This is a genomic window from Caenimonas terrae, from assembly GCF_042655405.1.
Taxonomy (GTDB): domain Bacteria; phylum Pseudomonadota; class Gammaproteobacteria; order Burkholderiales; family Burkholderiaceae_C; genus Ramlibacter; species Ramlibacter terrae_A.
Genome location: NZ_JBHSMF010000009.1, coordinates 869,263 through 924,964 on the forward strand (window position 1 = coordinate 869,263; position 55,702 = coordinate 924,964).

Annotated in this window: 50 protein-coding genes and 1 pseudogene (2 of these 51 running past the window's edge); 16 read left to right on the forward strand and 35 right to left on the reverse strand. The window is 69.2% G+C overall.

Features of this window, described 5'->3' with window-relative positions:
* The 12 genes from frdD to ACFPOE_RS18070 form a co-directional block, all read right to left on the reverse strand.
* On the reverse strand, positions 1-67 hold the beginning of the coding sequence (gene frdD / locus ACFPOE_RS18015) for a fumarate reductase subunit FrdD (protein WP_376851670.1). It extends 290 nt beyond the left edge of the window; 67 of the gene's 357 nt are visible here — the first part of the coding sequence; its start codon is at positions 65-67; its stop codon lies off the left edge, out of view.
* Positions 64-474, reverse strand: a complete 411-nt coding sequence (locus ACFPOE_RS18020; protein WP_376851671.1) for a fumarate reductase subunit C — start codon at positions 472-474, stop codon at positions 64-66. The genes frdD and ACFPOE_RS18020 overlap by 4 nt, the downstream gene beginning before the upstream one ends.
* Positions 474-1,223 carry a succinate dehydrogenase/fumarate reductase iron-sulfur subunit gene (locus tag ACFPOE_RS18025; protein ID WP_376851672.1) on the reverse strand — a complete coding sequence of 250 codons (750 nt, stop codon included), beginning with the start codon at positions 1,221-1,223 and terminating at the stop codon, positions 474-476. Before ACFPOE_RS18025 ends, ACFPOE_RS18020 begins: the two co-directional genes overlap by 1 nt.
* A complete protein-coding gene (gene frdA / locus ACFPOE_RS18030) occupies positions 1,216-3,006 on the reverse strand; it encodes a fumarate reductase (quinol) flavoprotein subunit (RefSeq protein ID WP_376851673.1) in 1,791 nt (596 codons plus the stop codon). The genes ACFPOE_RS18025 and frdA overlap by 8 nt, the downstream gene beginning before the upstream one ends.
* A gap of 12 nt (positions 3,007-3,018) precedes the next feature.
* Positions 3,019-3,753: a rhodoquinone biosynthesis methyltransferase RquA gene (gene rquA / locus ACFPOE_RS18035; RefSeq protein ID WP_376851674.1), complete on the reverse strand. Its 735-nt coding sequence runs from the start codon at positions 3,751-3,753 to the stop codon at positions 3,019-3,021.
* Positions 3,750-4,331, reverse strand: a complete 582-nt coding sequence (locus ACFPOE_RS18040) for a NapC/NirT family cytochrome c (protein ID WP_376851675.1) — start codon at positions 4,329-4,331, stop codon at positions 3,750-3,752. Before ACFPOE_RS18040 ends, rquA begins: the two co-directional genes overlap by 4 nt.
* The gene (locus ACFPOE_RS18045; protein ID WP_376851676.1) at positions 4,328-4,678 is read right to left on the reverse strand and encodes a c-type cytochrome; all 351 of its coding nucleotides are present in this window, start codon (positions 4,676-4,678) and stop codon (positions 4,328-4,330) included. Before ACFPOE_RS18045 ends, ACFPOE_RS18040 begins: the two co-directional genes overlap by 4 nt.
* A 103-nt stretch (positions 4,679-4,781) precedes the next feature.
* Complete coding sequence (locus tag ACFPOE_RS18050; protein WP_376851677.1) at positions 4,782-6,980, reverse strand: MtrB/PioB family decaheme-associated outer membrane protein; 2,199 nt, start codon at positions 6,978-6,980, stop codon at positions 4,782-4,784.
* 7 nt (positions 6,981-6,987) lie between these two features.
* The gene (locus ACFPOE_RS18055) at positions 6,988-7,959 is read right to left on the reverse strand and encodes a DmsE family decaheme c-type cytochrome (RefSeq protein ID WP_376851678.1); all 972 of its coding nucleotides are present in this window, start codon (positions 7,957-7,959) and stop codon (positions 6,988-6,990) included.
* 2 nt (positions 7,960-7,961) lie between these two features.
* Entirely contained in the window at positions 7,962-10,421 is a 2,460-nt protein-coding gene (locus tag ACFPOE_RS18060) for an OmcA/MtrC family decaheme c-type cytochrome (protein WP_376851679.1), read from the reverse strand.
* 105 nt (positions 10,422-10,526) lie between these two features.
* The gene (locus tag ACFPOE_RS18065; RefSeq protein ID WP_376851680.1) at positions 10,527-11,174 is read right to left on the reverse strand and encodes a response regulator; all 648 of its coding nucleotides are present in this window, start codon (positions 11,172-11,174) and stop codon (positions 10,527-10,529) included.
* Positions 11,175-11,354: 180 nt separating this feature from the next.
* On the reverse strand, positions 11,355-11,906 hold the full coding sequence (locus ACFPOE_RS18070) for a MarR family winged helix-turn-helix transcriptional regulator (RefSeq protein ID WP_376851681.1): 552 nt from the start codon (positions 11,904-11,906) through the stop codon (positions 11,355-11,357).
* Between the two features lie 100 nt (positions 11,907-12,006).
* Between ACFPOE_RS18070 and ACFPOE_RS18075 the strand changes: the two genes are divergently transcribed.
* The 4 genes from ACFPOE_RS18075 to ACFPOE_RS18090 are packed head-to-tail and all read left to right on the forward strand — an operon-like array spanning position 12,007 to position 15,404.
* On the forward strand, positions 12,007-12,369 hold the full coding sequence (locus ACFPOE_RS18075; RefSeq protein ID WP_376851682.1) for a protocatechuate 3,4-dioxygenase: 363 nt from the start codon (positions 12,007-12,009) through the stop codon (positions 12,367-12,369).
* A gap of 1 nt (position 12,370) precedes the next feature.
* Positions 12,371-13,210, forward strand: coding sequence for a class III extradiol dioxygenase family protein (locus tag ACFPOE_RS18080; protein ID WP_376851683.1), 840 nt, complete (start codon positions 12,371-12,373; stop codon positions 13,208-13,210).
* Entirely contained in the window at positions 13,210-14,388 is a 1,179-nt protein-coding gene (locus tag ACFPOE_RS18085; protein ID WP_376851684.1) for a 4-hydroxybenzoate 3-monooxygenase, read from the forward strand. The genes ACFPOE_RS18080 and ACFPOE_RS18085 overlap by 1 nt, the downstream gene beginning before the upstream one ends.
* Positions 14,389-14,405: 17 nt before the next feature.
* Positions 14,406-15,404, forward strand: a complete 999-nt coding sequence (locus ACFPOE_RS18090) for a Bug family tripartite tricarboxylate transporter substrate binding protein (RefSeq protein ID WP_376851685.1) — start codon at positions 14,406-14,408, stop codon at positions 15,402-15,404.
* Here the strand turns inward: ACFPOE_RS18090 and ACFPOE_RS18095 are convergent.
* The 8 genes and pseudogenes from ACFPOE_RS18095 to ACFPOE_RS18130 all read right to left on the reverse strand — a co-directional run bounded on the left by ACFPOE_RS18095 (position 15,391) and on the right by ACFPOE_RS18130 (position 24,857).
* Positions 15,391-15,900 carry a DUF2127 domain-containing protein gene (locus tag ACFPOE_RS18095; protein ID WP_376851686.1) on the reverse strand — a complete coding sequence of 170 codons (510 nt, stop codon included), beginning with the start codon at positions 15,898-15,900 and terminating at the stop codon, positions 15,391-15,393. The genes ACFPOE_RS18090 and ACFPOE_RS18095 overlap by 14 nt on opposite strands.
* Positions 15,900-17,075, reverse strand: coding sequence for an NAD(P)/FAD-dependent oxidoreductase (locus ACFPOE_RS18100; protein WP_376851687.1), 1,176 nt, complete (start codon positions 17,073-17,075; stop codon positions 15,900-15,902). The genes ACFPOE_RS18095 and ACFPOE_RS18100 overlap by 1 nt, the downstream gene beginning before the upstream one ends.
* A 163-nt stretch (positions 17,076-17,238) precedes the next feature.
* The gene (locus ACFPOE_RS18105) at positions 17,239-17,733 is read right to left on the reverse strand and encodes a DUF2059 domain-containing protein (RefSeq protein ID WP_376851688.1); all 495 of its coding nucleotides are present in this window, start codon (positions 17,731-17,733) and stop codon (positions 17,239-17,241) included.
* A 95-nt stretch (positions 17,734-17,828) separates the two neighbouring features.
* Positions 17,829-18,356 (reverse strand): annotated as a pseudogene (locus ACFPOE_RS18110) (GNAT family N-acetyltransferase); the annotation flags it as partial.
* A 579-nt stretch (positions 18,357-18,935) separates the two neighbouring features.
* On the reverse strand, positions 18,936-20,045 hold the full coding sequence (locus ACFPOE_RS18115) for an enolase C-terminal domain-like protein (protein ID WP_376851689.1): 1,110 nt from the start codon (positions 20,043-20,045) through the stop codon (positions 18,936-18,938).
* Positions 20,042-20,962: a ketopantoate reductase family protein gene (locus tag ACFPOE_RS18120; protein ID WP_376851690.1), complete on the reverse strand. Its 921-nt coding sequence runs from the start codon at positions 20,960-20,962 to the stop codon at positions 20,042-20,044. Before ACFPOE_RS18120 ends, ACFPOE_RS18115 begins: the two co-directional genes overlap by 4 nt.
* On the reverse strand, positions 20,959-21,348 hold the full coding sequence (locus ACFPOE_RS18125; protein WP_376851691.1) for a BrnA antitoxin family protein: 390 nt from the start codon (positions 21,346-21,348) through the stop codon (positions 20,959-20,961). The genes ACFPOE_RS18120 and ACFPOE_RS18125 overlap by 4 nt, the downstream gene beginning before the upstream one ends.
* A gap of 5 nt (positions 21,349-21,353) precedes the next feature.
* The gene (locus tag ACFPOE_RS18130) at positions 21,354-24,857 is read right to left on the reverse strand and encodes a transglutaminase family protein (protein ID WP_376851692.1); all 3,504 of its coding nucleotides are present in this window, start codon (positions 24,855-24,857) and stop codon (positions 21,354-21,356) included.
* 137 nt (positions 24,858-24,994) lie between these two features.
* On the opposite strand from ACFPOE_RS18130, the gene ACFPOE_RS18135 reads away from it, so the two are divergent.
* The 4 genes from ACFPOE_RS18135 to ACFPOE_RS18150 all read left to right on the forward strand — a co-directional run bounded on the left by ACFPOE_RS18135 (position 24,995) and on the right by ACFPOE_RS18150 (position 30,398).
* On the forward strand, positions 24,995-27,478 hold the full coding sequence (locus ACFPOE_RS18135) for a DNA internalization-related competence protein ComEC/Rec2 (RefSeq protein ID WP_376851693.1): 2,484 nt from the start codon (positions 24,995-24,997) through the stop codon (positions 27,476-27,478).
* A gap of 52 nt (positions 27,479-27,530) precedes the next feature.
* Positions 27,531-29,027, forward strand: a complete 1,497-nt coding sequence (locus tag ACFPOE_RS18140) for a circularly permuted type 2 ATP-grasp protein (protein ID WP_376851694.1) — start codon at positions 27,531-27,533, stop codon at positions 29,025-29,027.
* 55 nt (positions 29,028-29,082) lie between these two features.
* The gene (locus ACFPOE_RS18145) at positions 29,083-30,045 is read left to right on the forward strand and encodes an alpha-E domain-containing protein (protein WP_376851695.1); all 963 of its coding nucleotides are present in this window, start codon (positions 29,083-29,085) and stop codon (positions 30,043-30,045) included.
* 71 nt (positions 30,046-30,116) lie between these two features.
* Positions 30,117-30,398, forward strand: a complete 282-nt coding sequence (locus ACFPOE_RS18150; RefSeq protein WP_376851696.1) for a hypothetical protein — start codon at positions 30,117-30,119, stop codon at positions 30,396-30,398.
* Position 30,399: 1 nt separating this feature from the next.
* Here the strand turns inward: ACFPOE_RS18150 and ACFPOE_RS18155 are convergent, their stop codons facing one another.
* The 5 genes from ACFPOE_RS18155 to ACFPOE_RS18175 are packed head-to-tail and all read right to left on the reverse strand — an operon-like array spanning position 30,400 to position 36,032.
* Positions 30,400-31,017 carry an HD domain-containing protein gene (locus ACFPOE_RS18155; RefSeq protein WP_376851697.1) on the reverse strand — a complete coding sequence of 206 codons (618 nt, stop codon included), beginning with the start codon at positions 31,015-31,017 and terminating at the stop codon, positions 30,400-30,402.
* On the reverse strand, positions 31,014-32,108 hold the full coding sequence (gene mltB / locus ACFPOE_RS18160) for a lytic murein transglycosylase B (protein WP_376851698.1): 1,095 nt from the start codon (positions 32,106-32,108) through the stop codon (positions 31,014-31,016). Before mltB ends, ACFPOE_RS18155 begins: the two co-directional genes overlap by 4 nt.
* 5 nt (positions 32,109-32,113) lie before the next feature.
* The gene (locus tag ACFPOE_RS18165; protein WP_376851699.1) at positions 32,114-34,120 is read right to left on the reverse strand and encodes a transglutaminase TgpA family protein; all 2,007 of its coding nucleotides are present in this window, start codon (positions 34,118-34,120) and stop codon (positions 32,114-32,116) included.
* Entirely contained in the window at positions 34,114-35,115 is a 1,002-nt protein-coding gene (locus ACFPOE_RS18170; RefSeq protein ID WP_376851700.1) for a DUF58 domain-containing protein, read from the reverse strand. The genes ACFPOE_RS18165 and ACFPOE_RS18170 overlap by 7 nt, the downstream gene beginning before the upstream one ends.
* The gene (locus ACFPOE_RS18175; RefSeq protein WP_376851701.1) at positions 35,112-36,032 is read right to left on the reverse strand and encodes an AAA family ATPase; all 921 of its coding nucleotides are present in this window, start codon (positions 36,030-36,032) and stop codon (positions 35,112-35,114) included. Before ACFPOE_RS18175 ends, ACFPOE_RS18170 begins: the two co-directional genes overlap by 4 nt.
* A gap of 41 nt (positions 36,033-36,073) precedes the next feature.
* On the opposite strand from ACFPOE_RS18175, the gene ACFPOE_RS18180 reads away from it, so the two are divergent.
* From ACFPOE_RS18180 to ACFPOE_RS18190, 3 genes are read left to right on the forward strand one after another with little or no spacing between them, the layout of a single operon-like run.
* Positions 36,074-37,027 carry a histone deacetylase family protein gene (locus ACFPOE_RS18180; protein WP_376851702.1) on the forward strand — a complete coding sequence of 318 codons (954 nt, stop codon included), beginning with the start codon at positions 36,074-36,076 and terminating at the stop codon, positions 37,025-37,027.
* A gap of 29 nt (positions 37,028-37,056) precedes the next feature.
* Positions 37,057-37,833, forward strand: a complete 777-nt coding sequence (locus ACFPOE_RS18185; RefSeq protein ID WP_376851703.1) for an enoyl-CoA hydratase — start codon at positions 37,057-37,059, stop codon at positions 37,831-37,833.
* A 23-nt stretch (positions 37,834-37,856) separates the two neighbouring features.
* Entirely contained in the window at positions 37,857-39,113 is a 1,257-nt protein-coding gene (locus tag ACFPOE_RS18190) for a mechanosensitive ion channel family protein (protein WP_376851925.1), read from the forward strand.
* A 181-nt stretch (positions 39,114-39,294) separates the two neighbouring features.
* On the opposite strand, the gene ACFPOE_RS18195 is transcribed toward ACFPOE_RS18190, so the two are convergent.
* The 3 genes from ACFPOE_RS18195 to ACFPOE_RS18205 all read right to left on the reverse strand — a co-directional run bounded on the left by ACFPOE_RS18195 (position 39,295) and on the right by ACFPOE_RS18205 (position 42,164).
* The gene (locus ACFPOE_RS18195; RefSeq protein WP_376851704.1) at positions 39,295-40,587 is read right to left on the reverse strand and encodes a TRAP transporter large permease; all 1,293 of its coding nucleotides are present in this window, start codon (positions 40,585-40,587) and stop codon (positions 39,295-39,297) included.
* A complete protein-coding gene (locus ACFPOE_RS18200) occupies positions 40,584-41,069 on the reverse strand; it encodes a TRAP transporter small permease (RefSeq protein WP_376851705.1) in 486 nt (161 codons plus the stop codon). The genes ACFPOE_RS18195 and ACFPOE_RS18200 overlap by 4 nt, the downstream gene beginning before the upstream one ends.
* A 78-nt stretch (positions 41,070-41,147) precedes the next feature.
* Complete coding sequence (locus ACFPOE_RS18205) at positions 41,148-42,164, reverse strand: TRAP transporter substrate-binding protein (protein WP_376851706.1); 1,017 nt, start codon at positions 42,162-42,164, stop codon at positions 41,148-41,150.
* A 322-nt stretch (positions 42,165-42,486) separates the two neighbouring features.
* Between ACFPOE_RS18205 and ACFPOE_RS18210 the strand changes: the two genes are divergently transcribed.
* The 4 genes from ACFPOE_RS18210 (at position 42,487) to ACFPOE_RS18225 (ending at position 47,045) form a co-directional block, all read left to right on the forward strand.
* The gene (locus tag ACFPOE_RS18210; protein WP_376851707.1) at positions 42,487-43,236 is read left to right on the forward strand and encodes an electron transfer flavoprotein subunit beta/FixA family protein; all 750 of its coding nucleotides are present in this window, start codon (positions 42,487-42,489) and stop codon (positions 43,234-43,236) included.
* Between the two features lie 33 nt (positions 43,237-43,269).
* Positions 43,270-44,202: an electron transfer flavoprotein subunit alpha/FixB family protein gene (locus ACFPOE_RS18215; protein WP_376851708.1), complete on the forward strand. Its 933-nt coding sequence runs from the start codon at positions 43,270-43,272 to the stop codon at positions 44,200-44,202.
* A 69-nt stretch (positions 44,203-44,271) separates the two neighbouring features.
* On the forward strand, positions 44,272-46,062 hold the full coding sequence (locus ACFPOE_RS18220; protein ID WP_376851709.1) for an acyl-CoA dehydrogenase: 1,791 nt from the start codon (positions 44,272-44,274) through the stop codon (positions 46,060-46,062).
* Positions 46,063-46,079: 17 nt separating this feature from the next.
* A complete protein-coding gene (locus ACFPOE_RS18225; RefSeq protein WP_376851710.1) occupies positions 46,080-47,045 on the forward strand; it encodes an NAD(P)H-dependent flavin oxidoreductase in 966 nt (321 codons plus the stop codon).
* 87 nt (positions 47,046-47,132) lie between these two features.
* On the opposite strand, the gene ACFPOE_RS18230 is transcribed toward ACFPOE_RS18225, so the two are convergent.
* Genes ACFPOE_RS18230 through ACFPOE_RS18240 form a run of 3 tightly spaced genes read right to left on the reverse strand, consistent with a single transcriptional unit; the run spans position 47,133 to position 50,141 of the window.
* Complete coding sequence (locus ACFPOE_RS18230; protein ID WP_376851711.1) at positions 47,133-48,146, reverse strand: cytochrome d ubiquinol oxidase subunit II; 1,014 nt, start codon at positions 48,144-48,146, stop codon at positions 47,133-47,135.
* A 17-nt stretch (positions 48,147-48,163) separates the two neighbouring features.
* Positions 48,164-49,561 (reverse strand): cytochrome ubiquinol oxidase subunit I, encoded by a 1,398-nt coding sequence (locus tag ACFPOE_RS18235; protein WP_376851712.1) that lies wholly within the window; start codon positions 49,559-49,561, stop codon positions 48,164-48,166.
* 1 nt (position 49,562) lies between these two features.
* Positions 49,563-50,141 carry a GbsR/MarR family transcriptional regulator gene (locus ACFPOE_RS18240; RefSeq protein ID WP_376851713.1) on the reverse strand — a complete coding sequence of 193 codons (579 nt, stop codon included), beginning with the start codon at positions 50,139-50,141 and terminating at the stop codon, positions 49,563-49,565.
* An 87-nt stretch (positions 50,142-50,228) separates the two neighbouring features.
* On the opposite strand from ACFPOE_RS18240, the gene ACFPOE_RS18245 reads away from it, so the two are divergent.
* The gene (locus ACFPOE_RS18245) at positions 50,229-51,308 is read left to right on the forward strand and encodes a PA0069 family radical SAM protein (protein ID WP_376851714.1); all 1,080 of its coding nucleotides are present in this window, start codon (positions 50,229-50,231) and stop codon (positions 51,306-51,308) included.
* 7 nt (positions 51,309-51,315) lie between these two features.
* Here the strand turns inward: ACFPOE_RS18245 and ACFPOE_RS18250 are convergent, their stop codons facing one another.
* The 4 genes from ACFPOE_RS18250 to grpE all read right to left on the reverse strand — a co-directional run.
* Positions 51,316-51,885, reverse strand: coding sequence for a phosphoethanolamine transferase domain-containing protein (locus tag ACFPOE_RS18250; protein WP_376851715.1), 570 nt, complete (start codon positions 51,883-51,885; stop codon positions 51,316-51,318).
* Between the two features lie 72 nt (positions 51,886-51,957).
* The gene (gene dnaJ, locus ACFPOE_RS18255; protein WP_376851716.1) at positions 51,958-53,106 is read right to left on the reverse strand and encodes a molecular chaperone DnaJ; all 1,149 of its coding nucleotides are present in this window, start codon (positions 53,104-53,106) and stop codon (positions 51,958-51,960) included.
* 96 nt (positions 53,107-53,202) lie between these two features.
* Positions 53,203-55,146: a molecular chaperone DnaK gene (gene dnaK / locus ACFPOE_RS18260; protein ID WP_376851717.1), complete on the reverse strand. Its 1,944-nt coding sequence runs from the start codon at positions 55,144-55,146 to the stop codon at positions 53,203-53,205.
* A gap of 86 nt (positions 55,147-55,232) precedes the next feature.
* Positions 55,233-55,702, reverse strand: the 3' portion of a protein-coding gene (gene grpE, locus ACFPOE_RS18265) for a nucleotide exchange factor GrpE (RefSeq protein ID WP_376851718.1). The gene runs 82 nt beyond the window's last position; only the last 470 of its 552 coding nucleotides appear in the window; the start codon falls outside the window, past its right edge; its stop codon occupies positions 55,233-55,235.

Genomic DNA, 55,702 nt, shown 5'->3' on the forward strand with positions numbered 1-55,702 from the left:
GCGCCGACAGCATGCCGCCGGCGCCGAACAGCAGCCAGAACACCGGCGCGTTGGAGCGCTTCTTCATGGCCGCAGCCACCAGGCCAGCGCCAGCAAGGCCAGCGTTGCCAGCACCGCGGCGGCCCAGCCGACGCGCATGATGGCCCGCTCCTCCACCCGCCGGCCGCCGATGAACAGCATCGGCATGGTCTTGGGCATGACCTCGAACCAGCTGTGTGCATGCACCGCCATCGCCACGAGCAGCAGCACGTGCAGCGCGATCGACCACGGCGAGCGCAGCGCCGCCAGCCAGTCGTTCCACTCCGCCTCGCCCTGCGCCAGCCGTACCAGCCCCAGCATCAGGATCAGGGCGTAGGCCAGCACCGCCAGCGCCGTCGCCTCGCGTGCCATGTAGCGCATGAAGAACGGGTCGGTGGTCCACCAGCCCTTCATGCTGCGCACGTAGCCGTGGCGCGGGACCGCCTTGTCCTGCATCACGCCGGCCCCTTCGGCGAGAGGAAGCGCAGGAAATAGTCCCTGGCGCTGTTGACCTTGTTCTGGTTGATCGCGTTGGCCGGGTCCACCTTCTTGGGGCAGACCACCGAGCAGTAGCCCACCGCGGTGCAGGTCCAGACGCCTTCCTCGGTGTTGATGAACTCCATGCGCTGGGCCTTGCCGCCGTCGCGCGAATCGGCGTTGTAGCGGTGCAGCAGCGCCAGCACGCCGGGGCCGGTGAAGTCGGAGTCCAGGCCGAACTGCGGGCAGCCGGCATAGCACAGCATGCAGTTGATGCAGGAGCTGTACTGCTCGATCAGTTCCAGCTGGTGCGGCGTCTGCAGGTATTCGCCCTGCGCCAGCGTGCGCGGCTCCTTCGGGATCAGCCAGGGTTTGATGGCCTGCAGCTTCTCCATGAACGGCTCCACGTTCACCACCAGGTCGCGCTCGATCGGGAAATGCGCCAGCGCCTCCACCTTCACCGGGCCGGGCGCCAGCTCGCGCAGGAAGGTCTGGCAGGCCAGCCGCGGCCGGTCGTTGACCATCATCCCGCAGCTGCCGCAGATCGCCATCCGGCACGACCAGCGGAAGCTCAGGCTGCCGTCCAGTTCGTCCTTGATGTACTGCAGCCCCTGCAGCACGGACATGTCGTCGGTGTAAGGCACGTCGAAGCCTTGCCAGGCCGGCTTGTCTTCCTGCTCCGGGCGGTAGCGCAGCACCCGGATCTCGATGCGGCGGCCGTCATGCATGGGCCGTCTCCCTGGCCTTGCGGTCCGCCTCCTGGCCGGCGGCGCCGTAGGCGCGGGTGCCCGGCGGCGAGCTGGTGATCTTCACCGGGCCGTAGTCGATGCGGGGGGCGCCGGCGCCGTTGTAGTGCGCCAGCGAGTGCTTCAGGTAGTTCGCGTCGTCGCGCTCGGCGAAGCCGTCCAACCGCTGGTGCGAGCCGCGCGACTCGCGCCGCGCCAGCGCCGAGTGCGCCATCGCCTGCGCCACCTCCAGCTGGTAGCCCAGCTCGATCGCCAGCAGCCATTCGGTGTTCCAGCCGCGCGAGCGGTCGTCCAGCCGCACCCGCTGCAGGCGCTCGCGCAGTTGCGCCAGCGTGTCGCAGGTGGCCTGCATGGTGGCGGCCGTGCGGTAGATGCCGCAGCCGTCTTCCATGCTCTGCGCCATCTCGCGCCGCAGCGGGGCGATGCGCTCGCCGCCGCCGGTGCGCAGCGCGACCGCCTGCGCCTGTTCCGCGCAGGCGTTGGCCAGCTGGTTCAGGCGCTGCGCATTGCCGGGTGGCGTCGCCCGGGCGAAGGCGGCGGCCTGGATGCCGGCGACCTTGCCGAACACGATCAGCTCGGTCAGCGAGTTGGAGCCCAGCCGGTTGGCGCCGTGGATGCCGACGCTGGAGCATTCGCCGGCCGAATAGAGCCCGGGCAGCGGCGAGGCGGTGTTGCGTTCGGCGACGATGCCGCCCATCGTGTAGTGCACTGCCGGCAGCACCGGGATCGGCGCCAGCGCCGGGTCGACGCCGAGATACTCCACCGCCAGCTCGTAGATCTGCGGCAGCCGCTCGCGCAGCTTCTTCTCGCCCAGGTGCCGCAGGTCCAGGTGGACCACGTCTCCGTGCGGGCCCTTGATCGTGCGCCCCTTCTGCTTCTCGTGCCAGAACGCCTGGCTGAGGCGATCGCGCGGACCCAGCTCCATCGCCTTGTTGACCGGCGTCGGCGAGGCCGGCCCCAGGCCGTAGTCCTGCAGGTAGCGGTAGCCGTCCTTGTTGACCAGGAAGCCGCCCTCTCCCCGGCAGGCTTCGGTGAACAGCAGCCCGGTGCCGGGCATGCAGGTCGGGTGGTACTGCACGAACTCCATGTCGCGCAGCGGCACGCCCTGGCGGTAGGACAGGGCCATGCCGTCGCCGGTCACGATGCCGCCGTTGGTGTTCTCGCGGAACACCCGGCCGGCGCCGCCGGTGGCGACGATCACCGAGCGGGCCTGGACCAGCCGGAAGGCGCCGGTGGCGATCTCGATGGCGACCACGCCCTGCACGCGCCCCTCGTCCACCACCAGGTCGACGCAGAAGTGTTCGTCGAAGCGCCTGATGGAGGGGTACTTGATCGAGGTCTGGAACAGCGTGTGCAGCATGTGGAAGCCGGTCTTGTCGGCGGCGAACCAGGTGCGCTCGATCTGCATGCCGCCGAAGGCGCGCACGTTGGCGTGACCGTCCGGTGTCCGGCTCCAGGGGCAGCCCCAGTGCTCCATCTGCACCATCTCTTCATGGGCGTGGGCGACGAAGAACTCCACCACGTCCTGCTCGCACAGCCAGTCGCCGCCGGCCACCGTGTCGTGGAAATGCGCCTCCAGGCTGTCGTGGGCCTGCGTTACCGCGGCGGCGCCGCCTTCGGCCGCCACCGTGTGGCTGCGCATCGGATAGACCTTGGACAGCAGCGCGATCTTCAGCGTGGGATCGGCTTGCGCCACCGCGATGGCGGCCCGCAGCCCGGCGCCGCCGGCACCGACGATCGCCACATCCGCCTGGAAGGTCTCCATGCCGGTGCCTCGCTAGCGGGTGATCACCAGCTTCTGGTACAGCCCGCCGTAGTAGGTGCGCTGCTCGATCGCCGCCGGCCGGCAGTCGGCCGGCATGAACTCCTCGATCTGGTGCTCCCACAGGGCCATGGCGTACGGTTCCAGCCGGCGGAACACGCCGGTCATCAGCAGCCGCAGCGGATGCAGCGGCACCGGCCGGTGGTAGTCCACGATCACGATCCGGCCGCCGGGCCTGACCACCCGCATCGCCTCGGCCAGCGTGCCGCGGCGCACGTGGTCCGGCTGCTCGTGCAGCAGGAAGAACAGCAGCACCTGGTCGTAGCTGGCGTCGGGCGCGGCCAGCGCCGAGGAGTCGCCGTGCAGCAGTGCCACCCGCGGGTCGGCCGGCAGCTTGCCGGCCAGGTTCTGCAGCTGGATCGGCAGGATGTCGACCACGTCCAGGTTGGCGCCGGGCGCCAGCCGCTGCTGCAGGCGGGCCGTGAGGTTGCCGTAGACGCAGGCCACCTGCAGCGTGCGGCCGCCGACCTCGGCGCCGAGGTCGGCCAGCGCCGCGTCCCGCAACCGGCCGTAGTTGCCGAACAGGATCAGGTTGACCAGCCACTCGCGCTCGAAGACGTGGACGGCGTTGGGATGGACGTAGGCCCACCAGTACACCTGCTCGAGGTAACCGGGGATCGCCGGGACACGGGGCGCGGGCCGTGCGAGCGAGGGCAGGGCCGCCCCAGCGCCATAGACAGGAGGCGTCATTCGTCGGGATCCTTGTAGCCCTTGGGCAGCTGGTGGGCGATGCCCTTGTGGCAGTCGATGCAGGTCTTGCCTTGCGCCTTGGCCTTGATGTGGCGGTCGTAGTTGGACTTCTTCTGGCCGTCCGGGCTCATGGCCTCGAAGCTGTGGCAGTTGCGGCACTCGCGCGAGTCGCTGGCCTTCATCTGGTCCCACTGGTGCTGCGCCATCTGCATGCGCCGCGCCTCGAATTTTTCCGGCGTGCTGATGCTGCCCAGGATCTCGTGGTACACGTCCGAGGTGGCGCCGATCTTGGCCATCACCTTGTGCGCCCAGTCGCGCGGCACGTGGCAGTCCGAGCACACCGCGCGCACGCCGCTGCGGTTGGCGTAGTGCACCGTGGTCTTGTATTCCTTGAACGAGTTGTCGGCCATGGTGTGGCAGCCGGTGCAGAACTCCAGCGTGTTGGTCGATTCCATCGCCGTGTGGAAGCCGCCCCAGAACAGCACGCCGGCGACGAAGCCCACAGCCAGCAGCGCCAGCAGCGAGTATTTCGCGCTGGGCCGCGCCAGCACGTTCCAGAGCCGGCGCAACGCGTTCACAGGGACAGGATCCACTGGATCAGGTTCTTGGTGTCGCCGGCGCTGGCCTTGATGATCTTGTGCTCTTCCTCGTGGCCGTCGGGGAACTTGGCCTTTTCGCCGCTGGTGATGTGGGTGATCAGGCGCTGCTCGGCGTCGCTCTTGCCCTTGTACTTGGCCGCCACTTCCTTGAACGAGGGGCCGTCCTTCTTCTTGTCGATCGAGTGGCACTTCAGGCAGTTCTGCTGGCGCGCCAGCGCCTCGGCGGCGGCGGCGTCGGCGGCGTGCGAGAGTGCTGGCGCGCCGAGCGCCCCCAGCAGTGCGGCCGCGGCCAGGGCCTGCAGGAAGACGGGCTTGCTTTTGTTCATGGTCTTGTCCTTGTGGCGAGGTGGGTGTCCAGCGTGCCCGAGCCGGCGCAGGCTGTCGCTGGCCGGCACGCGCTTCCTTTGATCCATGTCAACCGCCGCGGCCTTAGGGCCAGCGGTGGGTATAGGTGACGCCGATGAAGCTCACGCTCTGCGATTGCCGCGCGTTGACGGTGGTGCCGTCCGAATAGGTGAACGGCACGCCGTTGTAGCCCCAGGACCAGTCGCTGGAGAACGAGCGCTGGTGCACCACGTCGATCCGCAGCGAGCGCTGCTTGTCCAGCGTGTACTTGCCGAACAGCCGCACGGCGGTCTGGCGGAAGGTGATGTCGGGCAGTCCGCCGGTGGCGGCCAGCAGGGCGGCGCTGCCGGCGTCCGCGGTCGCGTCCAGCGTCTGGTTGTAGGCGTTGCGGTCCTCGATGAAGGCGAGGCTGCCGCCCACTTCCCAGCGCGCGGCCGGCTTGCCGGTGAAGCCCAGCCCCAGCGTGGTGGTGCGGTTGTCGTAGGCCAGCAGGGCGGCGCCGGGCCGGGCCTGGTCCAGCTGCTGCCGTCCGCTGGAGAGATAGCCGTTGAAGCTCCACGCGGTGCTGACGACGTAGGTCCAGTCCACGCTCAGCTGGTTCATGCTGCTGCTGCGCAGCCCGTACGCGCTGGGCGTCTGGTAGCTGTCCCGGCCGCCTTCGGCCGCGAGCTGGAACGCCAGTTTTTCATTGGGCTGCCAGTCCGCGTGCAGGCGCACCTTGTCGCGCCGGCGGTCGGCCAGCGTCGGGCTGAAGATGCCGTTGGCCAGGCCGGCGCCGGGCGCGGACGGGTCCGGCACCTCGGTCAGGCCCAGGCCGCTGTTGTCGCGCAGCCAGTTCGATCCGTCGCGCCGGCGGCTCTCCACGCTGATCGCGCCGCTCAGGTCCTGCGACATCCGGCGCCGCAGCTCCGCCCGCACGCCGGTCTCGTCGGTCTTCTGGCGCAGCGCCGTGACGCCGGCGATCGCGCTGCTGGCGGTGAATTCGCCGCGGTCGATGCTCTCTGCGTCCACCGCCAGCGTGCCGCGCCAGTCGCCGCTGAACTGGTAGCTGCCCTGCAGCTTGCCGCTGAAACGGGTCAGCGGCAGCTGCCGGTTGGTGAAGAGCGACGTGCCCTCGATGTTGTAGAGGGCGATCGGCGTCGTGTCGCTGCGGTGCTCGTAGCGCACGTTGCCGGTCAGAGACAGCCTGGGCAGCGGCCGCGCCGTCAGGCCCGCCTGCGCCAGCGTGGTGGCCAGCTTGCCGCCCAGGTCGGAGCGGCCCGCCGGCGCACCGCCCAGTCCCATGGCGGCGAAGCTGGCGGTCTGGCTGGCCTGCGAATAGGCGAGCTTGAAATTGAGCAGTGTCGTGCGGGTGAAGCTGTAGCTGCCGGCCAGGTCCAGCTGGTGCGCCTGGTTGTCCGGCGGCAGCGCCACCGGCTGGCCCAGGATCGACTGCAGGCCGGGCGCCAGCGGGAACAGGCTGCCGACCGGATTGAACAGCGCGCCCGGTACCGCCGGCGTCAGGCTGCCGTTGGCGTTGCGATAGAACGAGCCGTAATAGCCGGCCGACAGCCGCAGCTGGCCGCTGGCGTAACTGAGCCGCCCTTCGACCTGGGTGTGGTTGGAGTCGATCGGCTCGGGCAGCAGCAGCACGCCGGAGCCGGCCTGCACGCCGGTGGTGACGCCGCAGCCCGGCGCGATCACCGAGGGGCAGGCCATGCCGACGCCGAACAGGCGCGAGCCTTCCTTGTCTTCCGACTTGACGCTGGCATCGAGCTGCCAGTCGCGCGACAGCACCTTGCTGTAGGCCACGCCGAGCGCGGTGCGGGTGGTCTTGAGGTCGAAGTCCGATCCGCTGCCCGGCCCCTGCGGCAGCGCAACGACACCCGGCGCGGTGGAGCCGGCGCCGGCCAGGCCGGAATTGACCGTGAACGGCGCGCGCCGGGTCAGCTCGCCGTAGTTGAGCGACAGCTTCCAGTCGCCCGGACGCTTCCAGCGCAACCCCAGCTCGCGGTTGCCGGTGAGCAGGTCGGCGGCCTCGAACTGCAGGCTGGTGCCGCGCTCGTCGTCGCGCCGGTAGTAGTCCGCGCCGGCCAGGCCGATCACGCCGGCGCCGGGCCGCAGGCCGCTGTACTGGTCGTACAGCAGGCGGTCCTGGCGGTCGCCGTCGATCACGCCGATGCCGATGCTGGCGGAAGCGTCCACCACCGGACCGTCCTCGGCCCGCGCCGAAGGGTAGGCCGCCAGCAAAGCGAGCGTCAGCAGCGGAAGGCGCGCGGCCGGGAAGGTGCAGGAGGCGGTCATGGCGTCGCTACCGCGTCAGGAAGCCCGGCGACGGATTGGCGGTCGACGGGTTGTTGCTGCCGTGCACCTGGGTGTGGCAGTTCAGGCAGCTGCGCCCCTGCCACAGGTTGACCACGTTCTTGCCGTTCGTGGTGGCCGTGACCGCGGGTGCGAGCTGGCCGGGCGCCAGCGTGAAGACGCCGCGCTGGCCGCCGACCGCGCCGACGCCGCCGGCGACGTGCGGCGTGTGGCATTCCTGGCACAGCATCGGCGGGCGCGACTTGAGCATCGCCGCCACGGTGCTGCCGTGCGGGTTGTGGCAGGTGGAGCAGTCCTCGCTCACCGGCTGGTGCGAATGCACGAAGGGCCCGCGCTTTTCCGCGTGGCAGGTGTAGCAGGTGTCGTTGATGCTGTCGCGCCGGGCCAGCTTGGGGCCGGCCGAGCCGTGCGGGTTGTGGCAGTCCGAACAGCCCATCTTGCCTTCGGGCAGCGGATGGTGCGAGGGCCGCGCCAGTTGCGTGCGCTGCTCCTTGTGGCAGCCCAGGCACACCTCCTGTTCGGTGACGCGCGCCAGCACCTTGTCCTGGTTGGCGTGCACCCTGTGGCAGGTGGAGCAGGCCAGGTCGGCCGACTCGTGCGGGCTGCCGCCCCACAGCATCCGCCTGGCGTCCTTCTGGTGGCAACCCAGGCAGGCGCCGTTGCGCTGGTCCGGCGGCGTGGCGGTGTTGCGGCCGAACACGATGTCGGGCTTGGGCTGTTCCTTGGCGCCCGGCGGCTTGGTGACGTGCGCCAGGCTGGGACCGTGGCAGGTGACGCAACCCGGCGTGCGCGGGTCGCCGACGGCGGCGTGCGCGCTGCGGCTCATGTCGGGCAGGTCTTCCGAGTCGTGGCACTTGACGCACACCTTCGATGCCTCGGCATCCTGCGCCGCCCAGGCGGCGCCGCCCCAGCCCGCCAGGGCCAGGAACAGCGCTGCCAGCAGCAGCAGGCGCGAACGCATGGCTACTTCTGTCCGTGGACGATGTCCACGCCCTTGAAGCCGCCGCTGGAGTGGCAGTCCGCGCAGATCTCCTGCGTCTGCAGCGACTGGGCCTGCGTCCGGTTGCCGAACGAGGCGTTGCCGAAGCTGGTGACGTGGGCCAGCGCCTTGGGCGAATCGTGGCAGGCGGTGCAGCTGGCCGCCTTGGGCGAGATCACCAGCCACTGCATCGGGTCGGTGACGCCGGCCGGCTTGGAGATCACCGCGCCCAGCGGGCCCTGGTCCACCTTGTACGAGTTGTTCACGTGGCAGACGTTGCAGTTGATGCCCACGCCCGGCCAGGAGACCTCGGCGGCGTAGTTCTCCACGTCGGGCGCCAGCGGCGGGCCGCCGGTCATCGAGGTGCCGTCCTTGTTGAAGGCACCGACCACCAGGTTGCCGTGGGTGAACGGGTAGGTGCGCTGCGAGTTGCCGTGGATGCCGTGGATCATCCGCTTGAACTGGTACGACTCGTTGAGCGCCAGGCCGTTGGTCATGATGCTGGTGGACATCCGGTTGGCGTCGTGGCAGGTGACGCAGGCCTCGACGATGTTGCGGGCGCCGCCGTGGAACGCCTCGGCCAGCGTGTTGGAGCCGGAGGTGGTGCCCAGCGCGCCGTGGCAGGCGTTGCACTTCTCGGTGGCGACGATGGTGCGGCGCGGCGTCAGCGGGCCGGACAGCGCCACTTCCTTGAAGGTGTGCTGCACCACGGTGTTCACCAGCGTCCTGGGGACCACCTCGGGCCGCGGGTCGGTCGCCCACTTCACCTGCAGCAGCGGCTCCTTGATCTGCCCGATGCTCACCACTCTCGCGGTGCCGGCGGCGACGCTGGTGGTGGTGTCTGGCGGAACCGTGATCGTGGCCGTGTAGTGGTTGCTGCCGTCGTTGCTGCCGGTGTAGGCGAACACGTTGGCGCCGCTGCCGCCGTTGTTGAAGCTGGTGAACTCCGTCACCGCCGTCGATTGCCCGGCCAGCGTCTGGTAGGCCAGGTAGAAGCGCAGGTTGCCGAACTTGGTCGTGTTGGAGCAGACCGGGCCGGCGGTGCACTCGGAGGTGACCAGGTTGTAGGCGGCGTTGTTGTTGGTCGGGTCCGACAGGAAGTACTTGACCGTCACCTTGCGCGTGGCCGGGTCGTAGGCGACGCTGTCGATGTTCATCTTGTACAGCGCGGCGTCTTCCTCGTTCTGGTTCCAGTGCACCCGTTCCGGCGAAATGTTGGAGCCGACCCGGTGGCAGTCCGCGCACTGCGCGTTGCTCAGGTCCTTGGCCGCCGCGCCGGCCTTGACCAGCGTGCCGGCGAACACCGAGTGGCTGGCATCCCAGTCGGAGCCGGGCAGGTTGGCGTGGCAGGTCAGGCAGGCTTCCTTGCTCGGTTTGGTCTTCCAGTTGTCGCCCTGCGGCGTGTTCGGGTTGGCGCCCGAATGGCACTTGGTGCAGTTGCGCAGGTCCTGCGGGAAGCCGACGTCGGCGAAGCCGACCTTGGTGTTCTGGTAGCCCCAGATCGTGTAGTCCTCGCCGCCCTTGCCGTTGTCCAGGTTGGCCTTGAGCAGCTTGCCGGCGTGGATCTTGTGCGCCATGGTGGCCAGGGTCAGCACGTTGCCGCTGTTGGCGTCGGTGGTGCCGGGGTTGTGGCACATCACGCAGAACTGCGTGTCCACCCGGCCGCCGCCGTGCAGCGCCAGCTTCTCGTGGCAGGAGTTGCAGGAGGTGACGTCGGTCATCTTGCGGGTCTTGGCCGGGTCGGTCACCGGCACCGACTTGCCGCTGGCGTCGAAGCTGAGGTCGAAATACGGATTGACCAGGATGGTGTCGCCGGCGCTGTTCTTGTAATTGAGCTGGATCGCGATGCGATGGGTGCGGTCCGGCTCGAACACCACGCCGTTGGTCTTGGTCGGGTCCTTGATGTCGGTCTTGAAGGTGTAGGTGTAGTAGCCGTCCGCGTTGTAGACCAGCTGGGCCGCGGCCAGCGCGGGGTCGGTCTGCTTGCCGTCGGTGGTGGCCTGCTGCGCGGTCGCCAGCACCGGCTTGCCGCCGGGGCCGACGCCCGCCGTCGCGGTCTCGGTGCGGTAGATGTAGTTGACCCACTGGTCCGGATTGCCGTTGCTGCCCGGAACCAGCTTGGCGATCGCGAAGCTCACGTTGGACAGCGTCAGGCCCTGCTTGACGGCGCCGTCGGAGAACACCGTGAAATTCACCTTCGGTGGGCTGGCGACGACCACCGCCGGCACGCCGGCCGACTGCAGCACGGCGAACGCCGAGGACGAGTTGGCTGCGGTGTCGTTGGTCGGCACGGCGGCGGCCTGGGCGAGCGTCTGCTGCAGCGTGGCGGCCGGCGTCGGCTCCGGCGGCGGGGCGGATCCGCCGCTGCCGCCGCCGCAACCGGCGAGGGCCAGGACAATGGCGCCGGCGCACGCCATGAAGAGCCGGTAGGACTTCTTGTTCATGTCTTCCTCCGTCACCAATCCCGGCGTAAAGCCGGTTTTTTCATTCTGAGGAGCGGGGCGTCCGGCCGGTATCGGAAGCCGACCAAAGTCGGGCTAGGAAAACTCCTAACCGGCGGCGTCGAGCAGCTTGTGCTCGATCGCGTAGCGCACCAGTTCCACCTGGCCGCCGAGCGTCATCTTCTCCAGGATGTTCGACTTGTGGGTGCTCACCGTCTTGACGCTGAGCGAGAGCTCGTCGGCGATGTCGGTGAGCCGGGCGCCGTTGACGATGCGGCTGAAGATGCCGTACTCGCGGTCGGTGAGCCGTGTGTGCGGCAGCTCCTGCGCGTCGCGGCCGGGGTGGGTTGCCAGCAGCTCGGTGACGCGCTCGCTGAAGAACACGCTGCCGGCCGCGATGCGGCGCATCGCCAGCAGCACGTCGTCGGCGCCGGCCTTCTTGGACAGGTAGCCGGAGGCGCCGGCGCGAATCGCGCGCACGGCGTACAGGTTCTCCAGGAACTCGCTGAACACCAGCACCGGCAGCCGCGGCTGCGCCGCCTTCACCAGCTTGATCAGCTCCAGCCCGTTGCGTCCCGGCATCGACAGGTCCATCACCAGCAGGTCCCACTGCTGCGGCCCGCGCACCATGCGCAGCGTTTCGTGGCCGTCGGACGCTTCGCCGCCGATGCCGATGTCATCGCAGTCGCGCAGCAGGCAGCGCAGCCCGTAGCGGATCAGGGGGTGGTCGTCGGCGATCAGTACCTGGCGTCTCAAGGGCTTCTCCGGTCGGTGGGCGGCGGGCCGCGGCTGTTTCCCGCGCCAGCCGCATGGTCTGCGCCCAAGTGTGGAAGTGTGGCGCAGCCGTGGCTTGATTTACATCAACGGCGCTCCCGAAATGCAATCGGCCCGCAGCACACCTGTGGGGACCTTGCAGCGCGCAGGAGCGCTCGACCATTAGCCGCAGCCCCAGCCGTCGGGCAGCGAGGTGGGGGCGCCGGCGCCGACGCGGCGGCTGCCGCCGTGCCGCCGGTCGGCCTTTTCCCCCGTGGCCTGCGATGCGCTGATGCGGTCCGCCGCCTGCGTGAGGCGCGACAACGCGAGGTCGAAGGCGGCCCGTTCGGCCGGCGCCAGCACCTCCAGCACCAGCTTGTGGAAGTGCACCGACTGCGGGAACAACTCGCCGTGCAGCTGGCGGCCGCGCGCGTTGAGCGCCACGCTGGCGCGGCGCTTGTCGCCCGCCAGTCCCACGCGGTCGACCAGTTTCTTGGCCACCAGGTCGCCCACGTGGCGCGAGATGCGGGCGCGCTCCAGGTGCGCGCGCTCGGCCAGCTGCGACGGCGACATCGGGCCCTGCGCGGCCAGGATGCAGATCAGCCGCCACTCGCGGCGGGTGATGCCGTAGCGGCCCTCGCACAGCCGCGTCACCATGCTGCCGCTGCTCTCCAGCAGGCGGCTCAGCCGGAAGTTCAGCAGGTCTTCGACGGTGGCGGGGCGGGCAAAGCTCATGGCGCGGCGCGAGGTGCAGGTCGATGTGCAGGTAGTTGTATAGAAGCATTACCGGTTGCGCCCATACACTGAATCGGAGCCAACAACCTTGATGCAAGTCATGACTACAACACAACTGGAGCCGGGCGCCAAGATCGGCGACGCCGAGGTCTTCGATCTCGCGCTGTCGTGGCGCGGCTACCGCATCAACAAGATGTGCAACGCGCTGTCGCAGCCGGCCGAGCGCAAGGCCTTCCAGGCCGACGAGGAGGCCTTCATGGCGCGCTTCGGGCTGAGCGATGACGAGAAGAAGCTGGTGCGGGCCCGCGACTTCGCCGGCCTGCTGCGCGCCGGCGGCAACATCTACTTCCTGCTCAAGCTGGGCGTGGTGACCGGCAACGGCCTGTACAAGATGGGCGCGGCGATGCGCGGCGAAAGCTACGAGCAGTTCCTGGCCACCCGCAACGACGCCGGAGCGACCTGACATGGGCCGCATCGTTGCCGGCATCGGCACTTCCCACGTTCCCTCCATCGGCGGCGCCTACGACCGCAAGAAGACCGAGACCCCGGCCTGGAAGCCGCTGTTCGACGCCTACGTGCCGGTGCGCGCCTGGCTGCAGGAGATCAAGCCGGACATCGCCATCATGGTCTACAACGACCACGGCGCCGACTTCTTCTTCGACAAGTACCCGACCTTCGCCATCGGCTGCGCCGACAGCTACGCCATCGCCGACGAGGGCTTCGGCACCCGGCCGCTGCCGGCCATTCCTGGCGACCTGGCGTTCTCGCAGCACCTGTGCCGCTCGCTGGTGTACGACGAATTCGACATCACGGTGTGCCAGGAGATGGCGGTGGAGCACGGCTTCCTGGTGCCGATGCACCTGTGCTTCGACCCGGCCGACAGCTGGCCGGTGGCCTCGGTGCCGATCGCGGTCAACGTGCTGCAGCACCCGCTGCCGACGGCGCGCCGCTGCTACAAGCTGGGCCAGGCGATCCGCCGCGCGGTGGACAGCTGCGAGCGCGACATCAAGGTGGCCATCATCGGCACCGGTGGCATGTCGCACCAGCTGACCGGCAGCAGCTTCGGCCAGATGCACCGCGACAACGACCTGGATTTCCTGGACAAGATCGTCAGCGACCCCGAGGCGCTGGCGGGCCTGAGCCACCAGGTGCTGATGGAGAAGTTCGGCGTCGAGGGCATCGAGCTGATCATGTGGCTGGTGATGCGCGGGGCGCTGTCGGCCGGCGCCAGGCAGGTGCACCGCAACTATTACGCGCCGATGACCACCGGCATGGGCCTGGTCACGCTGCAGGAGCAGGGCTGATGCGCACGCAGGTCGGGATCGTCGGCGCGGGGCCGGCGGGCCTGATGCTGGCGCACCTGCTGCAGCTGGAGGGCATCGAGTCGGTGATCCTGGAGCGCGCCGGCCAGGAGCACGTGCGCACCCGGCTGCGCGCCGGCGTGCTGGAGCAGGGCACGGTGGAGATGATGCGCGAGCTGGGGCTGGGCGCAGGCATCGCCGCCCGCGGCCTGGAGCAGCACGCCATCGACTTCCGCTTCGATGGCGCGTCGCACCGGCTGGACTTCCACGCCGCCAGCGGCGGGCGCAGCGCCTGGGTCTATCCGCAGCACGAGGTGGTGACGGACCTGATGGCGGCGCGCGCCGCGGCCGGCGGCCCGATGCTGTTCGATGCGCCGGTGACGCGCATCGAGGGGCTGGACGGCGCCCGCCCGGTGATCCACTTCGAGCAGGACGGCCGGGCGCAGCGGCTGGAATGCGATTTCGTGGCCGGCTGCGACGGCTTCCGCGGCGTCTGCCGCGATGCCATTCCGGCCGACGTGCTCAAGGTGTACGACCGCGTCTATCCCTTCGGCTGGCTCGGCATCCTGGCCGAGGCGCCGGCGCCGACCAGCGAAATCACCTGGGGCTGCCATGAAGAAGGCTTCGCGATGCTGAGCATCCGCTCGCCGAGCGTGACCCGTCTTTACCTGCAGTGCGAGCCCGACGAGGACCCGGACGGCTGGTCGGACGACCGCATCTGGAGCGCGCTGCACAGGCGGCTGGACGTGCCCGGCCTGCCGCCGGTCAACGAGGGAAAGATCACCCAGAAGGGCGTGACCGCGATGCGCAGCTTCCTGGCCGAGCCGATGCAATACGGCCGGCTGTTCCTGGCCGGCGACGCCGCCCACATCGTGCCGCCCACCGGTGCCAAGGGCCTCAATTCGGCGCTGGCGGACGTCAAGGTGCTGGGCCGCGGGCTGGTGGAGCACTACCGGCGCGGCAACGGGAGATGGCTGGAGCGCTATTCGCAGGCCTGCCTGGAGCGCATGTGGCTGGTGCAGCGCTTTTCGGCCGGGCTGTGCACGATGGTCCACCAGTTCCCGGCCGACAACGCCTTCGTGCGCCGGCTGCAGCGGGCCGATCTCGCCTACATGACGGGGACAGCGGCCGGCCGGCTGCAGTTCGCCGAGAACTTCACCGGATTGCCGATCGCGGCCTGACACCAAGGATGACCCCAATGCATGATTCCAGGACCCTTCGTTTTCGCCGCTGCCTGCTGGCCGCGCTGGCGGCCGTCTCGGCCGTCGCCATCGTGCCCGCGGCCCGGGCCCAGGGCGACGGCTGGCCGACCAAGTCGATCCGGCTGGTGGTGAACTTCCCGCCGGGCAGCTCGCCCGACGTGCTGGCACGCGCCGTGTCGGGGCCGCTGGCGCAGGCCCTGGGCCAGCCGGTGGTGGTGGACAACCGCTCCGGTGCCAGCGGCATGATCGGCGCCGAGCTGGTGGCCAAGTCGCCGCCGGACGGCTACACGGTGCTGATGACGGCGGGCAGCACGATCACCACCAATCCGTTCGTCTATCCCAAGATGGCCTACGACACCGAGAAGGACCTGGTGCCGGTGGCCGCGGCGGCACGGGTGGCGCTGTTCCTGGTGACCCGGCCCGACCTGCCGCCCAACAACCTGCGCGAGTTCATCGCCTACCTGAAGGCCCACCCGGGCAAGCTCAGTTACGGATCGGCCGGCAATGCCACCGGCCTGCACCTGGCCGGCGAGATGCTCAAGGGCCAGGCCGGCGTCGACGCGGTGCACGTCCCCTACAAGGGCGCGTCGCCTGCGCTGCAGGGCCTGCTGAGCAGCCAGATCGACTTCTACTTCGATCCGGGCATCGCCCTGCAGCAAGTGCGGGCCGGCCGGCTGAAGATGCTCGGGGTGGCGGTGGCGCACCGGTCGTCGGCCTTCCCCGACGTGCCGACGCTGGCCGAGGCGGGGCTCCAGGGCTTCGACGCCGGCACCACGCACGGCTTCTACGTGCCGGCCGGCACGCCGCCGGAGGTGGTCGCGCGGCTGAACCGCGAGATCAACCACGCCCTGGGCCTGCCGGCCGTGCGGGCGCAGATTGCCGCCATCGGCGCCGAGCCGACGCCGATGACGCCGGCGCAGTTCGCCGCCGTGATGGCCGACGACAGCCGCCGCTACGGTGCGGTGATCCGCGAGCGGGGCATCAAGGCGGACTGAGCACGCGCTCGCGCCGGCGCTTCAGCAGCGCCGCCACCATCAGGCCGACGATGCCCAGGTTGACCGCCAGCAGCAGCGCGCCGTGCCAGCCCGGATGCCGGATCAGGCCGGCGACCTCGAACGGCACGTAGACGGCGCCGCTGACGGCGGCCAGCACCTCGGCCCAGGCGCGTTCGCGGTAGAGGCCATAGGCCTCGACCAGGCGCAGCGTCGCGTAGCCGGCGGCGCCGGCGGCCAGCGCCATCAGCCGGCTGTCCTGGGTGTTGGCGGCGGCGTCCAGAAAGATGGTCGGATAGTGCGAGGCCGGGTTCAGGTGCAAGTGCTCCACCAGCGCCGCCGCCATGGCGTGCACGTCCCGGTGCACCAGCAGCAGCAGCCCGCTGCCGGCCGCCAGCACCAGCGCGCCCTTGAAGGCTTCGAAGAAGGCGACGGCCCGGATCGCCGCCGAGCGTTCCTGGGCATGGCGGATCCGCGAGGAGGGCGGGGTCGGCTGCATCAGGCGGCCGGCGCCTTGGCGCGCAGGCGCGTCGGCGAGAGCATGGCTGCGGTCAGGCCGAAGCCGGCGATCCGTTCGGGAATCGGCAGGCCGCGGGCCAGCGCGGCGCAGGCCTCGCCCATCGCAGCCGAGGTCTGGATGCCGTAGCCGCCCTGGGCCGCAACCCAGAAGAAGCCCGGCGCCGCGGGATCGAAGCCGCCGACCAGGTCGCCGTCGTCGACGAAGGAGCGCAGCCCGGCCCAGGTGCGGGTGGGGCGGCGGATCTGCAGCGTCGTCATCTCCTCGATGCGGTGGATGGCCAGCGCGATGTCCAGCTCCTCCGGCTGCACGTCCTGCGGGTCCACCGGATCGGCGTTGGCGGGCGAGCCCAGCAGCATGCCGGCATCGGGCTTGAAGTACCAGTCTTCGCCGACGCCGATCGCCATCGGCCAGGGCGCGGCATCGACGCCGGCCGGCGGCGCGAAGATGAAGGCCGAGCGCCGCCGCGGCTGCAGCCCCAGCGCCGGGATGCCGGCCAGCGCCGCCACCCGGTCGGCCCAGGCGCCGGCGGCGTTGAGCAGCACCGGCGCCTCGTATGTTTGTCCGCCGGCCTGCACCCGCCAGAGTCCGCCGTCCCGCCGCAGGCCGGTGACCTCGGCGTCGCAGACGACGCTGCCGCCGGCGCGCCGCAAGCCGCGCAGGTAGCCCTGGTGGATGGCGTGCACGTCCATGTCCGCGGCATCGGGCTCGAGCACCGCGCCGGCGACCTTGTCCGGGCGCAGCACCGGCACCAGCGCGCAGGCCTGGGCCGGCGTGAGCCGGCGGGCGCGCGGCGTGACGCTGCGCAACACGTCCCACCACTGCTGCAGCGCGTGCTCCTGGCCGGGCGTGGCCACCATCAGGGCGCCGCGCGGCGACAGCAGCGGGTGTTCGGCGAAGCCGGCGGGCGGATGGTCGAAGAAGGCGCGGCTGGCCATGGTGAGGGCGCGCACCTGCGGCGTGCCGTAGCTTTCCATGAACAGGGCGGCCGAGCGGCCGGTGGAGTGGTAGCCCGGCTGCGACTCGCGCTCCAGCAGGACGACGCTGCCGTGCGGCGCCAGCCAGTGGCCGACCGAGGCCGCGGCGATGCCGCCGCCGATGACCAGGAAGTCGGCGCGCCGCGCTGCCGCAAGGGTCGGTTGGCTCGAGCTGGTCATGGGCTGGCAGTGTATGTCGAACGATCGATATGCATTCGCCATCGGCAAGGCGGTGCGGCTGGTGCGCGGCGGCTCGCTCTCCTTCGACAGCCGCATCGGCCACGCCAGCGTGCCGACCAGCCGCCACCTGGCCAAGGCGGCCGGGGACGGCGCCGTGGCTGCCCTAGTTGGCCGCCTTGGCCTGCGCCAGCGCCTCTTTCATGGCCTGCTGCATCCGGGGCAGCACCGACTTCATCATCTGCTGTGACAGGGCCATCGATTTCTGCATCACGACCGGCATCTTGTTGACGAAGGCCTGGCCGGCCGGGCTGGCGTAGAAAGCCAGCATCCCGTCCACCTCCTGCTGCTCGAAGGTTTCCTGGTAGATCTGCACATAGAGCGGCTTCATCTTCTGCCAGCCCAGCTCCTGCCGGATGATGGCGGCGAACCGGGGCGGGACGGCATCGAGGACGCGCTGCTGCTGCGCGCTCAGCGGCTTGCCCTGGGTCGCCTGCTGCATGGACTGCCGCATCATCGGCTCCAGGCTGGAGAACATCGCATCGATGGTCGCCTCGGCCCTGGTGGCGGCCAGCAACTGCTCCACCGACTCCTGGCTGGGCGGCGCCGCGTAGGCGGCCGCGGCCGCGAAGAGGGTGACGATGGCGATGAGCCGTCTCATGAAGTTCCTCCTGGTCGGGCTGGGCCCGCGCTGCCAGTATCGCCCGACCGTCGTCCGGCGCAAAGCTGCCCGACGGTGCGTGCGGCCGGGCTGGGCGCCAGGTGCGAATACATGAAGAAATCGCCCGGCTGGCCGCGCACCAGACGGAAGCTGCGCAGCAGGCCCTCGCGCTGGTAGCCACAGCGCTCCAGCACCCGGGCCGAGCGCGCGTTGGACTCGAGCGTGGTGGCCTGCACCCGCACCACGCCGGCATCCGCGTGGGCCCAGGACGTGATGGCGGCGCAGACATGGCTGGCGATGCCGCGGCCCCACAGCGCCGGCGCGAGGTCGTAGGCGATCTCGGCGGACCGGTTCTCCGGCGAGACCGAGTGGAAGCCCGCGGTGCCGACCAGCTCGCCGCTCGACTTCAGTGCGATGGCCAGCCGCAGCCGCGAGGACGCCGTGGTCGGCTCGACCCCGGCGACATAGGAGGCCAGTTCCTGCACCGAACGCAGGTTCCAGCTGGTGTGCCGGTATACCTCGGGCAGCGAGAGATAGCCGTACCAGGCGGACAGGTCCGCGGCGCGGATCGGCCGCAGGACGACGAGCGGGTGGTCGCAGTGGGGAAGGGCGGTGAATTGCATTGGGCTCGGGGACGGGTTGCGCTTGTCTGTCCGGTGAATACTTGATTGGCAAAGCGGGATGCCTGGCCCGCAGATGCACATCGCTGTCGTGAGCGATGCGGATGTGAGATGTGAATAGTGGGGCTGCGGCGGGGAATGTGTTGGCGGTGGTGGGGGCTAATAGTCAGGCGATGGACGCGCGTGTGATAGAGCTTCAGTGCCACACCTGATTCGTCTTCCAAGACAGGCGACGCATAGTTGCCGGACGACAATGCTGTCCACGATATCGTCTGCTACTGAAAAACGCCAGCGATGGGTGGCACTCGCTCTTCTGATTGAAGACAGGTTTGCCTCGCTTCGTGACGCGCGATCCTGAAGCAAGGGCCACCTGGTGAAGGTCCTGCAGGGGAAGATGGGGAAGTAAGGCCCTGGCTCATGCCTCGGCGCGGGAGCGGGGGCGCTACCGTCGATCTCGCTGCGCAGCCGCGTGCCCTGGCAGTAGGCGGTGGCAACCGCATCCGCCGACGCGGCGCGGCTGCGTGCTGCCAAGGTGGTGAAGGCGGGCGGTGCGCGATAGCGCCGGAGTTCCGCAGGACGGCCTCATTCCATCCGGTAGCGGGCGACCTTCTCCGCATCCCACTCCAGCCCGATTCCCGGCCGCTCGCTCGCCGGCCAGCAGCCGTTCTCGATCCGCACCGGCTGCGCGGCGATCGCATCGGTCCAGTCCACGTATTCCAGCCAGTGGCAGGTCGGCGTCGCGGCAAGCAGATGGGCGCTCACCTCGGGCATCAGGTGCGAACTCATGGGAATGCCGTGCGCGTGCGCCACCCCGGCCGCCTGCATCCAGCCGCTGACGCCGCCGATGCGCGCGACATCGGGCATCACCAGGTCGCAGGCCCCGGCCTGCAGCGCCTGCAGCAGGTCCTTGGGGCCGTCGAAGTTTTCCCCCAGCTGAAGCGGCAGATCCAGCGCCCGCGCGATCTCGGCATTGCCGGCGAGATCGTCGTGGCGGATCGGCTCTTCGAGCCAGGCGACGCCTTCCGATTGCAGGGCGCGTCCGCGCTCCAGGGCATCGACGCGGCCCAGGGCCTGGTTGTAATCGACCAGCAACTGCACGGCATCCGGCAGGCGGCGGCGTACCGCGCGCGTCACCGCCAGGTCGTCCGCCAGCGTGGCGTAGCCCAGCCGCAGCTTCACCGCCTGCATCCCGCCCTCCAGCAGCACCTCGGCTTCATCGGCGGCGGCCTGCGGAGTCATCAGGCCCAGGCCGCAGGAGTTGTACGCGCGCAGCGGCCGCGGTATGCCACCGAGAAGCACTGCGAGCGGTACACCGGCTGCCACGGCCATTGCGTCCCACAACGCCATGTCCAGGGCGGAGAGGGCCATCCGCACCACGCCCGTGACGCCCAGCAGGGCAAAGCGGCGTTCGAGCAGGGCCGCGATGGCCAGCGGTGCGATGCCGTGGCCGCGCACCACCTCCGCGGCTTCCGCGAGCACGGTGGCGATCGACCGGGCGCCACTGCGCCGGTAGCAGAACACGTAGGACCGGCCGACGATGCCCTGCTCGGTCAGCACCTCCACCAGCAGCAAGGGGGCGGCGCGCACCGTGGCCGCGCTGGTGCCCAGCACGTAGCGCAGCGGCACTTCGACCGCGATGCAGCTGACGCTGCGCAGGCGCAACCCGGAGCAGGCGGTGGCCGCAGCTGTCATGGCTGGCCGCCTTCCGCGTGGAGCGCCAGGATGTCGGCGATGGCCCGGTTGAGGGGCGTGGGCACGCCCTTGGCCTTGCCCAGTTCGACCACGCCCCCGGCGAGCCAGCGCACTTCGAGCCGGTTGCCGCGCTGCAGGTCGTGGTGCATCGACGACGTCATGTCGGGCGACACGTCGTCGGCCAGCTGCAGCCGCACCTGCGCATAGTCCTCGGGCAGCGCCACGCCATGGGCGCGGCCGACGGCGACCACCTCGCTCATCACGTCGTGCAGGAAGGCGCGGGTCTGGGGATTCGAGCGGATCGGGCCAATGGGCTTGCGGATGGTGGTCGTGGTCCCCGACAGGCCGACCAGGAAGACGAACTTCTGCCAGATCTCGCGCCGGATGTCGGTCGACAGTTCGGCCTGGATCCCGCCGGCCAGGCACGCCGCCAGCAAGGCCTCCCCGCGCGGCGAGCGCGAGCCGTCGAACTCGCCGAACAGCAGCCGCTGCATCGGCCCGGTCTGGCGGATCACGCCGGGCGCCTCGATGGTGGTGGCGACATAGCCGACGCCGCCCATCAGCTGGCGCTCGTCGAACGCCGCGCGCAGGAACTGGTCCTTCAGCACGCCGTTCTGGAAGGAGATGACGGCCGTGTCCGGCCCGACCAGCGGCCGGATCTGCGCGATCGCCTGTTCGGTGTCCCACAGCTTCACGCACAGCATCACGACATCCGCTACGCCGATCTCCGCGGGCTGGTCGGTGGCATGCACCTTTGCCAGGTGGATCGGCTCCGGCCCTTCGATGCGCAAGCCGTTGCCGCGCATGGCTTGGAGGTGCTTGCCGCGGGCGATGAAGTGGACGTCCGCGCCGCCTTGCGCGAGCCTGGCGCCGAAGTAGCCGCCCAGGCCGCCGGAGCCCATGATTGCGATTTTCATTTCTGCCTGTCTCGTGCGTTGTTGTCCGTGGCGCAGGGTAGCACCGGATGTCCGGTGGCGCCCGCCGGGCGTCGGGGTAACGCTTGCCGGCGATGTGGGAAGGGCGGTAGACCTCGGCCACCGACGCGCTGCGCCATGCGGGTTTGCCATCCGGGTCCGCTTGCCTTCCAGCGCCCGATCACATCGGCAGGCAGACGAAACGACTGCAGCTTGCGCGGATGGGGCAAGACCGGCCGGCCGTCCTTGTTCACCGTGGCGCGCGCGAGCATGTCCTCGGTCAATTCGGGCAGTACTCGTCCTTCTTGACGACGTGCGCGTCGCCCGCGGCAAGCGTCCCACATCGCGAGGCAGACTGTTCCCGGGGGACTCCTAAGGGCGCCGGGCATGGCCCTCAACCCCGAGGAGGCTGCCTCAGATCCAGCGTGAACGGAAACTCCCTGCTCCCCGGCACGTTGACCGTCGCCGGCGGCACCTGCAGCCGGCCCGGCGAATGCCCCATGCGGAAGAAGCGCGCCATGCGCCGGCTCTCCGCTTCGTAGGCATTGACCGGGAAGGTGTCGTAGTTGCGGCCGCCCGGATGCGTCACGTGGTACTGGCAGCCGCCCAGCGAGCGGTTCATCCAGGTGTCCACGATGTCGAAGGTCAGCGGCGCATGCACGCCGATGGTCGGATGCAGCGCCGAAGGCGGGTTCCAGGCCTTGTAGCGCACGCCGGAGACGAACTCGCCGGTGACGCCGGTGGGCTGCATCGGCATCGCCTTGCCGTTGACCGTCACCACGTGGCGGCTGGGGTTCAGGCCGGTGATGCGCGCCTCGATCCGCTCCAGCGACGAATCGACATAGCGCACCGTGCCGCCGGTCGATCCTTCCTCGCCCATCACGTGCCAGGGCTCCAGCGCATTGCGCAGCGTCAGCTCCATGCCCATGGTCTGCACCGCGCCCACCAGCGGGAAGCGGAACTCGAAGTGCGGCGCGAACCACGCGTCGTCGAAGGCATAGCCGGTGCGCCGCATCTCCTCCAGCACGTCGTGGAAGTCCATCTGCACGAAGGTCGGCAGCAGGAAGCGGTCGTGCAGCTCGGTGCCCCAGCGGGTGGCGGGGGCGCGGTACGGCTCGCGCCAGAAGCGCGCCACCAGCGCCCGCAGCAGCAGCTGCTGCGCGATGCTCATGCGCGAGTGCGGCGGCATCTCGAAGGCGCGCAGCTCCAGCAGGCCCAGCCGGCCGGTGGCCGAATCGGGCGAGTACATCTTGTCGATGCAGAACTCGCTGCGGTGGGTGTTGCCCGTGACGTCGATCAGGATGTTGCGCAGCGTCCGGTCCACCAGCCAAGGCGGCATCGCCTGGCCATGGACGCGGCGGTTGTTCTCGATCTCCTTGATCGCGATCTCCAGCTCGTACAGCTGGTCGTTGCGCGCTTCGTCCACTCGCGGCGCCTGGCTGGTCGGGCCGATGAACATGCCGGAGAACAGGTAGGACAGCGAAGGATGGTTGTGCCAGTACAGCAGCAGGCTGGCCAGCACCTCGGGCTTGCGCAGGAAGGGCGAATCGTCCGGCGTCGCCCCGCCCAGCACGAAGTGGTTGCCGCCGCCGGTGCCGGTGTGGCGGCCGTCGGTCATGAACTTCTCGGCCGACAGCCGCGTCTCGAAGGCCGCGTTGTAGAGGAATTCCGTGTGCTCCACCAGCTCGCGCCAGTTGTGGGCCGGATGGATGTTTACCTCGATCACGCCCGGGTCGGGCGTCACCTGCAGCAGCTTCAGGCGCGGATCGCGCGGCGGCGGATAGCCTTCCAGGATGATCTGCACGCCCAGTTGCTGCGCGGTGGCCTCGATCGCGGCCAGCAGGTCCAGGTAGTCTTCCAGCTGCGCCAGCGGCGGCATGAAGACGTACAGCGCCGACGATTTCTTGCCCACGGCCTCGGCCTTGGGGCCGTTGGCGCGGCGCGGGTCGCGCGCTTCCACCACCAGCGCCGTGCGGCTGTGGCCGGCGGCCGACTTGCCGCGCGCCGGTGCCTGCACGAAGCCTTCCGGCTCGTGCTGGCCCGGCCCGAGCGTGCCGCCCTTGCCGCCGGGCAGCTCGCTGGAGCGCTGCTGCGCGCGCCGTGGCGCTTCGCCGGGCAGCGCGCTGCCGGCCACGCAGTTGACGCCGCGGCGCTCGCCGTCGCCTTCATAGCGGGCGCTGATGGCGCTGGCCGGTGCCAGCGGCCCGCGCGGCGCCGACGGGTCCTGCTCCACCAGGTAAGGAAAGTCTTCCTTGCTCACCCAGGGCAGCGAATCCAGCGGCAGCCGCAGGCCCATCGGCGAATCGCCGGGGATCAGGTACATGCGTTCGTCGCGCACGAACCAGGGGCCGGTGGACCAGACCGGGCCGGCCAGCCGCGCCGTGCCTTCTTCGCCCGCCGACAGCGGCAGCACGTAGCCCACCACCGATTCCAGCTTCTGCTCGAACACCCGGCGCAGCCGCACCCGCTCCATCTCGTCGTCCAGCTTCGAGTCGAACGGGTCCACGTTCACCGGCAGCCGGCGTTCCCGCCACAGGTAGTAGAAGACGTCCTCGTAGCCCGGCTTGATGAACCTGTCGGTCACGCCCAGGCGGTTGGCCAGCGTGGTGATGAAGCGCTGCGCGTCCTCGCCGGTGTATTGCGAGGGCTGCGCCTCGTTGGCGAACAGGGCCGGGTTCTTCCACGCCGGCTGGCCGTCGGCGCGCCAGTAGATCGACAGCGCCCAGCGCGGCAGCTGCTCGCCGGGATACCACTTGCCCTGGCCGAAATGCAGGAAGCCGCCCTGGCCGTATTCGTTGCGCAGCTTGTGGACCAGCTCGGTGGCGTAGCCGCGCTTGCTGGGGCCGAGTGCATCGGTGTTCCATTCGGCGGCGTCGCGGTCCGCGGTGGCCACATAGGTCGGTTCGCCGCCCATGGTCAGGCGCACGTCGCCGGCCACCAGTTGCGAATCCACCATGTCGCCCAGCGCCAGCACCTCGGACCACTGTTCCTCGGTGTAGGGCTTGGTCACGCGCGGCGATTCGTAGATGCGCGTCACCTGCATGTGGTGGCTGAACTCCACTTCGGCCTCGTCGATGAGGCCTTCCACCGGCGCCGCGCTGGAGGGCGAGGGCGTGCAGGCCAGCGGGATGTGGCCCTCGCCGGCCATCAGGCCGGAGGTCGGATCCAGCCCGATCCAGCCGGCGCCCGGCAGGAACACCTCGCACCAGGCGTGCAGGTCGGTGAAATCGACGGTGGTGCCGCTGGGGCCGTCCAGCGACTTCACGTCCGGCACCAGCTGGATCAGGTAGCCCGAGACGAAGCGCGCCGCCAGCCCGCAATGGCGCATCAGCTGCACCAGCAGCCAGCCCGAGTCGCGGCAGGAGCCACTGGCGTTGCGCAGCGTCTCTTCCGGCGTCTGCACGCCGGGCTCCATCCGGATCAGGTACTTCACGTCATGCTGCACCTCCTGGTTCAACCAGACCAGGAAGTCGATGGTGCGGCGCTCCTTGCGGTCGATCTTGGCCAGGTACTTTTGCAGCAGCGGCGTGGCCGGCTCGGTCACCAGGTAGGGCGCCAGCTCCTGCTTCTGCGATTCGCTGTACTGGAACGGGAAGTTCTCCGCCTGCGGCTCCAGGAAGAAGTCGAACGGGTTGTAGACCGCCATCTCCACCACCAGGTCCACCGTCACCTTGAATTCGGTGGTCTTCTCCGGAAACACGAGGCGCGCCAGGTAGTTGGCGAACGGGTCCTGCTGCCAGTTGATGAAGTGCTGCGCCGGCTCGACCTTCAGCGAGTACGAGACGATGTTGCTGCGGCAATGGGGCGCGGGCCGCAACCGCACCACCTGGGCGCCGATGTTGATCGGCCGGTCGTATTTGTAGTGGGTGACATGGTTCAGGGCGGCGTGGATCGACATGGGTCGATCCTAGCAAGTCCCGCGCCGCGCGGGGCGCCGCGCCAGCCGTTGGCGGCGCTGCGGCCAGCCTGGCCGACCCACTCCAGTTGGGGGATGCGTCAAGTCCTCGCGCCGCGGCCTGGCGCCGTTGAACGCGGGTGACCGACACCGTAGACGACACCGGCCAGCAGGCGCGGCCCTGGCTGGCCTGGGGCCTGCTGGGCCTGGTCGCGGGCTCGGCCTGCCAGCTGCAGCAGCAGCGGCTGTGGGGCGGCGCGGCGTATGCGGCGCTGGCCGCGATCGCGCTGGCTTGTTTGGTCGGCATCGGGTTGCGGCGCCGCCGCCGCTGGAACCGCTGGCTGGCGCTGCCGGCCGCGGCGCTCCTGGCTTTCGCGCTGGTCGGCCTGCGGGCGGTGCAGTTTGCCGGCGACGCACTGGCACCGGCGCTGGAGGGGCGCGACATCGCCCTCACCGGCGTGGTGGCGGCCATGCCGCAGCGCAACGACGGCGCGCTGCGTTTCCGCTTCGAACTGGAGTCGGCCTCGATGGCCGGCCGGCCGGTGCAGCTGCCGCCGCAGCTTTACCTGGGCTGGTACCCGGGCCTGGGCGGCGGGGAAGCGCAGCGCCAGCCGGCCGACCTGCGCGCCGGCGAGCGCTGGCTGCTGGCGGCGCGGCTGAAGGCGCCGCACGGCAACTTCAATCCGCACGGCTTCGACTACGAGCTGTGGCTGTGGGAGCAGGGCTTGCAGGCCACCGGCTATGTGCGCGCCGGGCCTAAGGACCCGCCGCCGCGGCGCATCGGCGTGACCTGGCGCCATCCGGTGGAAGCGGCGCGCCAGTCGGTGCGCGACAGGATCGACGCCCGCGTCGCGGACCCTTCGACAAGCTCAGGACAGGCCGGCAAGGCCGCCGGCCTGCTGGCGGCGCTGGTGGTGGGCGACCAGGCGGCGATCGACCGCGCCGACTGGGACGTGTTCCGCGCCACCGGCGTCGCCCATTTGATGTCGATCTCGGGACTGCACATCACGATGTTCGCCTGGGCGGCGGCCTGGGCGATCGGCTGGCTGTGGCGGCGCAGTGCCCGCCTGTGCCTGGCCTGGCCGGCGCAGCACGCGGCCCTCGTGGGCGGCATCGCGCTGGCCACCGGCTACGCGGTGTTCAGCGGCTGGGGCGTGCCGGCGCAGCGCACCGTCCTGATGCTTGCCACCGTCGCCGTGCTGCGGCTGTGGGGCCGGCGCTGGCCCTGGCCGCAGGTGTGGCTGCTGGCCTGCGCGGTGGTGGTGGCGGTCGATCCGTGGGCGCTGCTGCAGGCCGGCTTCTGGCTCAGCTTCGTCGCCGTCGGCGTGCTGTTCGCCAGCGATGCCGGCGCGCAGGCAGGCGGCCGGCTGGCGGCGTTCTTCCGCGAGCAGGCCGTCGTCACGCTGGCGCTGCTGCCGCTCACGGTGCTGCTGTTCGGGCAGGTCTCGGTGGTCAGCCTGCTGGCCAACGCGGTCGCCATTCCCTGGGTCACGCTGCTGGTGACGCCGCTGGCGCTGGCCGGCGTGCTGGCGCCGCCGCTGTGGGACCTGGCGGCGTGGGCGGTGCAGGTGCTGGGCCTGTGGCTGGGATGGCTGGCCGCCTGGCCGTGGGCCACGGTCGCCGCCGCCGCGCCGCCGCCCTGGGCCGCGGCGGCCGGATTGCTGGGCGGCATCCTGCTGGTGCTGCGCCTGCCCTGGCCGCTGCGGGCGCTGGGCCTGCCGCTGCTGCTGCCGGTGCTGCTCTGGCAGCCGGAGCGCCCGCTGGAAGGCGAGTTCGAATTGCTGGCCGCCGACATCGGCCAGGGCAACGCGGTGATCGTGCGCACCGCCGGCCACACGCTGGTCTACGACAGCGGCCCGCGCTACAGCCGCGAGAGCGACGCCGGCCACCGCGTGCTGGTGCCGCTGCTGCGGGCGCTGGGCGAGCGGGTGGACACGCTGGTGCTGAGCCACCGCGATGCCGACCACACCGGTGGCGCCGCGGCGGTGCTGGCGATGCAGCCGCAGGCCGCGCTGGTGAGCTCGATCGAGGACGACCACGAACTGCAGGCGCTGCGCAAGGCCGCCCGCTGCGTCGCCGGGCAGCGCTGGCACTGGGACGGCGTGGAGTTCGAGCTGCTGCACCCGCAGGCGGACGACTACCTGGCCCCGGCCAAATCCAATGCCATGAGCTGCGTGCTGCGGATCGCCAACGGGCGGCAGACGGCGCTGCTGGTGGGCGACATCGAGGCGGCGCAGGAGGCGCGGCTGGTGAGCTCCGTTCGGGCTAAGCCAGTCGGTCGACAAGCTCAGGACGATCGGAGTCCAGGCGTTTCGACAAGCTCAACGCGAACGGCATTGAGCGCCGACGTGCTGCTCGTTCCTCACCACGGCAGCAAGACCTCGTCGACCCCCGCCTTCCTGCAGGCGGTGCGGCCGCGGATCGCGATCGTGCAGGCCGGCTATCGCAACCGCTTCGGCCATCCGGCGCCGCCGGTGCTGGAGCGCTACCGGCTGCAGGGCGTGCGCGTGATCCAGTCGCCGCAATGCGGCGCGGCGTGGTGGCGGTCGGTGCAGCCGCAGGCGGTTCAATGCCAGCGCGCGACCGCGTTTCGTTACTGGAACCACCGCATCGCCTCGCCGTGAACGCCCTTTCAGAGGCCTGGAACTTGCTATCCTGTGGCAAGGAGAAAGCCGTATGCTGAAATTCGACGAGATGTGGAAGGAGTTGCCTGCGGCCGGCCAGGCCCAGTGGCAAAGCCAGTCGCAGGGCGGCCAGAGCCAGTTCCAGAGCCAGGGTGTGCGGGACCATTACCGGAGCTACGCGCAGTGGCTCGCGCGCCAGCCCGACGACACGATGCGCAAGCGGCGGGAAGAGGCGGAGATGATCTTCCGCCGGGTCGGCATCACCTTCGCCGTCTACGGCGCCAAGGACGAAGACGGCGCCGGCACCGAGCGGCTGATCCCGTTCGACCTGATCCCGCGCATCATCCCGGCCGCCGAATGGGCGATCCTGGAAAAGGGCCTGGTGCAGCGCGTCAACGTGCTGAACCGCTTCCTGCACGACGTCTACCACGACCAGGAGATCATCAAGGCCGGCATCATCCCGGCCGACCAGATCCTGGGCAACGCCCAGTTCCGCAAGGAGATGATGGGCGTGTACGTGCCGCACCGCGTCTATTCGCACATCGCCGGCGTCGACATCGTGCGGGCCGCCAACGCCAAGGGCGAGGGCGAGTACTACGTGCTGGAGGACAACCTACGGGTGCCCAGCGGCGTGTCGTACATGCTGGAAGACCGCAAGATGATGATGCGGCTGTTCCCGGACCTGTTCAGCTCGCACCGGGTGGCGCCGGTGGCCCATTACCCCGACCTGCTGCTGGAGACGCTGCGCGCCTCGGCCCAGCCCGGCGCCGCCGACCCCACGGTGGTGGTGCTCACGCCCGGCATGTACAACAGCGCCTACTTCGAGCACGCCTTCCTGGCGCAGCAGATGGGCATCGAGCTGGTCGAAGGGCAGGACCTGTTCGTCAAGGACCGCTTCGTCTACATGCGCACCACCCGCGGACCCAAGCGGGTGGACGTGATCTACCGGCGGGTCGACGACGACTTCCTGGATCCGTCGGTGTTCCGCAAGACCTCGACGCTGGGCTGCGCCGGCCTGGTGGACGCCTACAGCGCCGGCAACGTCAGCATCTGCAATGCGATCGGCACCGGCGTGGCCGACGACAAGTCGATCTATCCCTACGTGCCGCAGATGATCGAGTTCTACCTGGGCGAGAAGCCGATCCTGAAGAACGTGCCGACCTACATGTGCCGCAACCCGGACGACCTGAAGTACACGCTGGCCAACCTCAAGGAGCTGGTGGTCAAGGAGGTGCACGGCGCCGGCGGCTACGGCATGCTGGTGGGGCCTGCCGCGACCAAGCAGGAGATCGAGGACTTCCGCAAGGCGGTGCAGGCCAATCCCAACGGCTACATCGCCCAGCCGACGCTGTCGCTGTCAAGCTGCCCGACGTTTGTCGAGAGCGGCATCGCGCCGCGCCACATCGACCTGCGTCCCTTCGTGCTCTCGGGCAAGGACGTGCAGATGGTGCCGGGCGGGCTGACCCGGGTGGCGCTGAAGGACGGCTCGTTGGTGGTCAATTCGTCGCAGGGCGGCGGGACCAAGGACACCTGGATATTGGAAGTTTAAGAAACCGTTCGCGGGGCTTCGACAGGCCCAGGGCGAACGGGCACGGAGAACATTGATGCTTTCAAGAACCGCCGACCACCTGTTCTGGATGTCCCGCTACACCGAGCGCGCGGAGAACACCGCCCGCATGCTCGACGTCAACTACCAGACCTCGCTGCTGCCGCAATCGGCCGCGGTGGCGCAGGTCGGCTGGCAGGGGCTGCTGTCGATCAGCGAGCTGCTGCCGGCGTTCAACGCCAAGTACCGGGAAGTGACGCCGCACGACGTGCTGGAGTTCATGATCAACGACGAGGACAACCCGTCGTCGATCGTCTCCTGCCTGCGGGCCGCGCGCGAGAACGCGCGGGCCGTGCGCGGCACCCTCACCACCGAGGTCTGGGAGACGCAGAACCAGACCTGGCTGGAGGTCAACCGGATGCTCAAGAGCCGCGAGTACGAGCGCGACCCCGGCCAGTTCTTCGAGTGGGTCAAGTTCCGCTCGCACCTGTCGCGCGGCGTCACGGTGGGCACCATGCTGATGGACGAGGCGCTGCACTTCATGCGCCTGGGAACCTTCCTGGAGCGGGCCGACAACACCGCGCGGCTGGTGGACGTCAAGTTCCACGCCGTGCAGAGCGACTTCTTCGGCGCCGCCAGCGAGAAGGACCAGGAATACGACTTCTACCACTGGAGCGCGATCCTGCGCAGCGTCTCCGGCTTCGAGATCTACCGCAAGGTTTACCGCGACGTGATCAAGCCCGAGCGGGTGGCGGACCTGCTGATCCTGCGGGCCGACATGCCGCGCTCGCTGCACGCCAGCATGAACGAGGTGGTGGGCAACCTCGAGATGGTGGCCAACGACCAGTCGTCCGAGACCATGCGGCGTGCCGGCAAGCTGCGGGCCGACCTCAAGTGGGGCGCCATCGACGAGATCCTGTCGACCGGCCTGCACGCCTTCCTCACCCAGTTCCTGGACCGGGTGAACGAGCTGGGCATCCGCATCAGCCGCGACTTCCTGGTGCCGGCCGAAGCGGCCTGAGGGCTGCGTCCGATAGCGGGCGTGGATGCATTCCGACAGCCCGGCGGCGGCCGCACGCCTAAGCTGGTGCCATGCCCCACTCGACGCTTGCGCTGCTGACCTTGCTCTCCTTCGGATTCGCGTTCGGCCTGTTCGCCGGACCGATGGCGCTGCTGCGCATCGGCATCGCGCTGACGATGCTCAGTGGACTGGGCGTGCTGCTGGCCACCACCAGCGGCCATGACCGGCTGGCCTACTGGTTCAGCATCGGCGTCGGCGCGGTGCTGGTGGCTTTCTTCATCGCCCTGCTGGGCGCGCTGGCCGGCAGCGCGATCCGCCGGCTGCTGCGCCGCCGCCGGCCGCTGGCCGCCTGAGCTAGAGGCGGGCGATTTCGGCGGCGATGTTCTCGCGCGCCGGCTGTTCCAGCGCGGCGCGGAAATGCGCGCTGGCGAAAATCGCCGGCCGCTGCAGGAAGCCTTGCAGGATGCGCTTGCGGCGCTGGCGGAACTCGGCCTCGGGCACATGCTGGTATTCGCGCCGGATCTGCTGCGCGTATTCCTCGTAGCGCCGCGGCGGCGCCGCCAGCGTCGCCAGGTCGCTGTCCACCAGCAGCCGGGTGTCGGTGTCCGTGGCGATGCCGTCGTGGCGGGTCGCCATCACCATCGCATGCACGCGCTCGCCGATCCCGGTGGGCAAGCCTGCCGCGGCGACGGCGGTGCGGGCCCAGTCGGCGCTGCGTTCCTCGTTGTCGCTGCGGGTCGGGTCGTAGACCGCGTCGTGGAACCACAGCGCCAGCCGGGCCTGCGCCGGCCGCTGCAGCAGCGCCTGCGCCGACTCCAGCTGGGCCAGGCACTCGCGCAGGTGCATCAGCGTGTGGTAGTGGCGCTGCGGCTCGCTCCAGGCCGCGATCACCCGCGCGAACAGCGCGCTGTCTGCCTGCGCCGCGCCCAGCTCGCGCCACAGTGCCTGCCAGCCGTGCAGCGTCACGTTCACGAGCCGGCGCGCTCCAGCGCGGCCTTCACCTCGCGGCCCAGTTCGATCACGGCCATCGCGTAATAGCTGGACCAGTTGTAGCGGGTGATGACATAGAAGTTCTCGGTGCCGGCCACGTAGCTCGGCTCGTCGTCACCGTTCTGCAATTCCACCAGCGCCAGCGGGCCCTTGTGCTGCGTCGCCTCGGGCGGCAGCACCGCGCCCTTGGCGGTGAAGCTGGCGACGCTGAAGGTCGGCAGGATGTCGGGCGCCAGCAGAGCCTCCTTGTCCAGCCGCGCCGGGTCGAGGCTCACCGGATAGATCGCCGGCATGCCGGCCTGCCAGCCGTAGCCCTTGAAGTAATTGGCGACCGAGCCGATGGCGTCGGCGGCGCTGCCGGCCAGGTCCACCTTGCTGTCGCCGTCATAGTCCACCGCCCATTTCTCCCAGCTGCTGGGCATGAACTGCGGCATGCCCATGGCGCCGGCGAAGCTGCCCACCGGCTGCAGCGGATCCGCGCCCAGGCGCTTTTCGGTGCTCAGGAAATGCTCCAGCTCGCGCCGGAAGTACTGGCTGCGCTCCTCCGCGCGCGGATGGGCCTGCGGAAAATCGAAGGCCAGCGTCGCCAGCGCGTCGATCACCCGGAAGCTGCCCATCTGCTGGCCGTAGATCGTCTCCACGCCCAGGATGCCGACGATGATCTCGGCCGGTACGCCGTACTCCTTCTCGGCGCGGGCCAGCGTATCTGCGTTGGCCTGCCAGAACCTGACGCCGGCGGCGATGCGCACCGGGTCGATGAAGCGGCTGCGGTAGACGCGCCAGTTCTTGGGCGTGCCGGAGGGCGCCGGCTGCATCAGCCGGGCGACTGTCGGCAGGAACTTGGCGTCGCCCAGCGCGCGCCGCACCCATTCGGGGTCCAGGTCGCGGCGCTGGGCCAAGTCGTCGGCAAAGGCCATCGCGTCGGCGCGGGTGGAATAGGCCACCGCCGGCAGCTTCACGACCTTGCCGCCGCGCGGCGGCTTTTTCAGGGCGCCGGCCGGCTGGGCCGGGACCGCCTGGGCGGCGGCTGCGATCAGGGCGGTGAAGACGGCGGAACGGAGGCTTGTGGACATTGGTTCTATTCTGGCCAGGCCAGCTGGCGGTAGTCACGCTGCAGGGCAACGAGGCTGGAGTGCGGATTGCGCGAATAGCGCTGCGCCTCCAGTTGGAGCAGCCAGTCTGCCAATGGTTTCGCCTGCGTGCCGAAACGCGATGTGACAAGCGTGGCGATCTGGCGCGGCGCGCTGGCCGGCGGCAGTTCCACGCCGGCGGCGCGCAGGCGCTTGCGCACCCGCGCCAGCAGGCGCAGCCAGGGGTCGTGCTGGGTGCGCTCCCACAGCGTCCAGGCGGCGCCGATCGCCGCCACCAGCACGATCACCGCGATCAGCACGTAGCTGAGGTCTTCCCAGCTCGGGCTGTCGAAGCCCAGGTTCTTCAGCATGTCCAGCTGCTTGCTCTGGGTGTAATTGAGCACCCGCTGGTTCCAGGCGTTGTTCAGCGCCTCCCAGGCGGCGCGCACGCTGGCGGCGATGTCGGGGGTGACGGCGTTGAAGGCGCTGGCCAGCGCGCCGCGCGCCGGCTGCAGCCGCTCGAAGGCGCCGGTGCGGCCGGGCGCGACCGCGGCGGTGGGATCGACGCGCACCCAGCCGCGGCCCGACAGCCAGACCTCGGCCCAGGCGTGGGCATCGCTCTGGCGCACCGCCCAGAAGCCGTCCACCGGGTTGCGGTCGCCCCCCTGGTAGCCGGTGACCACCCGCGCCGGCACGTCCATCGCCCGCATCAGCACCACGAAGGCCGAGGCGATGTGCTCGCAGAAGCCTTCCTTGCGGTCGAACCAGAATTCGTCCGCCGTGTGCTGGCCGAAGGTGCCCGGCTCCAGCGTGTAGCGGTAGCCGCCGCTGCGCAGGCGCTGCAGGGCGGCGTTCACCAGCGCCAGCGGGCCGCCGCCGGCCAGCGCCGGGTCGGACCGCAGCTGCCGCGCCAGCTCGAGGGTGCGCGGGTTGAAGCCGGCCGGCAGCTCCAGGTACTCGGGCAGCAGGGCGGCGGTGGAGCGCGGTCCGTAGCGGTAGGTGGGGTAGCTCTCCGCCCGGTAGCGCAGCAGGTCGGTCACCGGCCGGCTGGCGATCCATTGCAGCTCGCCGGTCATCACCGTGTCGAAGCCGGGCACGGTGGGCGATTGCGGTGTCGCGTCCAGCACGAACAGCCAGGGCCGGTTGTTCGGCTCCAGCGTCACCTCGTAGCGCACCGGCGCGCCCGAGACCTGCAACCCGGCCGGCGCGGTTAGCGCAGGGGCGAAGCGCGACCCCAGCCGCGGCTGCAGGGCGCGCCACTCGCGGCCGTCGAAGCTGGTCAGCACCGGCCCGCGGAAGTACAGCTCCTGCTGCGGCGGCGGCGCACCGTCGAAGCGGATCCGCATGGCGATGCTGTCGTCCAGCGCCAGCGACGCCAGGTTGCCGATCTGCATGGTCGAGGACAGGCCGCTGCGCCCGCTCATCGCGTCGCCCGGGATGCCCCACAGCGGGCCGAAGCGCGGGAACAGCACGAACAGCACCGCCATCACCGGCGCGCCGAACAGCGCCAGCACCACCGCCGTGCGGGCGGCGTGCAGCAGCGGCGGCTTGCCCACCGGCATGTGGGCGTTGACCAGCGCCGTCAGCAACCCCAGCAGGGCGAGCAGCATCGCCGCCGCCGTCGGCAGCGACTGCGAGAAGAAGAAGTTGGTGAGCATCGTGAAGAAGCCCAGGAAGAAGATCACGAAGGCGTCGCGCCGCGCCCGCAGCTCCAGCGTCTTCAGGGCCAGCAGGATCACGATCAGCGTCACCCCGGCGTCGCGCCCGAGCAGGGTGCGGTGGGTCATCCAGGTGGCCGTCAGCGCCACCACCAGCAGCACTGCGAGCCACCACTGGCCGGGCAGCCGGCGGGCGGCGATCGCCAGCCAGCCGCGGAACAGCAGCACGCCGGCGGCCAGCGCGGTGCACCACCAGGGCAGGTGGCCCACCTGCGGCAGCACCACCCAGCCGATCACCAGCAGCAGGAACAGGGTGTCGCGCGCGTCGCGCGGCAGGGCGTGGAGGCGGGTCAGCACGTCGCCAGGGCCTCCAGGCAGCGGCGCTTGTGCGCCTCGCCGCTGCCGGGCGCGATCTGCAGGGCCGGCAGCCGCAGGCCGAAGTCGAGCGCCAGCTTGTCGGCCTGCAGCACCCAGGCCGCGAGCCGCGACAGCCGCTGCTCGGTGCCGCCGGGGCCGGCGCCGGTGAAGTCCAGCCACAGCTCGTAGCGCTGGGCCTGCTCGGTGTCGCGGCTGACCAGCTCGTCGGCCTTGGCGGCCTTCTTCCAGACCACCAGCTTGAGCGGATCGCCGCGGCGGTAGGCGCGCACGCCGTCGAATTCGCCGCTGCCCTGCAGCCGGGCGCTGGCGGCGCCGCCGGCCCGCGGCTCGCCCGGCGGCAGCGGCGGCGGCAGCGGCTCGGGCGCCGGATAGACCAGCACCTGCGCCGCCGGCCGCCACACGGTCCAGACGCGGAAGGTGCCAAGGGGAAAGCGCGTCTCCGCCGTCAGCGGCGGCACCCGGTGCAGGCCGCGCTGCTGCGGCTGGAAGGCGACGTGCACCACGCAGCTGCCCTGGGCCGGCACGTCGGCCCAGACCCAGTGCTTGCTGAAGCGGTCTTCGTGCGCGTCCAGCACCGCCAGGCCGATGCCGTGCCGCACCGAGCGCCGCGGGTTGTTCAGGACCACCGACAGCGTGGTGCTGGCGCCGGCGAACTGCGGGTCCGGCTGCAGCAGGTTCATGGTCAGGCCGCGCAGCGTGGCGTGGCACACGTGCATGCCGGCCAGCGCGCTGCCGGCCAGCAGGAAGGTCAGCAGGTAGCCCAGGTTCAGCTGGTAGTTGATCGACGCGACCAGCAGCACGACCAGGGTGGCGCCGAGCATGAAGCCGGCGCGCGACGGCAGGATGTAGACGTTGCGCTGCGACAGCGTCATGGTGTCGGTGAGTGCGATGCGCGACTGCCACCAGATCCGGAAGCGCCGGCGCGCGAAGCCGACCGGGTTGTACCAATCCGCCCGAACCGCCTGGGTGCTCATGGCAGCGAGACCGCCTCCAGCATCGCGCGCACCTGCTCCACCGGCCCGCGGCCGGCGTCGCCGACCGGAATCAGCCGGTGCGCCACGGTCTGCGGCAGGATCGCCTGCACGTCGTCGGGCGCCACGTAGTCGCGGCCGCTGAGCAGCGCCTGCGCCTTGGCGGCGCGCACCACGGCGATGCCGGCGCGCGGCGACAGGCCCTGCAGGAACCAGCGGCCCGAGCGGGTGGCCGCCACCAGCTCCTGCACGTAATCGAGCAGCGGGTCGGCGGCGTGGATGTCCATCACCTTCTGCTGCAGCGACTGCAGCTCGATCGCCGACAGCGTGCCCTGCATCGTCTCCATCATCTCGCGCCGGTCGCGGCCGTTGAGCAGCTCGCGCTCGGCGGCCCGGTCCGGGTAGCCCAGCGAGATGCGCATCAGGAAGCGATCGAGCTGCGACTCCGGCAGCGCGAAGGTGCCGAGCTGGTCGTGCGGGTTCTGGGTGGCGATCACGAAGAAGGGCGAGGGCAGGGCGCGGGTCTCGCCTTCCACCGTCACCTGCTTTTCCTCCATCGCCTCGAGCAGCGCGCTCTGGGTCTTGGGGCTGGCGCGGTTGATCTCGTCGGCCAGCAGCACCTGCGCGAAGATCGGACCGGGATGGAACACGAACACTTCCTTGCCGCGCTCGTAGATCGAGACGCCCGACAGGTCGCTCGGCATCAGGTCCGCCGTGAACTGGACGCGTGAAAACTGCAGGCCGAACGAGCGCGCCAGGGCGTGCGCCAGGGTGGTCTTGCCGACGCCCGGAACGTCCTCGATCAGCAGGTGGCCGCCGGCCAGCAGGCAGGCCACGCAGTCCTGCACCTGGGCCGGTTTGCCGACGATCACCGTGTTAAGCTGGCCCAGGAGCGCCTTGAGTTTTTGTTGTGCATCCATGGCGCGACGTTATCTGAATTTCCGCATGGACGAGCGTGGCGATGAATAAAACCGGCTATTTCACACATCCCGATTGCAGGCGGCACGAGATGGGCCGGGGCCACCCGGAATGCCCCGAGCGGCTCGACGCGATAGACGACCGGCTGCTGATCACCGGCGTGATCGACGCACTCGACCGGCGCGAGGCGCCGCTGGCTTCCACCGACGACATCGAACTGGCGCACGACGAGAGCTTCGTGCACGCGATCCGCGGCATGGCCGACGAACTGGCCGAGAAGATCGAAGCGGGCGGGCGCGGCTACGCGCAGATCGATCCCGACACCTCGATGAACCCGCACACCTGGAACGCGATCCGGCGCGGCGCCGGCGCCGCCATCGCCGCCACCGACGCGGTGATGGCCGGCGAGCTGGCCAACGCCTTCTGCGCCGTGCGTCCGCCCGGCCACCACGCCTGCCACAACCGGGCGATGGGCTTTTGCATCTTCAACAACGTCGCGATCGCGGCGCGCTACGCGCTGGAGCGCCACGGCCTCAAGCGCGTGGCGATCGTGGACTTCGACGTGCACCACGGCAACGGCACCGAGGACATCCTGGCCGGCGACGAGCGGGTGCTGATGGTGGGACTGTTCCAGAGCCCCTTCTATCCCGGCAGCGGCTACCCGCCGCTGGCCGACAACATGCTCAACCTGCCGTTCCCGGCCTATACCAAGGGTGACGTGATCCGCCGGAAGATCGAGCAGGAGTGGTTGCCGCGGCTGGAGGAATTCCAGCCGGAGATGATCTTCATCAGCGCCGGCTTCGACGCCCACCGCGAGGACGACCTCGGCCAGCTGGGCCTGGTGGAAGCGGATTACACCTGGATCACCCGGCAGATCAAGGCCGTCGCCGACAAGTACGCCAAGGGCCGCATCGTCTCCTCGCTGGAGGGCGGCTACAACCTCGATGCGCTGGGCCGCAGCGTGGAGGCGCACGTGCGGGCGCTGGCGGATCTCTGATCCTTCGCGGGACAGATTGGAAGGACACCATGGAACCCGCATTGCTGCAGACGAAGGACGAGCGCGGCGTCGTCACGCTGACGATGAACCGGCCGGCCAGTTTCAACGCCCTGAGCCAGGAGATGCTGGCCGCGCTGCAGGCGGCGCTGGACGCCATCGCGGCCGACGAGTCGGCCCGCGTCGTCGTGCTGGCGGCCAACGGCAAGGCCTTCTGCCCCGGCCACAACCTCAAGGAAATGATCGCGACGCCGGAACTGGCGTATTACCAGCAGCTGTTCGCGCAGTGCAGCCGCGTGATGCTGTCGATCCAGCAGCTGCCGGTGCCGGTGCTCGCGAGGGTGCACGGCATCGCCACCGCGGCCGGTTGCCAGCTGGTGGCGCAATGCGACCTGGCCGTCGCGTCGACCGACGCGAAGTTCGCCGTCAGCGGCGTCAACCTCGGCCTGTTCTGCTCCACGCCCAGCGTGCCGCTGCTGCGCAACGTGCCGGCCAAGTTCGCGATGGAGATGCTGGTCACCGGCGAGTTCATCAGCGCGCAGCAGGCGCTCGAGCGCCTGCTGGTCAACCGCGCCGTGGCGCCCGAGCAGCTCGATGCCGAGGTCGCCAAGCTGGTCGACAGCATCCTGGCCAAGCCGCGCGCCGCCATCGCGATGGGCAAGGAGCTGTTCTACCGCCAGCGTGAGCTCGGCCTGGCGGCCGCCTACCAGCTGGCCAACCAGACCATGGCGGTGAACATGATGGAGCACTGTGCGCAGGAGGGCGTGACGGCCTTCACCGAGAAGCGCAAGCCGGATTGGTCCCGGTGAATCCGGGCGCAACCGAAGAAGGCCTGGACGAACTCGGCCGGTTCATCAACGACCTCGACCACGGTCCCACCGCCTGGGACGTCGGCGCGCTGGTCGCGTGCCTGCTGGTGGCCTACGGCATCTGCTGGCTGACCGGCCGCAAGCGGCCGCGGGATTCGGTGTGGTTCGGCCGCGCGCTGGTGGACGGCGTGCTGTTCCCGCTGCTGGCGCTGGCGCTGACCTACAGCGCGCGGCTGGTGGTCGGCGAATACCACGCCACGCCGCTGCTGCGCATCGCGGTGCCGGTGCTGGTGGCGCTGGCCGGCATCCGGCTGCTGGCCCGGGTGTTCACGGTGGTGTTCCCCGGCTCGGCGGCGGCGCGGCTGGTGGAACGGGTGTTCTCCTGGGTGGCCTGGATCGCGGCGGCGCTGTGGATCATGGGCCTGCTGCCGCCGGTGATGGCGGAGATGGAGAAGATCCAGTTCGCCTTCGGCAAGTCGCACATCACGCTGCTCACGGTGGTGCAGGGCACGCTGTCCTGCGGCGCGGTGCTGGTGCTGGCGCTGTGGATCTCGGCCGCGCTGGAGCACCGCGTGCTGAGCCAGCACATGAACGACCTGTCGCTGCGCAAGGTGGCGGCCAACGCGATCCGCGCGGTGCTGCTGCTGCTGGGGCTGCTGTTCGCGCTGTCGGCGGTGGGCGTGGACCTGACGGCGCTGTCGGTGCTGGGCGGCGCGCTCGGCGTCGGGCTGGGCTTCGGCCTGCAGAAGCTGGCCGCCAATTACGTCAGCGGCTTCGTGATCCTGGCCGAGCGCAGCCTGCGGATCGGAGACACGGTGCGGGTGGACGGCTTCGAGGGCACGGTGATGGACATCAAGACCCGCTACACGCTGATCCGCTCGCTGTCCGGGCGCGAATCGATCGTGCCCAACGAGAAGCTGATCACCGAGCGGATCGAGAACCTGTCGCTGGCGGACTCGCGCATCCTGCTGACGGTGGACGTGGCGGTGGGCTACGACAGCGACGTCGACCTGGTGCAGCGGATCCTGGTGGACGCGGCGAAGGCCAGCGAGCGGGTGCTGGCGGAGCCCGAGCCCGCGGCGCGGCTGGCGCGCTTCGGCGCCGACGGGCTGGAGTTCAGCCTGCTGTTCTGGATCGCCGATCCGTCCAACGGCCAGCTGAACGTGCGCTCGGAGATCAACCTGCGCGTGCTGGCCGACTTCCGCGCCGCCGGCATCGACATCCCCTATCCGCAGCGGGTGGTGCACGTGAAGCAGCAGGACCTGTCATCCCGGGCTTGACCTGGGATCCATCCCTGCGGCGCAAACCCGTCCCGTTCGCGTTGAGCTTGTCGAAACGCTTCTACTTTCCGCTTCCGCGCCGCGCGGATAGCACCCGCAGCGTTTCGACAAGCTCAACGCGAACGGGGGAGCCGCGGACAAAGGCATGGATCCCGGGCCGAACCCGGGATGACGCTGCGCGTCATTTCATCAGCGACGGCAACCAGAGACTCAGTTGCGGCACCATGATCAGAAGCGCCAGCATCAGCACCAGCACGAACACGAAGGGCCAGCAGCCGCGGTAGATCGCGCCCAGGCCGACGCCGGGCAGCAGCGCGTTGAGCACGAACATGTTCATCCCCACCGGCGGCGAGATCAGGCCGATCTGCACCACCATCACGATCAGCACGCCGAACCAGACCGGGTCGAAGCCCAGCGCCGTCACGATCGGGAAGAACAGCGGGATGGTGAGCAGCACCATGGTCAGCTCCTCCATCACCGTGCCCAGCACCACGTAGATCAGCATCATCGCGATGATGATCATGGTGGGCGACAGGCCGCTGCCGGTGATCAGGTCCTTCAGGTCGTTGGGCATCGACGTGAAGTTGACGAAGTTGGCGAACAGCGTGGCGGCGATCAGCAGCGTGAACAGCATGGCCGTGGTGCGGGCCGATTCCACCAGCACCTCGTACAGGATGGCCCAGGTCAGGCGCCGGCGCGCCAGCGCGAACAGGAAGGCGCCGGCAGCGCCGAAGCCGGCGCCCTCGGTGGCGGTGAAGATGCCGCCGTAGATGCCGCCCAGCACCACCACCACCAGCAGCAGCACGCCCCAGATGCCGCGCAGCGCCTGCCAGCGCTGCGGCCAGGTGCTGCGCTCGCCGGCCGGCGCATGGGCCGGGTCGCGCGCCGTGATCCAGGCGATGCCGGCCATCATCAGCAGGGCCGACATGATGCCCGGGATGACGCCGGCCGCGAACAGCTTGCCGATGTTGGTCTCGGTGATGATTCCGTAGATCACCATGATGGTCGACGGCGGGATCATGATGCCCAGCGTGCCGCCGGCGGCGATCACGCCCATCGACAGGGCGTCGCTGTAGCCCAGCTTCTTCATCGACGGGTAGGCCACCTTGCCCATGGTGGCGGCGGTGGCGATCGAGGAGCCGCAGATCGCGCCGAAGCCGGCGCAGGCCACCACCGTGGCGTGGGCCAGGCCGCCGCGCTTGTGGCCGATGAAGGAATACGCGGCCTGGAACAGCTCCTGCGCCAGCCCGGCGCGGGCCACGAAGTTGCCCATCAGGATGAACAGCGGGATCACCGACAGCGTGTAGGCGAAGCCGGTTTCGTAGACCACCTGCGCCGTGCTGGCCAGCGCCGGCTCCCAGCCGCGCGTCAGGCCCATGCCGACGATGCCGACGCCGCCCATGGCGAAGGCCAGCGGGATGCGCAGCAGCGCCAGCGCGAAGATGACGGCGAAGCCGATCAGCGCCGCGGTCACAGCGCGGCCCCTTCACCCTCGGCGAGCTCGGCCGGCGGCCGCACCACCAGGTACAGGTGCACCAGCCCCGAGATCGCGCACAGCACCGACATGCCGTAGATGAAGGGCGCCTTGGGGAACTTCAGCTGCGCCGTCGTTTCGCCGGTCTGCAGGAAGTCGCCGCCGGTCTTCCACATCAGCACGGCCAGGCCCAGCAGCGCGGCGGCGATCAGCACGTGGATCAGCGCCTTCTGCAGCGCCAGCAGCCGCGGCGGGATCGCGTTGTCGAAGGAGTCGAACAGCACGTGCTCGCCGCGCAGCGACACCAGCGGCAGCGCCGCGAAGATCACGACGACCATCAGCAGCTCGGTCAGTTCCAGCGAGCCCGGGATCGAGTTGTCCAGCAGCTTGCGGCCGGCGACGTCGAAGAAGGTCAGCGCCATGATGGCGAACAGGGCGCCGCCCGACAGCAGGGAGCAGGCGAGGATGAGCAGTTTTTTCAAGGGTCGTCGGGTCCGTCAGGCAGCAAAAGGCGCGGTCCCCATGGTCGATGAGGCCGCGCCCGGGCGGGGCAGGAGGCTTTACTTTTCCTGCTTGGCGATTTCGGCGCGGAACTCGGCCAGCACCTTGGCCGGGTCCTTCATGCCCTTGGCCTTGGCTTCGTTGACCCACTTCTGCTCCAGCGGCGCCGTCTTGGCCTTGACGTCGGCCACGAACTTGGCGTCGGCCTTGGTGATCTGCACGTTGTTGGCGTGCATCAGCGCGGTGGCCCGCAGGTCCACCCGGTCCCAGGCGCGGCCGAAGATGCGCGCAGCCACCTCGCCGGAGATGGCGTCAACGGCCTTCTTCTCCTCGGGCGAGAGCTTGTCGTAGCGGCCCTGGTTCATCATGAAGACGAAGCTGGTGTTGTACAGGCCGCCCGGGAAGGTGGTGGCGTACTTGATGATCTTGTCGATCTTGAACGACTCGGTGGATTCGGCCGGGAACAGCGTGCCGTCCATGACGCCGCCGGACAGCAGCTCGTACGAGTCGGGCGCCGGCTTGAGCGTGACGTTCATGCCCAGGTTCTTGGAGATCTCGTTGACCATGCCGCCGCCGACCCGGAACTTCAGGCCCTGCAGGTCTTCCACCTTGGTGATCGGGCGCTTGGTGTTGAAGACGATGCCCGGTCCGTGGGTGAAAAAGGTGATCACCTTCACGCCCTGTTCCTCGGCCGCGAATTCGGGATGGCGCGAGGCGACCCGGTTGAAGGCCACCGAGATCGGCTCGGAGGTGTTGCCCAGGAACGGGAACTCCGCCATCTGCGTGTAGACGAAGCGGCCCGGCGTGTAGCCGTGCACGGTGAAGGAGACGTCGGCCAGGCCGTTCTTGATGGCGTCGAAGGTGCCGGGCGCGTTGGTGACGCCGCGCGGCAGGATGTTGCACTTCATCTTGCCGGCGGTGTTCTTTTCCAGCAGGTCGCACCATTCCTTCTGCGCCATGCTCATGCCGTGCGAGGGCGGCAGCCAGGTCGACACGGTGAGCACGGTCTGGGCGCCGGCCAGCGGGGCGGCGAAGGCGGCGGCTGCGGCCACGAGGGAAAGACTGAGGCGTTTCATCGGCAGGCTCCTGGATTGCGTTGGGCTGCGGCGACTTTAAGGCCGGCGGGCGCCGCAGCCCGTCCAGACTTACCCGGGATCGCCGGCCGGCGCGCCGGCAGATTGTCCCGCGCCGGACATTGATCGCCATGGTGCGTCGCGCCGGCTCCGGCGCGGGCCTATAATTTGCAAAAACGAACGATCGTTCTTTTTTTGCCGATCCATGCGTTCGCTCCAGCGGCCCACTGTGCGTGGTGCCGGGCCGAAGGGCCTTGCTCGCTGCAGCGCCGCATAGAATCGATCGGTTCAAGTCAACGTCGCAACAACTCTGTGGAGCCCTAGCATGAAGGTCCTGGTCCCCGTCAAGCGCGTGGTGGACTACAACGTGAAGGTCCGCGTCAAGTCGGACAACACGGGTGTGGACATCGCCAATGTGAAAATGAGCATGAATCCCTTCGACGAGATCGCCGTCGAAGAGGCCGTGCGACTGCGCGAGAAGGGCGTGGCCACCGAAGTGATCGCCGTGTCCTGTGGCGTCACGCAATGCCAGGAAACGCTGCGCACCGCCATGGCCATCGGGGCCGACCGCGCCATCCTGGTGGAGACCACCGAGGAACTGCAGCCGCTGGCCGTGGCCAAGCTGCTCAAGGCCCTGGTCGAGAAGGAACAGCCGGGCCTGATCCTCCTGGGCAAGCAGGCGATCGACGACGACTGCAACCAGACCGGCCAGATGCTGGCGGCGCTGTGCGACCTGCCGCAGGCCACCTTCGCATCGAAGGTGGAAGTGGTGGACGGCAAGCTGAAGGTCACGCGCGAAGTGGACGGCGGCTCCGAGACGCTGTCGCTGGCCATGCCGGCGGTGATCACCACCGACCTGCGCCTGAACGAGCCGCGCTACGTGACGCTGCCCAACATCATGAAGGCCAAGAAGAAGCAGATGGACATCGTCAAGCCCGCCGACCTGGGCGTGGACGTGAAGGCGCACCTCAAGACGCTGAAAGTGGTGGAGCCGCCCAAGCGCAGCGCCGGCATCAAGGTGCCCGACGTCGCCACCCTGGTGGCCAAGCTGAAGAACGAAGCCAAGGTCATCTAAGAGACAACAGCCGGTATTTATCGGAGCCAACCCATGACATCCCTCGTAGTAGCAGAACACGACAACGCGTCCGTCCGCGGCGCGACCCTCAACACCGTGACGGCCGCCATGCAGTGCGGCGGCGACGTGCACGTGCTGATCGCCGGCCACAACGCCGGCGAGGCGGCCAGGCAGGCCGCGCAGATCGCCGGCGTCGCCAAGGTGATCCACGCCGAAGGCGCGCACTTCGAACACGGGCTGGCCGAGAACGTCGCCGCCCAGGTGCTGGCGATTGCCGGCAGCTACAGCCACATCCTGTTCCCGGCCACCGCCTCGGGCAAGAACATCGCCCCGCGCGTGGCCGCCAAGCTGGACGTCGGCCAGATCAGCGACATCATCAAGATCGACAGCCCGGACACCTTCGAGCGCCCGATCTACGCCGGCAACGCGATCGCCACGGTGCAGAGCCTGGACGAGAAGAAGGTCATCACCGTGCGCACCACCGGCTTCGATCCGGCCGCGGCCACCGGCGGCTCGGCCGCGGTGGAGACCGTCACCGCCCAGGCCGATGCCGGCAAGAGCAAGTTCGAGGGCAGCGAGATCGCCAAGAACGACCGGCCCGAGCTGACCGCGGCCAAGATCATCGTCTCGGGCGGCCGGGCGCTCGGCTCCTCGGAGAAGTTCAACGAGGTGATGACGCCGCTGGCCGACAAGCTGGGCGCCGCGATCGGTGCCAGCCGCGCCGCCGTCGATGCCGGCTACGCCGCCAACGACCTGCAGGTGGGCCAGACCGGCAAGATCGTCGCGCCGCAGCTGTACATCGCCGCCGGCATCAGCGGCGCGATCCAGCACCTGGCCGGCATGAAGGACTCCAAGGTGATCGTCGCGATCAACAAGGACCCGGAAGCGCCGATCTTCTCGGTGGCCGACTACGGGCTGGAAGCGGACCTGTTCACGGCGATCCCGGAGCTGGTCAAGGCGCTGTAACCGCTTCGCTGCAGGCGAAAACAAGGCATCGCGAGCGATGCCTTGACCTTGTGATTGTTGGAGACCGACATGAGCTACAAAGCCCCCCTCAACGACATGCTGTTCGACATCCGGCACCTGGCCGGGATCGACGAGATCGCCAAGATGCCAGGCTTCGAGGAGGCGGGCTTCGACACCGCGCAGGCGGTGCTGGAGGAATGCGCCAAGTTCAACGAGGGCGTGGTGGCGCCGCTCAACGTCGAGGGCGACCGCAATCCCTCCAGCTGGAAGGACGGCGTCGTCACCACCACGCCCGGCTTCAAGCAGGCGTTCAAGCAGTACGCCGAGGGCGGCTGGCAGGGGCTGCAGCATCCGGTGGAAGTGGGCGGCCAGGGCCTGCCCAAGACCATCGGCGCGGCCTGCGGCGAAATCCTCAACGCCGCCAACCTCAGCTTCGCGCTGTGCCCGCTGCTCACCGACGGCGCCATCGAGGCGCTGCTGACGGCCGGCTCCGACGAACTGAAGGCGACGTATCTGGAGAAGCTGGTCAGCGGCCAGTGGACCGGCACCATGAACCTCACCGAGCCGCAGGCCGGCTCCGACCTGGGCCTGGTGCGCACCCGCGCCGAGCCGCAGCCGGACGGCACGTACAAGGTCTTCGGCACCAAGATCTTCATCACCTACGGCGAGCACGACATGGCGGAGAACATCGTGCACCTGACGCTGGCGCGGGTGGCCGGCGCGCCCGAAGGCGTCAAGGGCATCAGCCTGTTCGTGGTGCCCAAGTTCAAGGTCGGCAAGGACGGCAGGATCGGCGAGCGCAACGACGTGCAGTGCGTGAGCATCGAGCACAAGCTGGGCATCAAGGCCTCGCCCACGGCCGTCCTCCAATTCGGCGACCACGGCGGCGCCGAGGGCGTGCTGGTGGGCCAGGAGAACCGCGGCCTGGAGTACATGTTCATCATGATGAACGCGGCCCGCTATGCGGTGGGCGTGCAGGGCATCGCGGTGGCCGACCGCGCCTACCAGCATGCCGTCGCCTATGCCAAGGACCGCGTGCAGTCGCGGCCGGTGGACGGCTCGATGAGCGCCAGCGCGCCCATCATCCACCACCCTGACGTCAAGCGCATGCTGATGACGATGCGCGCGCTGACCGAAGGCTGCCGCGCCATGGCCACCGTTGCCGCCGCTGCGTATGACGCCGCGCACCACCATCCCGACGCGGAAGTGCGCAAGCAGAACCAGTCCTTCTATGAATTCATGGTGCCGCTGGTCAAGGGCTACAGCACCGAGATGAGCCTCGAAGTCACTTCACTGGGCGTGCAGGTGCACGGCGGCATGGGCTTCATCGAGGAGACCGGCGCGGCGCAGTATTACCGCGACGCCCGCATCCTGCCGATCTACGAAGGCACCACCGCGATCCAGGCCAACGACCTGGTCGGGCGCAAGACCGCGCGCGACGGCGGCCAGGCCGCCAAGGCCGTCGCGAAGCAGATCGAAACGACCGAGCAGGAGCTGGCCGGGCGCGACAGCGCCGCCGCCCGCGCGGTGCTCAAGCGCCTGACCGCAGCGCGCCAGGCCTTCGTCGATGTCGTGGAGTTCATCGCGTCCAACAGCAAGACCTCGCCGAATGCAGCCTTCGCCGGCTCGGTGCCCTACCTGATGCTGGCCGGCAACCTGGTGGCGGGCTGGCAACTGGCGCGCTCGCTGCTGGTGGCCGAAGACCTCGCGTCCAGGGGCGAGGACAAGCCCTTCATGCAGGCCAAGATCGCCACCGCGCAGTTCTACGCCGAGCACATTCTGGCGCGGGCGCCGGGCCTGCGCGACGCCATCGTCGAGGGCGCCGACAGCGTCACCGCGATGGCCGTCGACGCTTTCTGATTCCTTCGAAAGGTCCCATGTCCAAGTTGCCCAAGGCCCTGCAGAACCTGGCGCTGCCGGTGATCGGCGCGCCGCTGTTCATCGTCAGCAACCCCAAGCTCGTGATCGAGCAGTGCAAGGCCGGCATCGTCGGCGCCATGCCGGCGCTCAACGCCCGGCCGGCGTCGCAGCTGGACGAATGGCTGCACGAGATCACCGAGACGCTGGCGGCCTGGAACAAGGCGCACCCGGAGCAGCCGGCGGCGCCGTTCGCGATCAACCAGATCGTGCACAGGAGCAACGACCGGCTCGAGCACGACATGGCGGCGGTGGTCAAGCACAAGGTGCCGGTGATCATCACCTCGCTGGGCGCGCGCACCGACGTCAACGAGGCGATCCACAGCTACGGCGGCGTGGTGATGCACGACATCATCAACAACGCCTTCGCCCACAAGGCGATCGAGAAGGGCGCCGACGGCCTGATCGCGGTGGCGGCCGGCGCCGGCGGCCATGCGGGAGTCAAGAGCCCGTTCGCGCTGATCCAGGAGATCCGCCAGTGGTTCGACGGCCCGCTGGCGCTGTCGGGCGCGATCGCCACCGGCGGCGCCGTGCTGGCGGCGCAGGCGATGGGCGCGGACTTCGCGTACATCGGCTCGGCCTTCATCGCGACCGACGAGGCGCGGGCCAGCGACGCCTACAAGCAGGCCATCGTCGAGGGCGACTCGGACCAGATCGTCTATTCGAACCTGTTCACCGGCGTGCACGGCAACTACCTGAAGGCGTCGATCCGCGCCGCCGGGCTCGACCCGGACCACCTGCCCGAGAGCGACCCCAGCAAGATGAGTTTCGGCGGCGACGTCGCGGCCAAGGCCTGGAAGGACATCTGGGGCTGCGGCCAGGGCATCGGTGCCGTCACCGGGGTCACCAGCGTCGCCGCGCTGGTCGCGCGGCTCAAGCGCGAGTACCGCGAAACGCAGCAGCGGCTGCTGCCGCAAGCCGCCTGACCGTCATCCCGGCTTCTGCATATCTGCGTCACTGGCCGGGCAGCCGGCCGGGACAGTGCTGTCGCCAGATCGGTCCGGCATGCCAGGCTACGCCTCGTCGGCAAGGCTGTAGCTGAGCGTGCTCGCCTTTCCCCAGAACACCCGGTACATGAACACCGTGTAGACGATGATGGCCGGCAGCGTGATGGCGACGCCGACGAAGATGAAGACCAGGGATTCGTGGGCGGCGGCGGCCTGCCACACGGTGAGCCGGTCGATCACGATGTACGGATAGATGCTGTACGCCAGCCCCAGGAACGCCAGCACGAAGATCAGCACGGTGCCGGCGAACACCACCCAGCCATAGCCGGCCTTCACCACGTTGGGCCGGTGCAGCACGTGGAAGATGGCGAAGAAGGCCGCGGCGCAGGCCACCGGGATCGGCAGCAGGCCGATGATCTGCGGCATCGCGAACCACTTGTCGAACACGTCCCGGTTGATCATCGGCGTGGCCAGCGAAATGCCCACCAGTGCCACGCCCATCGGCCACAGCACCCTGCGGGCCCAGATCACCGCCCTGAGCTGCAGGTCGTCCGAGGTCTTCATGATCAGCCAGCCGGCGCCGAGCATGCAGTACGCCGTCGGCAGCGTGAGCGCGATCCCGAGCGAGAACAGCAGCGACCACGCTCCGTAGTCGAAGCCGGTGAGGTAGCTGCCCAGCATCCAGCCCTGCGCCGTCGCCGCCATCAGCGAGCCCAGCGAGAACAGCCGGTTCCACAGCGTCTTGCGCGCGGCCCGGGCCTTGACCCGGAAGTCGAAGGAGACGCCGCGCAGGATCAGGCCGACCAGCATGACCGCCACCGGCAGGTACAGCGCCGACAGCACGATGCCATGCGCCAGCGGGAACGCGATCAGCAGCACGCCGATGCCCAGCACCAGCCAGGTCTCGTTGGCGTCCCAGAACGGGCCGATGCTCGAGACCATCACGTCTTTCTGCTCTTCGCTGGCGAACGGCAGCAGGATGCCGACGCCCAGGTCGTAGCCGTCCAGGATCACATAGGCCAGCAGCGCCAGGCCCATCACGCCCATGAAGATCAGCGGCAGGAATTCGTTCCAGGTCATGTCGATCTCCAGTGGGTTCAGGCCGGGCCGCCGACGGGCATTGCCGCGGTCGGGCTTTGCGGCGACGGCGCCGAAGGTTTGGCGGGGTGCTGCGCCATGTACATCAGCACGCCGACGTAGGCCAGCAGCAGCCCCGCATACACGACCAGGTAGGCGACCAGCGTCGACAGCACCATCGCCGGCGGATGCACCGCCACCAGGTCGGCGGTGCGCAGCAGGCCGTACACCAGGAAGGGCTGGCGGCCGATCTCGGTCACCCACCAGCCGGCCAGCGTCGCGACCCAGCCGGAGAAGGTCATCGCCGTCAGCAGCCGCAGCTGCCAGCGCGAAAAGGGCAGGGCGGTGGTGCCGGCCTTGGCCCGCAGCCGCCGACCGCGCCACAGCGTCCAGGCGCTGGACCACGCCACCAGCAGCATCAGCACGCCCATGCCGACCATCACGCGGAAGCTCCAGAACACCGGCGCCACCGGCGGATGGGCGTTGGGGAAGGCGTCCAGTCCCTTGAGCTCCGCGTCCATGTCGTGCGCCAGGATCAGGCTGGCCAGCCTGGGCACCTGGATGGCGAAATCGGTGCGCCCTTCCTTCTCGTTGGGCCAGCCGAACAGCGTCAACGGCGCGCCCTTCTCGGTGTGCCAGATGCCTTCGATGGCGGCGATCTTGGCCGGCTGGTATTCGAGCGTGTTCAGGCCGTGCTGGTCGCCGGCCAGGATCTGCAGCGGGATGGCGATCGCGGCGGCGACGATGCCGGCCGTGAGCGCCCGCCGCGTGCCGCGGTTGGCGGTGTCGCGCAGCAGCTGCCAGGCCGACAGGCCGGCGATCAGGAAGGAGGCCGTGAGCGTGGATGCCAGCAGCTTGTGCACCAGCCGGTAGGGGAACGAGGGGTTGAAGATCACCGCCAGCCAGCTGGTGGCGTGGAAGCGGCCGTCGACGATCTCGTAGCCGGCGGGCGTCTGCATCCAGGAGTTCAGGCTCAGGATCCAGAACGCCGACAGCGTGGTGCCGGCCGCCACCATCAGCGTCGCCACCAGGTGCACCCGGTCCGACACCCGGTTGCGGCCGAACAGCATGATGCCCAGGAAGGTCGCTTCCAGGAAGAACGCGGTCAGCACCTCGTAACCGAGCAGCGGCCCGGCGATGTTGCCGGCCTTCTCCATGTAGCCGGGCCAGTTGGTGCCGAACTGGAAGCTCATGGTGATGCCCGAGACCACGCCGATCGCGAAGCTCAGGGCGAACACCTTGGTCCAGAGGAAATAGGCTTCCTCCCATTCCTGCGCCTTGGGTGTGCCCCTGGCGGCCGTGTGGCGCACGCGGAAGTACACCAGGAACCAGCACAACGCGATGTTGATGGTGGGAAACAGGATATGGAAACTGATGTTGGCGGCGAACTGCAGCCGCGACAGGATGAGGGCGTCCATCTTATTTTTCCTTGGGCTTGGCGGGTGATCGGCCGGTCACCCGGTCCTTGAATTCCAGCACCTTGCTGACCGCCGCGCCCATTCCCATGAGCTGCATGGCGGTCTCCGGCGCGAGCTTCTGCACGTCGTCGAACCACGTCGTCAGGCGGTCGATCAGCCCGTGCATCTGGCGCATGCGCTCCTGCGCGTGGCGGTCGGCCGGGCTGGCCGGCGTCTCCAGCAGCGCCGTGCGCAGCATCGCCAGCGTGGGCTCGATCTCGCGCCGGCGCCGCTCCTCGGCCAGCACGCGGAAGATCTCCCAGACGTCGGCCGGCGCCTCGAAGTATTCGCGCCGGTCGCCCGGCAGGTGCTTCAGGCGCACCAGCCGCCACGACTGCAATTCCTTCAGCCCCATGCTGACGTTGGAGCGCGAGAACTCCAGCGTCTCGGCGATCTCGTCGGCATTGAGCGCCCTGGGCGAGATGAAGATCAGCGCGTAGATCTGGCCGACGGTGCGGTTGATGCCCCAGCGGCTGCCCATCTCCCCGAAGTGCGAAACGAACTGCCGGCTCAGCGGCGGGAGATGGTCCTGCATCGGCATGGGAGGATTCTAGCGAGCTTCTCAATGTTCAGTACTTACAGAAGATTGGAGATACTACTGGATGCAAATACAGCTAGACTGCGTCCCATGGCTGAAGTGCGCATTCCCGTCGAGGCGATCAAGGGCCGGGGCTCGGCCACCCGGCTGGCGCACCGCTTCGAGAAGGACGAGCGCCTGGACTACGACGACGGCTGGGGCACGCTCGAGCAGCAGGAGTCCGGCGCCACGCGCACCGAGGTGATCTGGGAAGACTGCCGCAGCGTCATCAGCTCGAACGATTCGCCGGACATCTTCTTCGACCGCTCGATCAACCCGTACCGCGGCTGCGAGCACGGCTGCATCTACTGCTATGCGCGTCCCACCCACAGCTACCTGAACCTGTCGCCGGGCCTGGACTTCGAGACCAAGATCATCGCCAAGCGCAACATCGCCGCCGTGCTGCGCTCGGAACTGTCGAAGAAAAGCTACCAGCCGCGCGGCCTGGCGATCGGCACCGCGACCGACTGCTACCAGCCGGTGGAGCGGGAACTGCGGCTGACGCGCTCGGTGATCGAGCTGCTGCAGGAAAGCCGGCACGCGTTCTCGATGGTGACCAAGTCCAGCGGGGTGGAGCGCGACCTGGACCTGCTGGCGCCGATGGCGCGGCAGAAGCTGGTGGCGGTGTACGTGACGCTGACCACGCTCGATGCGGAGCTGACCCGCAAGCTGGAGCCGCGCGCCGCCGCGCCGCACCGGCGCCTGCGCACCATCCGCACGCTGGCCGAGCACGGCATCCCGGTCGGCGTCAGCCTGGCGCCGCAGATTCCGTTCCTGACCGAGGACATGGAGCAGGTGATGGAAGCGGCATGGGAGGCGGGCGCGCGCAGCGCCTTCTATCACGTGCTCAGGCTGCCCTGGGAGGTGAGTCCGCTGTTCCGGGAGTGGCTGCAGCTGCATTACCCGCAGCGTGCCGACCGCGTGATGGCGCGCATCCACGACATGCGCGGCGGCAAGGATTACGACAGCAGCTTCGCCACCCGCATGAAGGGCGCCGGGCCCTGGGCGGAGCTGATCGGCCAGCGCTTCCGCAAGGCCGCCAGCCGCCGGGGGTTCAACCGCACCCGGGTGGAGCTGGACCTGCAGGCCTTCCGGCCGCTGGGGGCCGTCGGGCAGGGCACGCTGTTCTAGCGCGGGCTCAGCCGCGCGCGAGCAGGAACCAGCCGACCAGCACCATGGTCGCGATGCCCACCGCCAGGCCCGTCATGTTGGCGCTCATCTGCTGTTTTGCCGCCAGCCGGCGCAGCCGCCATTGCGACAGCCACAGCGCAGGCACCACGCCCAGCGCGATCAACAAGGCCGGGAACTGCCAGCGCAGCAGGCTGGGCCATGACGGCAGCACGAGAGCGCGCAGGCCTTGCTCCAGCAGTGTCCGGTCCAGCGGCAGGCCCTGCACCCAGATGCAGGCGGCGACCAGCGCCGCCAGCAGCAGCATGACGGTCGCGACGCGCTTGAGGGAGCGGCGCCAGCCCAGCAGGCTGAGGACAGCGCCGCAGGTGCCGGCAATCAACGCGCCGGCCAGCAGGGCGCGGCCCAGGCCGGTGGCGCCGTCCATTCCCCGCAGCTGGCGCCACAGGGCGACGTTGCAGACAAAGCCGATCCACAGGCTCACCGCCAGCACCAGCCAGGCCGGATGGGGAGCAACCCGGGTTTCGCCGGGCCCGAGGATGGACGAATAACCTGTCGAACGGAAGAGCTTCAGGGACATTGCCTCGGGATTGTCCCCGCATCCCGCACCGCAACGCTCAGGAAATCACCCCAAGCGTTGCGCGGCCGTTGTTCAGGCGTTGAAAAATCCCCGCAATTTGTCGGTCCAGGTGCCTTCGCTGGGCGAATGCTTGGTGCCGCCCTTCTTGAGCGACTCGGCCAGTTCCTTGAACAGCTTGCGCTGGTGCTCGGTGAGCTTGACCGGCGTTTCCACCGTGACGTGGCAATACAGGTCGCCCGGGTAAGAAGAACGTACTCCTTTGATGCCCTTGCCGCGCAGCCGGAACTGCTTGCCGCTCTGGGTGCCCTCGGGGATGTCGATCGCCGCCTTGCCGGCCAGCGTCGGCACGTCGATCTCGCCGCCCAGCGCCGCGGTCGAAAAGCTGATCGGCACCGCGCAGTGCAGGTCGTCGCCGTCGCGCTCGAAGATGTCGTGCTTCTTCAGCCTGATCTCGATGTACAGGTCGCCCGGCGGGCCGCCGTTGGTGCCCGGTTCGCCGTTGCCGGCGCTGCGGATGCGCATGCCGTCGTCGATGCCGGCGGGGATCTTCACTTCCAGCGTCTTCTGCTTCTTGACCTTGCCCTGGCCGTGGCAGGTGGTGCAGGGCTCGGGGATGATCTTGCCGCTGCCGCGACAGTGCGGGCAGGTCTGCTGCACGCTGAAGAAGCCCTGGCGCATCTGCACCACGCCCTGGCCCTGGCAGGTGGTGCAGGTCTTGGCCTGGGTGCCCGGCTTGGCGCCGGAGCCGCTGCAGGTTTCGCACTCGTCCCAGGACGGAATGCGGATCTGCGCTTCCTTGCCGTGGGCCGCTTCCTCCAGCGTGACCTCCATCGCGTACGACAGGTCGCCGCCGCGGAACACCTGGCGGCCGCGGGCGCCGCCGGCGCCGGCCCGGCCCTGACCGAAGATGTCGCCGAAGATGTCGCCGAAGGCCTCGGCGAAGCCGCCGAAGCCTTCCGCGCCGGCGCCGCCGCGCATGTTCGGGTCCACGCCGGCGTGGCCGTACTGGTCGTAGGCGGCGCGCTTCTCGGCGTCCGACAGCATCTCGTACGCTTCCTTGGCTTCCTTGAACTTGGCTTCCGCGCCCTTGTTCTCCCCCTCGCCCTGGTTGCGGTCAGGGTGGTGCTTCATCGCCAGCTTGCGATAGGCCTTCTTGATTTCCTCTTCCGAAGCGTTCTTCGGCACCCCTAGGGTCTCGTAATAGTCTCTTTTGGTGGCCATAGTGTTCAGGTCGTTCTACGCAAAAACGCCGCGTTGACCAGCCCGCAAGGGTCTGCGTCGAACGCGGCGAGCTAACGCGGCGCTACGCGTCCGCGATCAGCCTTTCTTCACTTCCTTGACCTCGGCGTCGACCACGTTGTCGTCGTCGGCCGGCTTGGCGCCGCCGGCTTCCGCGCCGCCGGCACCGCCGCCTGCCGCTTCGGCAGCCTGCTTGGCCTGCATGTCGGCGTACATCTTCTCGCCGAGCTTCTGGCTGACCGCCATCAGGGCATTGCCCTTTTCCTCGATCGCGGCCTTGTCCTCGCCCTTGAGCGCTTCTTCCACGTCCTTGACCGCGGCCTCGATCTTTTCCTTCTCGCCGGCCTCCAGCTTGGCGCCGTACTCGGTCAGGCTCTTGCGCACGCTGTGCACCGTCGCCTCGGCCTGGTTGCGGGCCTGCACCAGCTCCAGCTTCTTCTTGTCGTCGGCGGCATTGAGCTCGGCGTCCTTCACCATCTTCTGGATCTCGGCCTCGGACAGGCCCGAGTTGGCCTTGATGGTGATCTTGTTTTCCTTGCCCGTGCCCTTGTCCTTGGCGCCCACGTGCAGGATGCCGTTGGCGTCGATGTCGAAGCTCACCTCGATCTGCGGCATGCCGCGCGGCGACGGCGGGATCCCTTCGAGGTTGAACTCGCCCAGCAGCTTGTTGCCGGTGGCCATCTCGCGCTCGCCCTGGTAGACCTTGATGGTCACGGCCGGCTGGTTGTCGTCGGCGGTGGAGAAGGTCTGCGCGAACTTGGTCGGGATGGTCGTGTTCTTGGTGATCATCTTGGTCATCACGCCGCCCAGCGTCTCGATGCCGAGCGACAGCGGCGTGACGTCCAGCAGCAGCACGTCCTTGCGGTCGCCGCCCAGCACCTGGCCCTGGATGGCCGCACCGACCGCAACCGCTTCATCGGGGTTGACGTCCTTGCGCGGCTCCTTGCCGAAGAACTCCTTGACCTTCTCCTGCACCTTGGGCATGCGGGTCATGCCGCCGACCAGGATCACGTCGTGGATGTCGCCCACGGCCACGCCGGCGTCCTTGATCGCCATCCGGCAGGGAGCGATGGTGCGCTCGATCAGTTCGTCGACCAGGCTTTCCAGCTTGGCGCGGGTCAGCTTGATGTTCAGGTGCTTCGGGCCGGAGGCGTCGGCCGTCACGTACGGCAGGTTGATGTCGGTCTGCGCGCTGTTGGACAGCTCGATCTTGGCCTTCTCGGCCGCTTCCTTCAGCCGCTGCAGCGCCAGCACGTCCTTGGACAGGTCCACGCCCTGGTCCTTCTTGAACTCGGCGATGATGTAGTCGATGATGCGCTGGTCGAAGTCTTCGCCGCCCAGGAAGGTGTCGCCGTTGGTGGAGAGCACCTCGAACTGCTTCTCGCCCTCGACGTCGGCGATCTCGATGATCGAGATGTCGAAGGTGCCGCCGCCCAGGTCATAGACGGCGATCTTGCGGTCGCCCTTTTCCTGCTTGTCCAGGCCGAAGGCCAGGGCCGCCGCGGTCGGCTCGTTGATGATCCGCTTGACGTCGAGGCCGGCGATCCGGCCGGCGTCCTTGGTGGCCTGGCGCTGGGCGTCGTTGAAGTACGCCGGCACGGTGATCACCGCTTCGGTGACCGGCTCGCCCAGGTAGTCCTCGGCGGTCTTCTTCATCTTGCGCAGGATGTCGGCCGAAATCTGCTGGGCCGACAGCTTCTTGCCGCGCACCTCGATCCAGGCGTCGCCGTTGTCGGCCGGCACGATCTTGTAGGGCATCAGGTCGATGTCCTTCTGCACTTCCTTCTCGGCGAACTTGCGGCCGATCAGGCGCTTGACCGCGTACAGCGTGTTCTTGGCGTTGGTGACGGCCTGGCGCTTGGCCGAGGCGCCGACCAGGATCTCTCCGTCCTCCTGGTAGGCGACGATCGACGGCGTGGTGCGCGCGCCTTCGCTGTTCTCGATGACCTTGGGCGTGTTGCCCTCCATGATGGCGACGCACGAATTGGTGGTGCCCAGGTCGATGCCGATGATTCTTCCCATGATCTTCTCTCCTTATGCTGCGACCCCTGCGGGCCAATTCAAAGCTGTTGTGGGCTACTTGCGGTTCGCTCGCGCCGTTTCAAGCGTTACCTGGGCGCGGTGACCGTCACCAGGGCCGGCCGCAGGACGCGCTCGGCGATCGAGTAGCCCTTCTGCAGGACGGTGACGACGGTGTTGGGCTCCTGCTCGGCCGGGACCACGGAGATGGCCTGGTGCAGGTGGGGATCGAACTTGGTGCCGGCGGGCGGATTGATCTCGATCACCTTGTTGCGCTCCAGCGCGCTCCTGAGCTGGCGCAGGGTGGCTTCGGCCCCCTCGCGGATGACCTCGGGCGAGGCATCCTTGACCAGCAGGCTGGCCTCCAGGCTGTCGGCCACCGGCAGCAGGCTCTCGGCGAAGCTTTCCACGGCGTACTTGCGCGCCTTGGACATCTCCTCGTCGGCCCGGCGGCGGGTGTTCTGCATGTCGGCCTGGGCCCGCAGATACTGTTCGCCGATCTCGGCCGACTTGGCCTGCAGCTCCGCGAGCCGGGCCTGCAGTTCGGCGACGTCGGACT

Bases quoted from the DNA above. Each gene is read 5' to 3' on its own strand.
- ACFPOE_RS18020 (WP_376851671.1), bottom strand. From the start codon at position 474: ATGCAGGACAAGGCGGTCCCGCGCCACGGCTACGTGCGCAGCATGAAG.
- ACFPOE_RS18025 (WP_376851672.1), bottom strand. From the start codon at position 1,223: ATGCATGACGGCCGCCGCATCGAGATCCGGGTGCTGCGCTACCGCCCG.
- frdA (WP_376851673.1), bottom strand. From the start codon at position 3,006: ATGGAGACCTTCCAGGCGGATGTGGCGATCGTCGGTGCCGGCGGCGCC.
- rquA (WP_376851674.1), bottom strand. From the start codon at position 3,753: ATGACGCCTCCTGTCTATGGCGCTGGGGCGGCCCTGCCCTCGCTCGCA.
- ACFPOE_RS18045 (WP_376851676.1), bottom strand. From the start codon at position 4,678: ATGAACAAAAGCAAGCCCGTCTTCCTGCAGGCCCTGGCCGCGGCCGCA.
- ACFPOE_RS18050 (WP_376851677.1), bottom strand. From the start codon at position 6,980: ATGACCGCCTCCTGCACCTTCCCGGCCGCGCGCCTTCCGCTGCTGACG.
- ACFPOE_RS18055 (WP_376851678.1), bottom strand. From the start codon at position 7,959: ATGCGTTCGCGCCTGCTGCTGCTGGCAGCGCTGTTCCTGGCCCTGGCG.
- ACFPOE_RS18060 (WP_376851679.1), bottom strand. From the start codon at position 10,421: ATGAACAAGAAGTCCTACCGGCTCTTCATGGCGTGCGCCGGCGCCATT.
- ACFPOE_RS18070 (WP_376851681.1), bottom strand. From the start codon at position 11,906: ATGAGCTTTGCCCGCCCCGCCACCGTCGAAGACCTGCTGAACTTCCGG.
- ACFPOE_RS18075 (WP_376851682.1), top strand. From the start codon at position 12,007: ATGACTACAACACAACTGGAGCCGGGCGCCAAGATCGGCGACGCCGAG.
- ACFPOE_RS18080 (WP_376851683.1), top strand. From the start codon at position 12,371: ATGGGCCGCATCGTTGCCGGCATCGGCACTTCCCACGTTCCCTCCATC.
- ACFPOE_RS18085 (WP_376851684.1), top strand. From the start codon at position 13,210: ATGCGCACGCAGGTCGGGATCGTCGGCGCGGGGCCGGCGGGCCTGATG.
- ACFPOE_RS18090 (WP_376851685.1), top strand. From the start codon at position 14,406: ATGCATGATTCCAGGACCCTTCGTTTTCGCCGCTGCCTGCTGGCCGCG.
- ACFPOE_RS18095 (WP_376851686.1), bottom strand. From the start codon at position 15,900: ATGCAGCCGACCCCGCCCTCCTCGCGGATCCGCCATGCCCAGGAACGC.
- ACFPOE_RS18100 (WP_376851687.1), bottom strand. From the start codon at position 17,075: ATGACCAGCTCGAGCCAACCGACCCTTGCGGCAGCGCGGCGCGCCGAC.
- ACFPOE_RS18105 (WP_376851688.1), bottom strand. From the start codon at position 17,733: ATGAGACGGCTCATCGCCATCGTCACCCTCTTCGCGGCCGCGGCCGCC.
- ACFPOE_RS18115 (WP_376851689.1), bottom strand. From the start codon at position 20,045: ATGACAGCTGCGGCCACCGCCTGCTCCGGGTTGCGCCTGCGCAGCGTC.
- ACFPOE_RS18120 (WP_376851690.1), bottom strand. From the start codon at position 20,962: ATGAAAATCGCAATCATGGGCTCCGGCGGCCTGGGCGGCTACTTCGGC.
- ACFPOE_RS18125 (WP_376851691.1), bottom strand. From the start codon at position 21,348: ATGCCCGGCGCCCTTAGGAGTCCCCCGGGAACAGTCTGCCTCGCGATG.
- ACFPOE_RS18130 (WP_376851692.1), bottom strand. From the start codon at position 24,857: ATGTCGATCCACGCCGCCCTGAACCATGTCACCCACTACAAATACGAC.
- ACFPOE_RS18140 (WP_376851694.1), top strand. From the start codon at position 27,531: ATGCTGAAATTCGACGAGATGTGGAAGGAGTTGCCTGCGGCCGGCCAG.
- ACFPOE_RS18145 (WP_376851695.1), top strand. From the start codon at position 29,083: ATGCTTTCAAGAACCGCCGACCACCTGTTCTGGATGTCCCGCTACACC.
- ACFPOE_RS18150 (WP_376851696.1), top strand. From the start codon at position 30,117: ATGCCCCACTCGACGCTTGCGCTGCTGACCTTGCTCTCCTTCGGATTC.
- mltB (WP_376851698.1), bottom strand. From the start codon at position 32,108: ATGTCCACAAGCCTCCGTTCCGCCGTCTTCACCGCCCTGATCGCAGCC.
- ACFPOE_RS18170 (WP_376851700.1), bottom strand. From the start codon at position 35,115: ATGAGCACCCAGGCGGTTCGGGCGGATTGGTACAACCCGGTCGGCTTC.
- ACFPOE_RS18175 (WP_376851701.1), bottom strand. From the start codon at position 36,032: ATGGATGCACAACAAAAACTCAAGGCGCTCCTGGGCCAGCTTAACACG.
- ACFPOE_RS18180 (WP_376851702.1), top strand. From the start codon at position 36,074: ATGAATAAAACCGGCTATTTCACACATCCCGATTGCAGGCGGCACGAG.
- ACFPOE_RS18185 (WP_376851703.1), top strand. From the start codon at position 37,057: ATGGAACCCGCATTGCTGCAGACGAAGGACGAGCGCGGCGTCGTCACG.
- ACFPOE_RS18205 (WP_376851706.1), bottom strand. From the start codon at position 42,164: ATGAAACGCCTCAGTCTTTCCCTCGTGGCCGCAGCCGCCGCCTTCGCC.
- ACFPOE_RS18210 (WP_376851707.1), top strand. From the start codon at position 42,487: ATGAAGGTCCTGGTCCCCGTCAAGCGCGTGGTGGACTACAACGTGAAG.
- ACFPOE_RS18215 (WP_376851708.1), top strand. From the start codon at position 43,270: ATGACATCCCTCGTAGTAGCAGAACACGACAACGCGTCCGTCCGCGGC.
- ACFPOE_RS18220 (WP_376851709.1), top strand. From the start codon at position 44,272: ATGAGCTACAAAGCCCCCCTCAACGACATGCTGTTCGACATCCGGCAC.
- ACFPOE_RS18225 (WP_376851710.1), top strand. From the start codon at position 46,080: ATGTCCAAGTTGCCCAAGGCCCTGCAGAACCTGGCGCTGCCGGTGATC.
- ACFPOE_RS18230 (WP_376851711.1), bottom strand. From the start codon at position 48,146: ATGACCTGGAACGAATTCCTGCCGCTGATCTTCATGGGCGTGATGGGC.
- ACFPOE_RS18235 (WP_376851712.1), bottom strand. From the start codon at position 49,561: ATGGACGCCCTCATCCTGTCGCGGCTGCAGTTCGCCGCCAACATCAGT.
- ACFPOE_RS18240 (WP_376851713.1), bottom strand. From the start codon at position 50,141: ATGCCGATGCAGGACCATCTCCCGCCGCTGAGCCGGCAGTTCGTTTCG.
- ACFPOE_RS18245 (WP_376851714.1), top strand. From the start codon at position 50,229: ATGGCTGAAGTGCGCATTCCCGTCGAGGCGATCAAGGGCCGGGGCTCG.
- ACFPOE_RS18250 (WP_376851715.1), bottom strand. From the start codon at position 51,885: ATGTCCCTGAAGCTCTTCCGTTCGACAGGTTATTCGTCCATCCTCGGG.
- dnaJ (WP_376851716.1), bottom strand. From the start codon at position 53,106: ATGGCCACCAAAAGAGACTATTACGAGACCCTAGGGGTGCCGAAGAAC.
- dnaK (WP_376851717.1), bottom strand. From the start codon at position 55,146: ATGGGAAGAATCATCGGCATCGACCTGGGCACCACCAATTCGTGCGTC.